This window comes from Paenibacillus sp. NAIST15-1 (genome assembly GCF_001894745.1).
GTDB classification, from domain to species: domain Bacteria; phylum Bacillota; class Bacilli; order Paenibacillales; family Paenibacillaceae; genus Paenibacillus_B; species Paenibacillus_B suaedae.
The window spans coordinates 1-57,671 of record NZ_BBYF01000002.1 but is presented as its reverse complement, the minus strand read 5'-3'; the positions used below and the strand labels follow the sequence as shown (position 1 = coordinate 57,671).

Sequence of the window (57,671 nt, the reverse complement as noted above, 5' to 3'; positions counted from 1 at the left end):
CCTGTAGACGAGCAGTATATCCGCTATCGATGGAGCGATAGATATAGGTGTTGTCGCCTGTCTTCTCATAGGATTGCAGCAATGGCTGCACCTTGAATTCGGGGAAACAGATCCATGCCGCCATAACCTCGGCACATTGACCAATCTCGAGCTGCAGACGCCGAATAGGCAGCACATTGGTCGATGGCGTTACACCAATATCAATATCCTTGGCGCCTGTTAGTTCTTCTCGAACTACCCCATTTACTGTCCAGCGATCTTGATGATCCCGCTCCAGCCTGAGCGTTCTTAACTTCTGTTCTTCGTGGTAACGCACCACGACTTCCTCAGTTCCCCCCTCTGCATCGCACTTCACTTCATATTCAACGAAACAGCGATCCGCATCGGCACAGATTACTTTGCCTTGAATTACCGTTGCAGGCTGCAAAGTAACTGTACAGTATTCAAGGCCTTCGCCTTCAAGCCGTTTCCATATAACATCATATGTCATCATGATGCCTCCCTTTTCCATGTTGTCGCAACTTCCTTGTCCTTCCGTATTGCGTCTAGCACCTATCCATAGATTACCACTTCATTCTACCTTACCTGAGGTTTGCACTCCAACTAGAGAATTTGGGCTCACGTCTTGTAGGCGAATACATATGATATGGCATATAAATTCTTATAAAGGCAGGTTACGAGCAATGGCTACCAATAACTCCATTGATTTCGCTTCACCGGATGCTCATTTTGCTTATGATGTGAATCAGTCCTTATTCTTTCGCAAAGATGCAAACAACTACATTAACGTATTGGGCGTAAGCCAATTAAATACGCTAGGCAACGTCTCGCTACTGGATATCTATTTAAGCAGCGGCAATACCGTAGAACCCCATATTCATCAGAACGCGAGTGAATTGGTCTATTGTGTAGCAGGAGAAGCACTTGTCAGCCTCATTAATCCGTTCACGAATCAATTATTAAACTATCAAATCAAGCCAGGACAGGTCGCCAATGTCCCCCAAGGCTGGTGGCATTATGAGGTTGCGAACCAAGACAATACACATCTGATTGCGATCTTCGATGCACCTACTCCAGAAGTCATCTTCGGCTCAGACATACTCCGATTGACCCCTCCAGCAGCCTGGGCGCATTCGTATTGCCTTGATGAGGCGAAAGTAAAAGATACATTGGCTCCAATTACAAAGACCGTTGTCATCGGGCCACCAGCAGATTGCCAAGCATGTGAACAGGAAGTCGATGATGTGACGCATTCAGCATACAACTATTCCTCTAACACGTCCTCACATCCACACTCCCCTTACTCCCAGTATCAACACCCTGCTTATTCAGCAAATGGATTTCCTCCCTATTATCCTTTTCAACGAACGTTTTTTTGAAATCAATCACAGCGGCAAGCAAATTATAGATATTCCGCAAACAAAGAGGAATCCCCCGATGGCAAGCATGGGGGGGATTCCTCTTTCCTATCTATGAAGTTAACTGAATAACCGCAGTGTATTTTGCCTTTATTGAACCGCTTGACGGCGCTCGCGATCCACTTCGGCAATCAGCTCTTCCATTACTTGATCCGGGGAGCGGTGAACGAGCCAATTCTGGCCGAACATTTGCAGAACCTTAATCGCAGGGAAGTCTCCCCAGAACCCGACAAACCCTTCATTCAAAACCACCTGGTCGATAACATGCTTATTCATCTCATTGAAGCACTTTTCCAATACCGATTTGGCAAGCGGATCAGCGATCCAGTCATTTAACAGGCTGAACTTGTGGAAAGACACCTCTTCCTTGCCAAAGTCACAGAATACGCGCTCCGTCAGGCGAATATCCCGGGAAGAGCTGCCTGCAACAAGCTTGAAATAGCCCGTTTCGGCGACCCAACGATTGTATTTTGTATTGTAGTAAGCGAAGTCCCGCTCTTCCAGCTCGAACACGACTTCCTTCTTCTCATGCGGCTGAAGCTCGATCTTGGCAAAGGCCTTGAGCTCCTTCTCTGGACGCGTCCACTTGCACTCCTCGTCGTGAATATACAGTTGGACAACCTCTTTCCCTGCTACGGCTCCCGTGTTTTCTACTTGCAGAGACACGGTTACGCGGCGATCATGCTGCATAACCTTCATGTCTGAGTAAGCAAAGGTCGTATAGGACAATCCATGGCCGAACGGGAATTGCGGTGCAAGCTCCTTGCGGTCATAGTAGCGGTACCCAACAAATAGTCCCTCACGGTAATACAGCTTGCCGTTCTCGCCGCGGATTCGCATATGGGATGGATTGTCGGACAGCTTCACAGGGAATGTCTCGGACAGCTTGCCGGATGGATTCGTCAAGCCGAACAGAATCTCCGCAATCGCACGGCCTGAGCCTTGCCCAGTCAGCCAGGAGTGGAGCACACCCGGTACATGCTGCACCCAAGGGCGCATCGCCATTGCAGTACCGCTGCTCGTTACGACAATGCATCGCGGCTGTGCAGCCGCTACCGCCTGAATTAGCTTCACCTGATGCTCGGGAAGATCGATGCTCTCAAGGTCATGCATTTCGGACTCCGCATATTCGGGTTGTCCGACGAACAGAATCGCGAGATCAGACTTCGCTGCAAGCGCTGCGCTCTCTTCGATCATGGCCTCATCGATACGTTCATCCTTCGGATAGCCTTCCGCATAGCTAAATTGTACAGACTCGCCAGCAATCTTCTGCACCTCTTCCCATGGGATGTCGACACGCGTTGGCGTCACTTCGGCACTTCCGGCGCCTTGAATTCTCGGTTTCTTCGCGAATGTACCGATCACGGCAATCGATTTAGTCTTCGCAGTGTCGATCGGCAGAATGCCATTGTCATTTTTGAGCAGTACGATGCTCTCAGCCGCTGCTTTTCTCGCCAGCTCATGATAATCAATTGCAGCTGTATTCGACTCCTCTTCATTGGCCGTTACCTGTTCTACCAGTGTAAGAATGCGCCGTACGCTCTTATCGAGCTGCTCTTCCGGCAAGGTGCCATTCTGAACCGCCTCTACAATCGCAGTCGTATTGTAATGAGCAGGTCCAGGCATTTCAACATCAAGTCCTGCCTTGAGACCGCGAATACGATCGTTGACTGCCGTCCAGTCCGACAGCACGACACCTTCATAGCCCCATTCTTTGCGCAAAATGTCATCTAGCAGATGCTCATTCTCGCTCGTATAGGAGCCGTTAAGCAGGTTGTAGGAGCACATAATTGTCCACGGATCGGCCTTCTTAATAATCCGCTCGAACGCACTCAGGTAAATCTCACGCAAGGTACGCTCATCAACCTCCGAGCTGGTCACCATCTTCTCAAACTCCTGATTGTTGCAAGCAAAGTGCTTGACGGAAGCCCCAACGCCTTGACTTTGAAGCCCATTCACGAAGGCTGCGCCGAGCTCACCGGACAGACAAGGGTCTTCGGAATAATATTCGAAGTTGCGGCCGCCTAACGGCGTGCGCTTCATATTAATGCCAGGCCCAAGCAGAAGCTCGACGCCCATTTCCTTCCCTTCAACGCCAAGCGCTACACCAACCTCGTGCAATAACTCCGTATTCCAAGAAGAACCGATTGCAGAGCCGGTTGGATAACACGTTGCTGGAATATTTCCTGTCGTAGCAATCCCCATCTCTTCATCGCTATTCGTCTTACGGATGCCATTCGTACCGTCATACATGTGGAGCGGCGGGATATTCAGGCGGTCGATCCCCTTCGTCATCCACATATTCAGTCCTGCACATAGCGAAGCCTTCTCCTCTAGCGTTAATTCCTTCATCCAATCGTTTATCTTTTGATTCATAATATATCCCCACTTTCTACGTTTTATTGCTGTTTCGCCTCTTCCTGCTCCTTCTTCAGCTCTTGCGCGTCATAAATCTTATAGAACGGATACCATACGGCAAAGATGATGGCCAGCACGACTGCCAGCAGGATAAGCCCATTAAAACCGGACATGAGGTATGTGGACAATCCAATCGGCGTATACCACAGCTGGAACACCTTGCTTGGAATCTGAGCGAACCCAAGGTCTAGCGCCAAGTATACGATAATCGGCGTAATGATACCGTTGATCCACATCGGAATCATCAAAATCGGATTAAATGCTATCGGTGCTCCGTATATCACAGGCTCGTTGATGTTAAATAAAGATGGAACGAGCGTCGCCCTGCCAATCGATTTCAGCTTCTGCGACTTCGCAAACAGGAACAAGATGATAAGCGGCAGGGTCGCACCAAGTCCGCCTACTCCGAGCCAACCGGAGAAGAATGTCTCAAACGTATTAATGTTGACTGGTTCAAGTCCTTGCGCCACCAGGGCTGCATTCTGCTCAATCGCTGGAATCCAGATTGCATAGAAGATTGGGATGATCACCCACGGACTGACCCCGAAGGAGTACAGCGCGACGCCAATCATGTTAAAGAGCAGGAAGCCCCATAGCGTTTGGCCTAACGCGTTAACTGGCTCGAATACGCTTACAATCAAATTAAAGATATCGAAGTTTAGCTGATAGACGAGCACCCAACCTAGCGTAAGAATAATCGCAATCGGAACGAGGAAGTCGAACCATTCCATGATGAACTCCGGCAAAGTCGAATCCTCTTTGAAAAATGAGAAATTGTTGAACACATTGAGTACTACAGCCACCGCAACTCCGACAAGCAGCGCGGTAATCATTCCAGAAGGGCCGAAACGTTCCATAATGAACTGAATTGTTCCGTCTTCATTCGTGACGGGCTTCAGCAGCATCAGGAATAAGGAGATGCCTGTCGCTCCGGCAATGAGCTTGATTTTGTCGCGCCCTTTCTTCTGCATCACCGTGTAGGGCGTGAGGAAAGCGATAAAGATCCCCAGCAAGCCGAAGCTGAATGTGGTTATAGGCGTTAAGTCCGGCATTCCCGGAATAAAGTCTTTCAGAATCGAGATCAAGGTAACAAACGATCCAATAAAAATCATAGGTAGGGTAACCATAATGGCTTCCTGAATGGAAGATACCCATACGTTGTTTGTAAACGCCTCCAAACGCGGCGCAAATTTTTCGTTCATCCACTTCATGAGACGATCCATGTATATTCCCCCTTCGCAGCATATTAATGATTGGTTATGTCATGTCTTAAGTATAGAATTGATTGAGAGCGCTTTCTTGTTCTTCTTTGCTGCAATTAGGGACGTTTCTAGTTCTCCTAGGCCCAACCAGATTAGCATTTGCAGAATGGAAACCGTTTACACAACAAAAAACACCCCTCCGAGAAGGGGTGCGCTTTGTGTTTCATGGACCGGCAAATAAGAAACTGAAGCCTCCTGCTGTAACTGAGGCCAACTAGTATTGCCTTGCAAACGTAAGCAGCATCACGCCATGAGGCGAAAGGGTCACTTCTTGCTGCCAGCCTTGTACAGCATTAATCATCTGGGTATTCATCACCGGCCCGCTTCTGGCGTCCAAATAATGAAGCTCCTCCTCGGTGAGAAATTGAGGGGTGCCAAGTCGAACCCATTCATCGAACACAGATCCGTGTTCGCGATCCAGCAGGTAGCTTGTCATTTTATAGCTCCCAACAAGCCCTTCGAGGCGGATATGGAATCTTTTATCCCCCTTCTCCTCAAATACGGCATATCGATTCGTATCGGACAGCTCCGACCAATCTCCGCTCGCGAATAACTGATCGACATGCACGTAATGATACAGAAGCAGCTGTACACTGCCATCGCTGCGCCTTGTCGCGAAATAACCGTCCCCGCGAGCGATAATCTGATCCCCAAGCCTGTGCAGCAGCTCAAAAGCATAGTAGCTTGGCTTTCTTAGCCCATCCCGATTCATAAGCCCGAATCCCCCGTAGAAGTGGGATGTCGGAACGATGCTTTCCTCGAATACGTCTGTAAAAGACCAGAAGGCCAATCCCTTCATAGTGCCAAGCGTTGTGAGCGCATGATAAATGACGAACGGGGCCATAAAGGCCGTATCATGCACCAGATTGCGGTCATACAGCGAGAAGTTCCACTCGGTCATGAACAGTTCCACATCGCGATAAGGCGTAACTGAGAGCTTGGCTTTCAATCGTTCAATGCTCTCCATATAAAAGGACGGCGGCATGATCGTGGTCAGGCGATCATTCTCCTCCTTCTGGAAGGGGTACTCCGAATACACATGGAAGGAGAAAAAGTCGAGCGGCACCTGACGATCGCTGCAATGCGCCAAAAACTCCTCCGCCCAAGTATCGTTCCATAACGAACCGTAGCCAAGAGCAGGTCCGCCTACCTTAAGCTCCGGTGAGATGGACTTAATCGCCTGCACCGTCGATTCATAGAATGCAAAGTATTCCTCCTTCGTCCCTGCCCAACACACGCCGGACAAGTCAGGCTCGTTCCAGACCTCAAAGTACCAGCGGATCACCTCGTCCCAGCCATAGCGGTTCATACAGTGGCGTACGAATGCCTGAATCAGAGCATCCCACTTGGCCTGCTCCTTAGGCGGGGAAATGCTGCCTTTCCACCAAAAAACGGTTTCATTCGACCTTCTCAACAGGCTCGGCATAAACCCAAGCTCGACAAACGGCCTTACGCCCTGCTGAAGCAAATAATCATACAGCTTGTCCACGTAGGACCAATTGTAGATCGGCGTACCGTCAGCCTCCTCGCTGTATACCATCATTTCATCATTAAAAATGCCGTGGAAGCGAATATATTGAAAAGGGAATCGGCGCTGCATCCCGCTGAACTGGCATCGCCAGTCCTCTCTTAATCCCTCGATCGCCCGCCCTGCCGTCGTGACGACATTCCAGTGCTTATCGAAAGGCGTACCTTGCTCATTCGCGCGAACCATTACGTTTACTGACGTTGAACCGGCGGCTGATAAAGTACCCGGTAACTGGGAAACGGGTCTGAACTCTGTTCCATCGTCCGTATGGAGATGAAGGTAGCGATATAGTGAAGACATTGCCTGAATCGTATCGGTTTCATAATAGTCTCCGCTGGATGACTCATCATAGGTGAGCGGCTTTCGATCTGGATCCGGCAAATCGGACAGGGCGAAAGCTTCCCGATATGCGCTCGGCGTACTGTTGTATTTTTCCTTGAAATATTTATTGAACAGCTTTACATTGGCAAAGCCGCAGTCGAGCGCAATTTCCGTGATGCTCTTCGCCGTATTAGCCAGCTCTACCTGTGCTTTCTCGAGACGGACAAGCGTCAAATACTTTTGAAAGGGTATACCGATCTTGTCACTGAAGAAATGGGAAAAATAATGCAGGCTTAAATGCTCCTGATCTGCCATCGTCTGAAGCGTAATTTTCTGGTTAAAATGCTGATCAATGTACTCGAGCACCCGATTCAGCCGCTTGTAGTCATACGACTTCGCATCTTCCAGGGCCGCCTCGTTGGTTCCAGATGCGAAATAGCGCAGCAGATGGCCGCACAGCATCTGTAGACACCCCAGGGTATAGCTGCGAAAGCCGCTTGCCTTCTTATTGATCTCATAGACCATCTTCGCCAAATAATGGCGGATGACATCATAGCTCTTGCGATTCTCCTCCGTCTGTGTACTGGAATTGCAATGAATAAACGTGCTCGTATCGAGCCACTCCGGGCCGAATTGCAGCGTCAGCAGCACGTTATCCTCGTTCATGCGCTCAATCTTGTGCACAGACATGCTATTGATGACAATAATATCGTCCTGACGAAGGGTATATTGGCGCTGATCCGTATACATGACCACCGTGCCTTGAAGAACATAGATAATTTCAATCTCTTTATGCCAATGGAAATGGATATGCTTCACGCTGTTTACGAATAACTTGATAGGCAAATCGTCTTGGTGCTGTATAAACTCGTATAAGTAACGGATAATCAAGCTCCCCCTTTCCATACTTTATTATGTGATTGAGCGCCCAGGAAATTCAAGGAGACTTCTTCTTCCTCCGAACAAAAAACTAATTCCAGTTCAGGAAACTTATACATGAGTCTCCGTTTGCCTGAATAATTGAATATAAAAATCCTCGTCAAAGCGATCTTTTGGTTGAAAGCAGGCAATTCAGCAACTTAATTGTAACCGCTTTCTTTATAATGAAGATTAGGAGTTCCTTCGAGAACTCCCAATAACTCATGAATGACTGCCTCGAAGCAGTCCAGGAAAGGGAGGATGCTATGTCCCGTTTTAAGCATGGCAAGAAGATCGAGGTGGCCCTCATCGTTCTTCTCATGTGCACGCTGCTCATTCCCTTCTCGCAAGCCCAGGCTGGCGGATCAACGCTGACCATGGAGCAATCATTTCCAAATGTCGCCAATGGCTGGGCTAAGGTAGAACGCTGGAAGGACAGTAATCCCATGTTCACATCGGAACAATATCCCCCAGATGGCCGGGGAGATCAGAATGGACAGCGGCTCACCTTCTTCGGAGGCGTTGGCCAGCCCCATTCAAGCCGCTTCTTGCTGTACTATGCACCTCAATATGACGCCAATGCAAAATCCACACCCGTTCTGCTTGTCCATGGTGCTAACGACAATGCCGACCGGGCTTGGGCTAACCCAAATGAGTTCGGGCCGAATACATGTGGAGCTTCCTCATGCCCGAGCACAGGCCTGATGCAGCAGCTTGTCAGCCAAGGATATAAAGTATTTGCAATCGGATTCGGCCACAAGCATGGAGACAATTACTATGCCGCCGAACACATTCAGAATGCCATCCACATTATTAAGCAAATAACGGGTGCCAGCAAAGTTGATGTTGTCGCTTGGAGCAAAGGGGCCTTCGCCTCGCGGATGTATGCTTCCTCTGTGGCGAAAGGCGGCGGAACTCCGTATGCCAATGATATTCGAAAGCTTATTCTCATTGGTAATCCGAATAAAGGAACGGACTTTATATTCAGGCACGGATGGACCTTCAATTATGGAATCATTCCGGAATGCGGCGGCAATGTCAATGCCCCTTCTCCCCACACACAAATGATCTGTTATGGCACCTGGCGCAATCATCCCGAGCTGTCCATATACAGCACATCTCAAGGCAACTATTTTCCCGGGCAAAAGCAAATGTTGGCGAAATGGGATACTACGTACCCGCTTCCGACGACGGAGCAAGATTGGTATACAACCTATTATGGAGGTACGGGATTCTTCACGAAGGGAGATGGGATTGATGCTGCAATCCAGCAGGGCTCGCTCGTCAACAAACTTATAGGCTCCGGCATACCAGGTACAATTGCCACTTACCTGCTGTCTGGCAATGAAAACAACATTCCGAACGTGCACAATGAGCATACAGGGCCTAGCGATGGAGTGGTATTCGTGAATAGTGCTTCCGCAACAGATGGAATTGGAACTGTCGCAGGAAATGTTACCTTGAAGCTCAATCACTTAAAGCTGGCCTGGGCTCCGCAATCCGTTAATGTCATCGAACAATGGCTCAATGCAGTTCCTTAAAAGGGAAATCAGACAGAAACTCAAATTTCAACACAATACAATAAAATTAATAATTAGTAAATTTATTGAATATTTTCCCAAGTTGATTGTATGATAGAAGTGAAAGTATACCAATTGATAGATGGGAGGATTTGAATGAAAAAGATTTTGCTTGTTATGCTTCTGTTGACGTTATTCGTTCCTACTACCGTTGGCGCGTTGGGTCAAGACGAAGAAGCACAGCTGGATCGCGTGTTAGGGGTATACCCTGATGTGACGAAGGAACAGCTCTTGTCCGAAATTGATTACGCTTCCCGTGTTACAAATCAGCCACGCAACGTCATCATCCAACAGTTGTACAAGGAGCTCAGCTCCAAAAGGCTGTCTCCGCAAATGAGCATCGCCTCAGGGGACAAAGGTCAAGGAGCTTATCAGCTTGCCTCTTCCAGCAAAGGCGATGTGTTCTTCGAGACCGCTTCGACGATCGGCATCCCTCATGGCCATGTAGGCATCTACTACACACCAGATTATATCGTCGAGTCTGTCCCTAGCACAGGAGTCCGCAAAGTAAAGCTTATTGATAAGCGAGTAGATAGCGGCTCCAAGATTCTCACCCTCAAGAACGAATATGCAGGCGCAACTGCGCGGTCCCAAGCTGCTGACTGGGCAAATGGCCGCATCGGTGAAAAGTACTCCTACAATTTTGCTACGAACCGTCTTACCTCATGCTCCGGCGACAAGAACTGCTCCAAGTTAGTATGGTGCGCCTTCAAAGAGAAAGCCAACATCGATATTGATAGAGATGGCGGACTCGGTGTATATCCTGTCGATATTCGCGACTCATCCATGTTCACAACAGTAAGAAGCTACTAATTTGTTCGGAACGGAGATGAGAAGCTTGAAGACCTCGTATCATGCTATGTTACGCATCCTTATCTATACTGTCTTCCTAGTCATTTCCTCTCTTCTCATCTCTTGTTCTCAATCATCTCCACAAGACAATAATACCAAGCTGAATAACCCTCCCGTCGCCCTTGTCTACTACTCTACTTCCTTATCTCAGGAAATCATCGGCGGCGGGAACTCTTACTTCTTGTCTATCGGCAAGGACGGGAGCATTCAGACTCGGAACGGAGATGGTTTGGAATGGAATGCTCCTGTCCAGCTTCAGGACTCGAATCGCATTGTCATCCAAGCAAGAGAGAAGGTTCATGTGCAGCAAGGCAACGGAACTGAGGATACATATTCTTCACGTTGTAGAGTAAGTGCAGGGTATAGGCAGATGTCGGGCTACTTAACCTCGAGCAAGTTGTATTACGCTTTGTTCAACAAAGGGATTGACATCCATGACAACTATATATCTACCATCCGCTGGGGAGATGCGCAGCACCATAATTGCGCGGATATTCCAGAGTTTGTTGAGGCGCAGGGCAGCGATGAGAATCATATTTATGTATTGACCTCTGATCATGCCTCTCTGCAAGGCCTAAACCTTGTTGTGATGGAGCTAGAGGGGAGCAAGCTTCAACAAACGAAATATCCTCTATTGGACATCTATACAGGCTCTCTTATCGTGCAATCGAAGATGGTTTCCACACAAAACAATATGTACGTGATCTTCTCAACCCGAGATGAGCACAATCGTATCCATCTTCAGCTTATGGAAATTAATAAGTCCACACATACGGCAACAACCTATTCGCTTCATACATACGGAGAAGAGCCAGACAATGCATATTTCTCGCTTAGCGCCAATAGTATCGGCATCGTGGATAAGATGCTCTATTATGTAGACGGCTACGGTACAATCTTCTCGTTCTCACTGGATACGAAGGCTTCTGTGAAGTCCAACACCCTTGCCAAGTTCCAGCGGTCATCCAATGTAAACGATGCGATGGGCTACGTATATGACACTTTATATTACCTGTTCCGCTATGATGAGTCCGACCAAGTACATAAGATTGAACAATACCAATTGTCGGATGGCAAATTGCTGAAAAAACTCCCTATCCCTAACCTGGCTTCGAAACTCTCCTCCGGCGTCTACTTATATGATTTTCAAATGCTCACCAATCTGTAAATGCCCTCGCGGGCTGCCTTCATCTTCATCCAAGACGAGGCAGCCTTTTTCACTTGAACGAGATCCCCTCCCTCACTCACCCCATTTACCGTAATTTACCTATAGAAATTTACTTAAAATTAAATGTTTAATAGATTGAATGAGCATTACATCATATTTTTCCAACCTATTCAGAAAGGAGGTGATTAGACGTTCAACCGCGTAGAAGCAGACCATAGCATCGCAAAATAGAACAGCAGGGGTGGACTAGCATGGTAACACAGAAGAAGTGGATTTCACGCATCGTCAATATGTCGCTGCGGGTAAAGCTCCCACTGTTAATCAGCACGATGGTAGTAGCTATGTTGATTGGAACGAGTACAATACTGTACTGGTTCAGTTCTGACATTCTCTTGAAGGAAAGCAAAAATAGTTTGACTATGAACGCCAACCGCATCGGCGAAGGATTATGGTCTTCCGTAAAGCTGGAAGAACAGTCCGTATATTTGGCCTCTATACATGGTACATACCGCTCATTGCTGGATCTTCGAGCAGCGTCGTCTATGGATGATGCTCATTTTTTTTCGAAGGACAATTCCTTGTTCAACGAAGCAAATAGGCTGCTGACCCAAAGTTTCCAAGGCAGTACGGGCACGGAATCCTATCAGCTCATTGATAAGAACGGCATCGTCATTGCAAGCTCCACTCCGGAAGCCATCGGGCAAAGCCGCGCAGATCGCGCCTATTTCCAGGCTGCCATGAAGGGAACGCCGACCATAAGTGACGCTTTAACTTCGAAGAGCACCGGAAGCCAAATCGTCGTATTCGCTCAACCGATATCAGCGCCCGACTCGAAGGTAGCCGGTGTCTTTATTTCGACAGTCAACACCTCGTTCTTCGTGGAGCAGTTGAAGCAAATGGCCGGCGATAAAGTAGGCACTATTATTATTACGGATCGCTTAGGCCATACGCTCTTCCATTCACAAGATAAGACTGCGACTGGAAAACAGATCCAGTCCAATAAGCTAAAAGCGATTTTCCAAGCTTCCGGAAACAAGGATATTGTTCGCGGTAATCTTGACGATGCCGATCAATATGTTCTGTATTCGAAGATACCAGGAGCAGACTGGACTGTATTCTCGTTCGACAGTTATGCGAACATTAAGCGCCCACTCGATCATTTATTTATGAACATATCAATTATAACGCTTGGCGCTCTGCTGCTGTCCGTAGCTGCTGGCTTACTAATCTCGCTTTCCATAACCCGACCAATAGGCAGATTAACAGAATCGTTCAAGAAGCTGGCTTCCGGCGATCTCACCGTCGCTGCTACAGGAAGCTATAAGAGTGAATTTAAAGACCTGGCAGACAGCTTCACGGTCATGGTAGAACAAAACAAAAACTTGATTGGCCACATGAACCGCTCCATTGCACAGTTGAATACAAATACAGACGAATTGGACGCTGCTTCCAAACAAACGAATATATCCATTCAGGAAACTTCGATCACCACGATGGAAATCGCGAAAGCGATGGAATCTCAATCATTCGATACGGAACATATTGTTAATCAATTCAGTGATCTCGGTGACAAAATCGCAGTCGTTAACCAATTGTCGTCGGCAGTTAAGGAGCGTACGGACTCTATTATTGACGTCTTCCATACCGGAAATGAAGTTATCAACCAGCTCATCCGGGCTCATGACGACAGCGAGAAAGAGGTCAGCTCCATTGCGACCATAACCACCAAGCTAGAGGCAAGCTCGATCAGCATTGCTTCGATTACGGAAGCGATCGGCAAAATCGCCAAGCAAACGAACCTACTAGCACTAAACGCATCGATTGAAGCCGCTCGTGCCGGCGAGCATGGACGAGGATTCGGTGTCGTTGCTTCCGAAGTCAGACAGCTCGCAGAACTGTGTGCGCAGCAGTCTAGCGACATTGAGGAAATCATTACGAATAATCTAAGCTTGACCAAGGAGGCGAACGATTCCGTACGCAGTCTCCAAAACGTATCCACTCAGCAAGATCAATATGTCGACCAGACAAAACAGGCATTCGAAGTGATCCTGAATAATGTTATGGATATCACCAAACAGATTAAAGACATGGCCCATGAGATCGATATTATGAAACAGAACAAAGATGACGTTATGGAGCTCGCACAGAACTTATCCGCCTCTGGCGAAGAAGTATCGGCTTCCGTTGAGGAGGTTACTTCGACCATTCAAGTACAATCAGCTATGGTGCAGCAATTGTCCTCGATGATTGAGGAAATTGACAGCCTTACCAAGCAGTTGAAGGAAGCTTCTTCGAAATTCAAAACCGAATAGCATGCAAAATGGGGCTCCCAAAAGTCATTTGAAATGGCTTGGGACGCCCCTTTCTTTATTTCTTCATGACTCAAGTGTTCACCGTGCCCATTTACCGTAATTTACCTATATAAAAACACGTAAATATTTCCGTTGAATAGATTAACAGACTTCTGATCATATTTTTCCAAATAGTTGGAAGGAGGCATATACAGAGATGGAAAATCGGATTTACATAGGAGTCATAGGAACATATTTTGTACATCAGGGGTGAGACGAAAATGGTAACACATAAGAAGTGGGGCATTCGCATCGGGAATATGTCACTGCAAGTAAAACTTCCGTTGTTAATCAGCACCTTGGCGGTATGCATGTTGATTGGAACGAGTTCTATTTTGTACTGGTACGGGTCCGACATGCTTTTGAAGGAAAGCAAGAACAACATGATTTTGAATGCCAACCGCATCGGTGAAGGGTTATGGTCGTCCGTGCAGCTGGAGGAGCAGTCCATTTATTTGGCGTCTATTAATCAGACATACCTTTCCTTGCTGCAGCTTCGGGCGGAGCATTCCTTAAAGGATGACGATTTTTTCTCTGAACGCAATCCGCTTTTCACGAAGGCAAATAAGCTGATGGCTGATAGTCTCAAAACGAGCTCGGGCAGTCTCATCGATAAGAACGGCATCATCATTGCGAGTTCGAACCGAGACAACATTGGAAGCAGCCGCACGGATCGAGCCTATTTCCAAGCGGCAATGAAAGGACAATCGTTCATCAGCGAGTCGATTGTATCCAAAAGTACCGGCAGTCAGGTGGTTGTGTTCGCTCAGCCTATCCTGGGAGATGGCTCGAATGTTGAAGGTGTGTTTATTATGACCGTGAACACCTCGTTTTTTGTAGACCAACTGAAGCATGCGGACGAAAATGGGCAAGGAAGCACCATAATCTTGGATCGCGAAGGCCGAACCATCTTCCACTCAAGCAATAACTCCGCAATTGGGCAGATGGTAGAATCCGATAAGTTTAATTCAGTCGTTCAGACTCCGGTTAAGGGGCAAATTTCCCGAGGTGGTATTGAGGATCCGGAATACTTTATCCGTTATTCCAAAATTCCGAAAGCAGATTGGACAATTGTGGTGCAAGACAGCTATAAGAATATTAAGAAACCTCTTAATGATCTATTCGCCAAAATATCGATCATTACACTTGTTGCCCTATTGATATCCTTGACGGTGGGTATCCTCATCTCACGTACGATTACGCGGCCAATCGCAAGACTAACCGACTTGTTCAAGACATTGGCGTCCGGCGACCTTACCGTTGCCGCAACAGGCAACTACAAGAGTGAATTCAAAGACTTGGCGGACAGCTTCACCGTCATGGTCGAACAAAATAAGAGCTTGATTTCCCAAATGAATCACTCCATCGAGCACTTGAACACAAGCACAAATGAATTGGATACCGCCTCCAAGCAGACGACGATATCCATTCAGGAAACATCGATTACGACCATGGAAATCGCCAAAGCGATAGAGTCCCAAGCGCTTGATACCGAGCAAATCGTAAATAAGTTCGGTGATCTTGGGGATAAAATTGCAGTTGTCAATCAATTGTCATCCGCTGTGAAGGATCGGACGGATTCCATTATTGAAGTCTTCCATAGCGGAAATGAAGTCGTGAATCAGCTTATTCATACTCATGGTGACAGTGAACAGGAAGTTGCTTCAATCGCAGCCATCACGACCAAGCTGGAGGAAAGCTCCTTGCGCATTGCCTCCATTACGGAAACCATCGGCAAGATTGCAAAGCAAACGAACTTGCTCGCCCTTAACGCATCGATAGAAGCAGCACGGGCTGGGGAGCACGGCAAAGGATTCGCCGTTGTTGCTTCCGAAGTAAGACAATTGGCGGAGCTATGTGCAAAGCAATCAAGCGAGATCGAGGAAATCATCACAGACAACCTAAGCTTGGCGCAGGAGGCAAATGGATCAGTAAGAAGCCTTCAACATGTGTCTGCCAAGCAAAATCAATACGTAGATGATACAAAGCTGGCGTTTGAAGCCATTTTGAACAACGTTGTTGACATTACAGAACAAATCAAGGGCATGGCCTACGAAATGGACAACATGAAGCGAGGCAAAGAGGACGTTATGGAGCTGGCTCAGAACTTGTCCGCTTCTGGCGAAGAAGTGTCTGCTTCCGTTGAGCAGGTAACCTCTACGATTCAAGTACAATCGGCTATGGTGCAGCAATTGTCCTCGATGATTGAAGAGATCGACTCATTGACTAAGCAGTTAAGAGAGGCTTCCTCGAAATTCAAAACCGAATAGAAAGAAAAATAGACCGTTTCCTTGCTGGGAACGGTCTATTTGTGTAAATATTTTCGTGTCGTGCGGAACGATTTTCCTATTTTATTGTAATTCTATTGTCATACTGTCTTCCAGCACGAACGGTTTATTTCCATGTTTCAGCCGAACCGGCTCACCCACAGCTAACGTATATGTCGCAGCGTCCTTGGTTACCGTTACTTCAACGATACTGCCATGATACTGCACTCGGAACGCGTAGCTGCTCCAAGCTGCTGGAATGGTCGGACAGAAGGTTAGTTCGTGCTCGTCATGGCGCATGCCCGCAAAGCCGTTCACGATTGTCAGCCAGCTGCCGGCCATGGAGGCGGAATGAATGCCATCCTTGACATTGCCATGGAAATCGTCCAAATCCATCCGCGCCGATTGCATGAAATAGTCGTACGCTTTCTCGATCTCGCCAAGCTCTGCCGCGACAATGGCATAAATGCAGGCCGACAGGGAAGAATCATGCGTCGTCAGCGGCTCGTAGTACCAATAATTGGCTAGCTTCTCTTCTTTCGTAAAACGATGTCCCTGCAAATAAAAGGCAAGCACCAAATCCGCCTGCTTGAGCACCTGGTATTTATAGATAACCATCGGATGGTAGTGTAACAGAAGCGGATATTTATCCTTGGGTGTTCCCTCAAAATCCCATACGGCCTTGTCCAAGAAGCTATCGTCTTGTCCGATCAAGCCTTTTGCACGGTGAACATACATTTGCTCAGCCATTCTTGACCATTCATCCAATTCTTGATCACTTACCTGATGACACAAGATGAGCCGGTTCCATGCATTTATGTCGTTCTTCATTCGCCGCAGCGAATGTACTGTAAATTCGAGCTGATCTTTCACCATCACATTCGTGTACGTATTATTGTTGACCATGGCCGTATACTCGTCAGGCCCCGTCACCCCATTCAGGCAAAACCCTTTCCCTTCGATCCAATCGCCCGCATCGGCAAAAAATCGGCACGTCTCGATTAAAATATCCAAGCCTTCCTCCAGCAGGTAGGCGTCATCATTCGTCGCCTCAACATACTTTTTCACAGCATAAGCGATATCCGCGTTAATGTGCAGTTGGGCCGAGCCTGCTGGATAATAGGGAGACGTCTCTTCTCCGTCGATCGTCCGCCACGCATACAATGCCCCTGCATAGCCCAGCTCCGCCGCGCGCGCCTTTGCCTTAGGCAGAATTCGGTGGCGATACTTCAGCAATTGGCGGGCAATAGAGGGGTTTGTATATAAGAAGAAGGGAAGAACATACGTCTCCGTATCCCAGAAATAGTGGCCCTCATAGCCTTCTCCCGTAATGCCCTTCGCCCCCATATTCGTTTCGCCGTCCCTGCCGACCGATTGAAATAAATGATAAGCATTGAACCGAAGCCCCTGCTGCAGTGCCGGATCGCCTTCTACGGAAATATCTGCAGTACTCCAGAACTCGGCGAGAATGTCCGCCTGCTGCGACTGATACCATTCATAGGCTTTCGTTTTGGCAGAGGTTAGCAGGGCAATCGAACGGAACCATAAGTCGGCTTGCGTCTCCTCCTTACAGCTATGATAGGATATAAATTTATCAAACATGACGGCTTCTCCTTGAACAGCCTCCACCGTGAATGTCATCTCCATTCGTTGATCCTGCATAACCGTTGTGGCTGTGTACGCTGTATTCAAGTCATGCTCCATACCCGACACCAGCGTAAATCCGGTATTTTTCGTGCGATGCAGCATGCCGCCATACGTTCCGTTCTCCTTCAACTCCTTCGTCAACAGCACTTGTCCTGCAAAGCCTGAGCCTGTCCGAGGATCGCCCATCGTCACTTGATTGGTCACTTCCCCGTTCATGGTGGAGACGATTCGCAGTGGCCCCGAGAAATTGAGCGGTGTAACCCGATAACGAATCAAGGCAAGATGCTTCTCAGCAAAAGACGCAAAGCGCTCGATATGCAGGTCAAGCAGCTTACCTTGTCCAGTCTTCCAGCGCAAGCTGCGTGTCATGGTGCCTTGGCGCATGTGCAATTGGCGACGATACTCTTGTACCGTTGACTTCCATACATCGAACCTTTCTCCGTCCACCCACAGCTCAATGCCCTTACTGTCGGTAACGTTCAACATCGTTTGCCTGTTTTTAGCGTAACCGAAGGCTTCCTCCCCATATTGAATCGGAGTAGATTCGTAGAATCCGTTCAAATAAGTTCCGTTCAGCGACAAGCCTTCCGAACCGCTAAAGCCCTCCTCGAAGCTGCCGCGCATGCCGATGTAGCCATTCGCGACGGCGAACACCGTTTCACTGCGCTGATTATTCACTAGGGCTGGCGTTTCTTCTGTTATTGTCCAGGGCTCATTCGGATAAATGATGCTTCCTTGTTTCATGTCAAGTTCCCCCTTCGCCTATCCGTTGCTAAAAGCAAAGAAGCCGATTGAGGATCGGCTCCTTATTGATTTGCTGCTTCCGCTTTGCCTACCGATTGCAGGAAAGAGAGCGTCAGTGCCTCCGTCGTCGGCAGTACGACATCCGCCCCCGAGGCCTTCAGCAGGTTCTCGTTGCCGATGCCGACCGCTGCCATATGGGCAGATTTAATCGCGGCAATGCCAGCCTGCGCATCTTCGATTCCGATACAATGGTCTGTTGGCACGCCTACGGCTTCAGCACCGCGCAGGAATATATCAGGCGCCGGCTTGCCTTGTGCAACTTCGTCCGGATTGACAATATAATCGAACAACGAGGTCAACTCTAAGGATTGCAAAATTTGCGGCGCATTTTTGCTTGCCGAAGCAACGACCGCATGCACACCGTTATCCTGCAGCTCCAGCAGCAATTCGCGAATTCCTGGAAACACATCCTGCGGCTTTACCTGCTTGAGCAGCTCCACATATTGCTTGTTTTTCTTCGTCGCAAGCCCGATTTTGTCCGCATCCGTAAAGTTATGCTCGCATCCTCCATGGCGCAATATGCGCTCAAGCGATTCCATACGGCTTACGCCCTTGAGCTGCTCGTTGAACTCGCGGTCGATGATAATATTCAATTCGGTCGCCAACTGCTTCCAAGCCATATAGTGATATTCCGCAGTATCTGTAATGACGCCATCCAGATCAAATAAGACGGCTCTCACCTTCATCCGATTCTCCCCCTCGCATGTATGCAGCTCGTGATTGTCCTTGCGTTCCATCGTTCCATTTTCCATTGCTCATTGCCTGTTTCACATTTCACATTTCACATTTCACATCTTCAAGCAAACGGATATGCCTTTATATGTGCAAATGAATGTGCTTCTCGCTGCTCTCTACGGTTTGTCCATTCCATAAGAATGCGAAGCTCCATGCGTCGGGATTGTCAATCTCAACATGCAGCTTGGAAACGGCGGACATCGTCAACGATATATCGAACAACGCCTCCCCGATTCGAACCTGCCGCAGCCGCATTCGCTTCCCTGCCCAAGCGGTCGGAATGACTGGTTCCAGCCGAACATGGCTGTGATAAGCTTCCGGCTTTATGCCGAAGAAATGGCGGATGACGGGAACAGCCAGCGCATAAGTCGTCCACGCTTGAACCACGCAGCCATAATCAGGCGACATTTCGCTCATCGAGCCCGGCAGCGCCATGGAGTAGGAGCGCAGCATCCGGTTCAACAAATCCAAGGCCGCATCAGCATTGCCATAGGTAGCCTCAGCTACAGCATGCGCTCCCGTCGAGATCGTCATCATGCCCTGCTTATACAGAGCAGCCAGATAAGTTCCATACTCGCCGATGAACTCCTCGTTCCGCATACTTGCCAGCGCTCGCTGCGCGCGATCAGCCTGAGCAATTCCCGCTTCCATCGGCGTTACGATCACCCAGTTCTTGTTGAGCAGCCAGCCTCGCTCTTGCTCCTCTTCAGACTGGCCGGCGAGCAAATCCTCGATATACTCGCGATAGTCAGCAATCCCATGCTTCTCAGCCAGTGCTGCCATAACGCTAACCTTGGGAGCGATATCTTTCTTCGCCGCCACTGCGTCCGCATACAGCGATTCCTCTTCGCACCAATACAGCGCTTCAACAGCTTCACGGATGCGTTCATACAGCATGTTGTACCGCTCGTGGTTCTCGCGTTCTTCCAGCACTGCGCTCATGTGCATCAAAGCTTCCACAGCCTTCACGGTGTACACCGCCGAATCGATCAGCTCCATATTCAAGCCGGCAATTTCAATAATTCCATAACCGGAAGGCAGCAGGTCTCCATCTGGATCCATCTCTTCAAGCAGCCACTGTAAGCCGTGCACACAATCGGGATAGTATTCGCGCAGCAGCTCCACATCGCCAATCCAGCAAAACATTTCCCAGACAAAAGCGATGAAATGCGCGGTTTCCTGCGTATTGCCCGGATTGGCGACGACGCCCATCGTCGTAATCTCATGCACAATGCGGCCATTGCCGTTCACTTCCTTCGACTTCTCCCGCAGCAGCCCCATCGTGTCCCGCACGAGCTGCTGATCACCGATCGCCAGTACGCCCTGCAGCGCATACGTATTGTCGCAGCCGAACCACCACGGATAGTGCGGAGACCCGGCGGTCAATCCTCTGCCGATCCCGTCCACGGTTTGAACAAGCCACTGGTTATTCCACTTCACCCACGCAAACACTTCATTGATTGTGCTCTCCCCTTCGATCTCCAGCTCGGCGCGCTGTGCAATTTGTTCATACAGAGCCTGCTTCTCCTTCAGCAAATGAGAATGAGAAGTCGTTAGTGTCCGATACGTTTGCTCGCATTCCTCACGGGACATATAAGAACCGGCGATTACAACGTGAAAAGACAATCGTTCGCCGGCAGCCAAAGTGACATCAGTGGCAAACTTGATACCCGTTCCATTACCGCTCGTGAATTCGGGTCCGAATAAATGCCGGCCTGTTTCCACCCGCTCCCCAGAAAGATCGGTACCGACCAGCACATACCATTCATGGTCACAATCCTTTGCCAACACCGTGCGAGGCGTCAAGATCTGGGCCGTATCCTCCTCTCCGTCCTGTATGCCGATTTCCTCCGAGAACCACACGGGACGAAGATCCGTCCGTGCGAGCAGTTCCAAGCTCAAGTGCGTATCGCAATCCGCATCATTATGGATTTCATAATGAACGACGAATCCTTTTTCCAGCTCCGGCGCGAACTGTGTTCGCGTGATTTCTACCGGTATATGTCCCAAGCCATGGTCGTATTTGAATCGGCTTCCCCATGGCAAATTTTCAAAAGAATCTGATTTCGACCATACGGAAATATGCCGCTCGGTATCCGTGACTTTTAGCCAGAAGCCGTCCAGCAACTTAACCGGGTGCAGCCATACTCCGCCCATTTCATTCGCAACATGATGCCCAAAATCAGGGAAATAACCGTCCTGCGTACCGTTTACTTTAACGTACTCCCCCGCATTCAAGTACACGTTGAAGGGGTGTCTGCTCATCTTGCTTACCATAGTGCCCTCTCCCTTATCGATGTGATTCCACTTGATTCCTTTCCCAGCTCATTCTTTCGAAGCCTCTCCGGTACTTGCCGCCTATTCCCCACTCTTACCCCTTCATGGCAGACGATAAGGATATCCCTTCGATAAAGTATTTTTGTGCCGCAAAAAATACGATGAGCGCAGGGAGCATAATGAGAATGGTGGCCGCCATCAGCATGTTCCATTCGACATTGTATAGACCTTTAAACATCGACAATCCTAACGCAAGCGTATATTTATCCGTCGTATTTAAATAAATCAGCGGACCCTGGAAATCATTCCACACGCCCATGAATGTAAAAATCGCCACGGCAATGAGCGGAGGCTTGCTCAGCGGCAGCATGACCTTCGTGAAAATCGTCCATCGGGTCGCCCCGTCCACGAACGCAGCCTCATCCAAATCCTTCGGTATTCCACGCATAAATTGCCGGATCAAGAAAATATTAAAGGCCCCGCCCCCAAAAAAGGACGGAATGATCAGCGGCAGGAACGTATCGACCCATCCGATCTCTTTGAACATAATGAACATCGGTATCATCGTCACCTGGCCAGGCAGCATCATTGTCGCCAGCAGTACGAGAAATAGAATGCGCTTGCCTCTGAACTTGAATCTCGCAAAGCCATATGCACACAGTGCGGCAGAGAATACGGTACCGATTAAGACCGGAATCAAGATGATCAGTGTATTCGCCAAAAACGTGAAGAACGGTATTGCGGTTACTGCTTTTGCATAGTTATCCCATTTCCAGATATTTGGAAAGAATTGATCACCAAATACTTCACCGGGCGATTTCAACGAGGTCGAAATCGTCCATAATAACGGCACCAAAATAATAAGCGAGCCTGCCGTTAATAGAACAAGTGATAGAACATTAGCCAGCTTCCTCGTGTTGATCGCACTTGTACTCATTGATGGACACCTCTCAATCTCTGTCGTCATCGCCGTTGTAATACACCCACATGGAGGAACTGCGAATGACAAGCAGCGTTAAAATCAAGATAATGGCGAACAAAATCCAGGATAGCGCCGATGCATATCCCATTTCGTAGGTCAAAAATGCTTTATTATACAAATACAAGTTATAGAACAGAGTGGAATTCAACGGTCCGCCGTTGGTCATGACGAACGCTTGCGTGAAATATTGGAAACCACCGATGATCCCCATAATGAGATTGAAGAAAATGGTAGGAGAAATCATTGGAACGGTTACGTTTATGAAACGGCGCAGCATGCCGGCTCCATCCAACTGCGCGGCTTCATACAACTCTTCAGGTACGCCTTGCAGTCCTGACAGGTAAATAATGATCGTATTGCCTATGCCCCATATTCCCATCACGATTAACGCACCGAGTGCGTAAGACGGATCTTGCAGCCAAGCAGGGCCCTGGATTCCGAACCAAGCGAGCGCTTTGTTCAGAATGCCGTATTCCGGATTCAATATCATGATCCACATCATCGATACGGCCACCGCCGGAATGACGGAGGGCATGAAGAAGATTAAGCGAAAGAATTTCATGCCGCGGCTGCGCATATTGAGCAGCATGGCCGCAAACAGCGCAATCATTTGGTACAGAGGAACGGATACGAGTGCAAAGATGAAGGTGACCTTCAATGACTGGTAGAACAGCTCATCCTGAAAGATTTGAATAAAATTCTCAAAGCCTACAAACTGAATCGAATCAATTCCCGTAATAATGTCCCATTTGCTGAAAGAAAGCACGAACGAGAAAATCATCGGCCCGATCGTGAACAACAGCAGGCCCAGAAACCATGGAAGGATAAACCAATACCCGGTTTTTTCCGAACGAAATTTGCCCATAGGAACCTCCTTGAAGAATGGAGGGTGGAGCAGAGCGAGTCGGCTCCACCATACCCCAATTTACTTGATCTTGCTGTCAATCGCTTTTGCGGCTTCATCCAAGGCATCCTTGATGGAGGATCGATCCAGCAAAATTTTCTCTAACGCTTTGCCGAACTCCTCAACGAAGATCGGCCCATTGCCGGATATGAGTGTAACCGGCTTTTTCGCATACTGCATCATTTCAATAACCGGTTTGTCTGCAATTTCCTTGCTTTTTACTTCCTCTAGTTCCTTGACGGTTGCTGGAAGCACGAATCCATTTTCCGAACGCAATTTTTGGGCCTCCGTGCCAGAAAGCCATTTCATGAATTCATAAGCTTCCTTCTTATGCTTCCCGTTCGCGTTCATCGCCCAGCCCGCTGCCGCAATGATACCGGCGCGGTTGCCGCCTTCCCCCTTCGGAATAAGCGCCGTTCCATAATTCACATCCGATTTGTCCAAATCCGACTTCACCCAGCGGCCTGTTACCATCATCGCCAGCTTGTTCGTCATGAACATCGAGCTGTCTCCGCCCAGCGTTTCTGCATCTTGAGGTGTCGGCGACACTTTGTTAGCCCCTTTGGACATGGCGATGTATTTTTCAAGCACAGCAATCGTCTTATCGCTGTTCATGTAGCCTTCGGCTTTTGTCCCGTCCTCATTGCTGATGTCTGCGCCATTGGACCACAGATAGGTGTATATTGGATATTCCCACTTCGTTGCGTTAAAGCCGAATTTTACGTATTTGCCGTTTCCGTCCTTCGCGGTCAGCTTCTGTGCTGTGGCCATCAGGTCATTCCATGTCCAGTTCTCATTTGGATATTCCATCTTCGCTTCATCGAACATCGCTTTGTTGTACCATAAGGACAGCGGGTTGAAATCTTTGGGCAAATAATACAGCTTGTCGTGAATACGGCCCATATTCAGCAGATCCTGCTGGAATAAGCCTGTATCAAAGGATTTATCCTCTGCCAGATAACTATCCAACGGCTCAATTACGCCCTTATCAACATATTTGTAGAAGTCTCCCTCACCGATCAGGAATACGTCCGGCGCATTACCCGCTGCCAGAGAAGTCGTCAGCTTCGTGCCGTACCCATCACCGGGGACGGGTTCGAACTTCACCTTAATATTGTCGTGCGTTTTGTTGAATTCCTCAGCCAGCTTCACCTCGGACTGACCGCTGTTCACGTCTCCCCATGCCGTAAACTTCAGCTCGACGACTTCCTTGGATCCGTCTCCCTTGGCCGAGCCATCTGTCTTTCCACTGCCACAAGCAGACAAAATCAGCGGAACCATCATCGTCACAACCAATAGACAAGCCCATTTTTTCATTTCATAACCCTCCCTTTAGATGTGCACTGTGTTCATGCATGGATCAACTTCATTATCAGCAGCCTCGCAAGGCTATGATTCGTTAATTCGAGAAAAATAGAAATAATACCTTATATGGAGCCTGCCCCAATATCGGCAATATCGGAATGTAGAGATAGATTTAGCTCACGCGTGATAAGAACTTCCCTCCCACAAATCGTCAGGGCAATCTCCTCAGCTCCGGAAGACTTGATTCGAACCGCATCTCGTGTGATTTGGATCAATAGCCTACTGCCATGCCAATAGATAGGGAATTCCAGCCTGCTCCACGCTTTCGGCAGACTAGGATTCAGGTGGAGCTTGCCGTCCAGCATCCGCAATCCGGCAAAACCCATTACAACACACTTCCAGATTCCTCCGATCGAGGCCGAATGAATGCCTGCATCTGAAGAAATCATATTCGGCCCTAAATCAATCTCCGTTGCCTTCCTGAACAGGCTGTATGCCAACTCCTCGTCGCCGAAATCTCCTGCCAAAATGCTATGCGTGGATAGCGACAGTGAAGAGTCATGAAGTGTCTTCGGCTCGTAATACTCATAATTGGCCTTCTTCACTTCCGGAGAAAACTTATTTTCCAGCAAGAAGAACAGCATCATAATATCAGCCTGCTTCGATACCTGGAGCTGGTTGATTTGATCCAAGCTGTAATCCAGGAATATGCTGCCAACCTTTTCCTGCCGCTTATATTTGCTCAAGTCGATCAGCGATTTGCTCAAATAGGTATCATCCTGTGGCACGATTTGCTCCGCATTCGGCTGTGGCAGATAAATGTTATCGATTTTGCTGATCCAATTGGCATAGGCGGCCTGCAATCCCAGCTTGTCGTCAAGCTGCTGCAGTAATCTTGGCTGCTTCGCTTGAAGCACATCATAATACTGAATGGCGAGCTCCATATTGAAATGAGCCATGTAATTGGTAAACGCATTATTGTTTACATGCTCCTTGTACTCGTCAGGCCCAATGACTTCGTTAATGTGGTAGCGCCCTTTGTTGTCGTCCCATTCCAGGCGGCTCGCCCAAAATACGGCCGTGTCGAAAATCATCTCGTATCCGAAGCGATCCATAAAATCCTGGTCGCCTGTCGCCTGATAATAATGCCAGACGGCGTAGGTAATGTCGGAAGTAATATGCTGTTCGATGAATCCTGACCATATCTTCGTCTGCAAGCCGGTCACGACATCGACATCCCCCCATACCGGCGTAACCTCGCCATCGGATGGCCAAGCTTGCTCCCATGGATACATGGCGCCTTCGAAGCCGTTCTCCTTCGCTTTGCGGCGGGCTCCCTCCAAGCCGAGATAACGATATTCAAGCAAAGAACGAGCAATCTCTGGACTACTGTATATGTAGAACGGAAGGATGAAAATCTCTGTATCCCAGAATGAATGACCCTTATACCCTTCACCGCTGAGACCTTTGGCGCCGATCCCCATACGGTGATCATGAGCTGGAGTCATCGCGACGAGATGATAAATGGCAAACCTCAGTGCCAGCACATCGAACGATTGATCGGAATCAATGCGGATATCGTATTTCGCCCATACCTCTGCCCATTCCCGTTTATGCTGCTCGAACAAAGCATCGTATCCTTGAGCGTCCGCGAGCTTTATTCGATCGAGAGCAAACGCTTTCATTAAGTCCAGTTCATAATTCGCTTCGAACTCACTATCCCGGCTCGTATAGATCGTGCTCAGTTTCTCCAGCGTTAGCGTTGATCCCGCAGGAATATCTATCTCATAGCTCAGCGCTGCCTTGCGGCGATGAATGTCCATCTTAGGAACCAGATCCAATGCCTCTCCATTTAACTTGAAGCGATGACTGGCATGGAGGACGAAATCAATCTGAGATTGCGTCGTCGTCTGCAATAATTGAATGTATTGCTTATCGAAAATCCGCTTCTCTCCCTCATGAAAATGCTGGCTTCCCGTATTGGTAAGCTGCGCATTGATGCCTGAAGTCACTTGCAAACGCACCGCTTCGTTCAGCGGTGTAACTTCCACCTTCATGCCGATCAGGTGCAGCTGATCGAGCGATACGAAACGGTGGAATGCAAATCGCATCCTCTTGCCTACGTCATTCTCCCATATGAAGGTTCGCACGAGCTCTGCATGACGAAGATTGAGTGTGCGCGAGTAGTCCTCCACCTTTCCAGATTCTAAGGAAAATCTGCGGCCGTCAATGCACATATCAAGCCGCGTCACATCCGCCGCGTTAGGCAGCTCGGAAACTTCCCGTTCATCGAACTTGTTGAAGGTTCCGTTGACGAACAAGTTGCGCGTCTCCCCCAAATAAGGCTCCTCGGTAACAGCTCGAAGCCCCATGTACCCATTCCCCAGTGACATGATGGATTCGCATTTGCCGAGACGGAGCGGATCGAATTTTTCCTCCGTGAAAGCCCAGTTCTCGCCTACATCCGGTATAATTGCGTTGTAATTAAGCATGGCAGATTCCCAGCCTTTCGTTTTACCGAAATCGTTTTCGAAACAGAGATAAAAAAATCGAAAACGATTTCGAAATGATTAAAAATAAAAAAACTTGCCAGAAAACGTTTTCAGGGTCATTGTATCACCTTGATCGTTTCTCTGTCAATAATGCGGAATGGAGTATTAATGTGGGTTCCCGGACAATTATTCTCCAAAATATCGATAAGTTGTTCGAACGCTTGATAGGAAATACTATGGAAATTTTGTCTCACTGTCGACAATTGGGGCGTCATATAGCTGGAAAGGACAATATCATCAAACCCTATGACGGATACGTCATCCGGAATGCGTACACCAAGCTCGCGGCAACGTCTCATAAAGCCAATCGCCATCAAATCGCTGGCAGCAAACACAGCCGTAACATGCGGTTGCTCCTGCAGCAATCGTTCCGTCACCTCATATGCGATCTCCTCGGAAAAGTCGGCGTTGATGACCAGATTCGGATCGACTTCTATCCCATTCTCCGCAAGCGCTTGTTGATAGCCTTCGAGCCGCTGCTTGCTGACTACAGCAAATTCATGACCGTTCAGCATCGCAATCGATCTATGCCCACGTTCAATTAAATACTCGATGGCGGTCTTGGCAGCCAGTACATTATCCGTCGATACAGATCCCGTATGAGGGCCTGTCAGCATCGTATCGATAACGACGCATGGGAAGTCACTTTTAATAATTTCCTGGAAATATGGATCGGTCGTTTTTAACCCGGCGATAATAGCGCCAGAAATTTTATGCTCCTTGCAAAACTGCCAATACGACTTGTCCTGCTGCTCCGATAAGCTGCTCGTATATATCACGATTTCATATTTGTTCGTGGTAGCAGCCTCGAACGCACCGCTCATAATCTGCACCAGCAACCCGTCTCTCCCATCGGTACGATCGAAGTTGGAGATAATGAGCGCGATCGACTTCGCGACCTTTTGCTTTAAATTTTTGGCGAGCATATTGGGCGAATACTTCAACTCTTCTGCAACCCGCAGCACCTTTTTCCGCGTTTGTTCGCTTACGTCCGTATATCCGTTTAATGCCTTGGATACGACGGTTACGGACACGTTCGCACGCTTTGCCACATCTTTAATAGATACCATCATTCATCACCTATGCCTCTTGTGCGTCATTAATCATTCCCGCTACTTGCAAAACATGCGGACACAAGTTACTGGATGCCTATCCTATCTTGATCCGCATTGTATCATGTTATCATAGGTTACTTCTTTTATCTATAATTCGGATCTGCAATAACTCATTTTACTCGATTTGGTTATCTCGCGATGCGGATTGGAGCTTGTACTTTTGTCCCATTTTATAGAAAAACCCTTCACAAACTCTCCCAAATCTCCGATAAACATCATAATATCTCCCAACGATAATTACATTTATCATGCCAATGGAACACATTCGGCAAGTTTTAGATTCAAAAAAAAGTTGATGTGGTATATTTTCCATTATAGGAGCCAGAATGAGCCAGAAACATTTATCAAAGTAGAGAGGGTGAGTGGCTATTGCCCCGTCTAATTCTGATGATCAGCAAAAAAAAGATTTGAAAGATAAAATCGAGCGAATTCGCCAGCAATTGCTTAAAGTGGCAACAGAGAGAAAAAGCCTTACCGACGAGAAGGTAATTGTCTTAAGCCAAGAGCTGGATCATCATCTATTAAAGTTCCAGCAGGAAACAAGGAAATGAACGATTTCAGGTAGAACCTTTCGAAACAGTTGGGTGTACGAAACTTGCGATTACGCGATGATTGTCTTGCACACGCAAAAAGCAGACCACGGATTGCTTGGTCTGCTCCTTGCCGGGGATAGATTCGAAACGGGAGGTCTCGTCTCTATAGTGGCCAATAAATACGATGGAATTGCCGTGATTCACGAACCTCCACAGCCTGAAGCGTATTGTCAATTAAGAATACGTGCTATTGCTTATTCAAACCATTCAAAAACATCTTCGTATAGATCGAAGCAACCTCGACATCGGAAACTGCGCCTTCCGGATTGAACCAAGTGTAACACCAGTTACAGGCACCAAGGATACCGAATGTCATCATATCCGCCGGGATATCATTGCGGAATTCTCCATTCTCCATTCCCTGCTCGATGACGGATTGTAAATTGAACCGGAACTGATCCCGCTTCCCCTTGATTACATTCAGATCCTCGCCCGATATATGAATAAGCTCGCGAAAAAATATCCGTGCGCTGGCACCCTTTTCCGCGATTTCCCGAATCATCATGTTGATTACGCCAGCCAGCTTTTCCTGACATGATCTATCCGGGCGTTCAAAAATGGTTTGCTGTTCTGCTAGTAAATAGTCAATATATTGCAGATGAATATGCGTTAACAGCTGTTCTTTGCTCGTAAAATAATAATAAAAGGTGCCCTTTGTCACGCCGAGCGTGTCGACAATATCTTGAATCGAGGTTTCGCTGAACCCTTTCGATTCGAACAGCGCAATACTGTGTCTGATGATTTTATCCTTCATGGACAGCTCCAAGCGTGATTCTCCCCTCATGTCGAATAATATGTTTCTATGTTAGCTTGAACAATAGAGACATGTAAAGGGAACAAGTGGATATTTTGCATTTCAAATTCGTTGATACGATTCTTCTATCTGGAGCTCGATTTTTCCCCGGCTTTCTTCCATGCCTCGTCCTGCAATTTGCGCCACAAAATTTTGCCGCTGCCAGTAACCGGAAGCGAAGCGACAAATTCGATAATTCGAGGGTATTTATAAGCTGCCATGTGCTCCTGCGCCCAGCTTATCATATCGCCTTCCGACACGTTGCCGCGCTCCCCTTCACGCAGGACGATATAAGCCTTGATTTCCTCTCCCTTACGCTCATCCGGAATGCCAATGACGCATACTTCTTGGATCGCCGGATGCCGATATAGAATCGATTCTACTTCCGTTGGCCATACTTTGAATCCCGAAGCGTTAATCATTCGCTTCATTCGATCGACGATGAAGAAGTATCCATCTTCGTCGTACCGCCCAATGTCTCCCGTGCGGAAGAATAATTTGCCCTCCACCTTTACAAAAGCGGCCCGCGTAGCCTCTGAATCATTCCAGTAGCCTTGAAATAACTGCGGTCCGTCTATAATAATTTCTCCTTCTTCCCCCGGCCCTTTTATTTCAAGTGTCATCGGGTCAATGACCCGCGAGTCTACGCCAAAGGCTGGAATGCCAAGACATTGCAGCTTCGGACGGTCAAGCGGATTGCAGTGCGTCTGCGCCATCGTTTCGGATAAGCCATACCCTTCTACGAATCGCAGTCCCGTAACCTGGTAGAGCTTCTCGCCCACGACCTCCGGCAGCCCAGTTCCGCCACCGTTAATCAGCATAAGCGAGCTCAAATCATACTGAGATAGTTCAGGGTTGGCTAAAAAGTCAATAATCATCGTGCTGATTCCTGTCCAATACGTACATTTGTGGCGTTCCATTAACAGAGCAGCCGTGCTGCGATCCCAACGCGTCATGATGACCATGGCTGCACCGACAAAAATGGGAGCGTGCATGCCATGAATCATGCCGATGACATGGAAGAAGGGAAGTGTCGCCAATCCCCGTGCCTCCGGTGTCAATCCCCCCCAGTAGGCAGATGAAATCACGTTCGCTTGTACAGATTTATGAGTGTGCATACACCCCTTTGGCTTGCCGGTCGTGCCCGATGTATACGGGAGAACTGCCAGATCACTTCCCTTCGTCGTCGGGAAGGAACCCCGATGAACAGTCGCTACTTTCATGGCCTCCGTCCAGGACACAGCTTGGGGGGATATTGATTCAAGACGTGATGCCCGGACGATGTCAGGCACTTCTTCACCCACATTGCTGCAGTAATCCGAATAGGTAGCAACAATGATGCGTTCGAGGCGACGAACTGATAATAACGGTTCGATACGCGGATACAGCTCTTGGCTCACAAAGCCAACTCTTGCATTGCTGTCTTCAATAAGGTAGGAAAGCTCTTCGGTGAGATTCATAGGATTGATAGGTACAACGATAGCGCCGGATCGCATAATCGCGTAATAGGAGATAATATACTGAGGACTATTCTGCATATATAACAGCACGCGATCGCCTTGCTCTACGCCGAGATGGAGCAAATAAGCAGCCATCAAATTGACTTCTTTCCATAAGGTTCGATAGGAAATAAAGTTGTTATAATAAATGATTGCCGTCTTATCCGGATAACGGCGAGCAGAAACCTCCAAGTTGTCAGTAAGCGTCGTGTCCGGAACTGAAATGGAAACAGGCAATCGTGCGGGCCAATACGCATAATGGGATTGCGTCATCAAAAATCGCCTCCTCATTGCTAACCATTTTGTCATTCAGAACGAATAAAAACCGACAAGTGCTACAGACCGTTGAATGAAGGCTGTCTCTTCTCGACGAACGCCCGAACACCTTCCTGGTGATCCTCGGTCGTGACCATCATGGCTTGCGTAACTCTCTCCCGTTCTAATATGTCATCCAACGAGGAAGTCAACGACTGGTCCGCGATTTTCTTAAGCATCCCATACGCCTTAATGGGACCCTTCGCCAAGCGGGAGGCGTATTCCAGCGCACCGGATTCCAATTGCTCCAAAGGATACAGCTTATTTACGATACCCAAGCGGTGGGCATATTCCGCATCGATCGGCTCGGCATTGAATAGCAGTTCCTTAGCTCGATGTATGCCAATGAGGCGCGGCAAGAAGAACAATCCCCCTCCATCGGAGATGAGACCGACTTGGGCAAAGCTCATCGCAAATTTGGCGTCATTGGCTGCAACAATCAAATCGCAAGCTAATGCGAGATTGAAGCCTGCCCCTGCCGCGAATCCATGCACGACCGCTATCACAGGCTTCTCGATTTCTTTAATGGAATGAACCAGTTCATTCATCATTCCAATATGATCATAGACGTTATTCGGCTTTGCGCCGCTCATTGTCGTCACGTCTCCGCCTGCACTGAAGGCGCGTCCTGCCCCCGACAAGCAGATGACTCGAATGTCTGTATTTCTCTGCGCCTCCTCCAGCGCATCGATAATCCCCCGAATCATCGAAGGACTGAACGCATTCAGCTTCTCTGGACGATTCAGCTTCAACGACAGAACATGCCCTATCTTTTGTACAAGTAAATGCTCATTGCCCATATCTCAAAGAACCTCCCTATTGTGATGAACCGCAACTCTATCTTGCGCAATAATCGTAATCTAGTTTACAGCTTGCCACGTTCTGCTTGCTGCCAAGCGTGTGCAATCAGCGTCTGTACGGTATCGTTGAAACGGCCGAAGCGCTCATCGCTCGTCTGCCCTTTTTTCCAACGGTAGTAAATTTGCTGACAGATGACCGCCAGCTTGAAGTAAGCGAAGGTCAAGTAGTAATGGGCCTCCGATACATCTCGCCCGCTTTTTGACGCATATGCCTCTAGGAATTCGGCACGCGACATGAAGCCCGAGCGAACCGTAAGCGGAACATGCCCCAAGCCGTGCAGCAGCTCCGACGGATCATTCGGTTCGAACCAGTAGCTGAGCGCTGCTCCAACATCCGCCATTGGATCGCCCACCGTAGCCATCTCCCAGTCAAATACGCCGACGATCTCTGTAAGATTGTCGCCTGCGAACATGATATTGTTCAGCTTATAATCGTAATGGATGACGGTCGGTGTCTGCGAATTCGGCAAGAAATCAGCCAGCCATTTTTTGAGTTTCTCTTCTCCTGGGATCTCATCCGTCTTGGCTCGCTCATAACGTTCTATCCAGCCATGCACTTGCCGACGCATAAAGCCGTCTGGCTGGCTAATCGCCCTTAGATTCGTTTCCCGATAAGGAACTTCATGCAGCCTGGCCAATGTCGAGACCATCGTCTCGGAAATATCCCTGCCCAGTTGAGGCGTATATTCCACATCCGAAGGAAAGCTTCGATCCAACACGATTCCGTTCCGACGCTCCATCACGAAGAAAGGACTGCCAATGATTGAGGTGTCGCCGCAGTACAAATACGGACGAGGGGCAAGCGAAAAAAATGGATGCAGTCTTGAGAGAATCGTATATTCGCGCTGCATATCGTGTGCTTTAGGAGCGACTGGCCCCAGTGGAGGACGGCGCACTACTGCCTGCCAATCCCCGCTCCTTATCGCGTATGTTAAATTGGAATGTCCCGCCCCGAACTGCTCCACTTCCAATGGGGCTTCCGGAATATCGAGATGCTCACGTAAATGCTCTTCTAGCGCAGCAACATTCAACTCCTCGCCCTTGCGAACGGGAATCGTATCCTGCTGTAATGTCTCTTGCCTGGACGTCATGGTAATTAGACCTCCTTATTGTTTCAAAATAGCTTTACTGGATAAAAAAGACGAGACACTTGCCATGGATCACGATTCAGGGACAGTTACATGGCTGTCATGCCGCCATCCACAGTCAGCACCGCACCGGTGATGTAATCGGAAGCCTCGGATGCCAAAAATACGACGCTCCCCTTCAGATCGCGATCAGATCCGAGCCGTCTCAACGGGGTGAGGCTTACTATTTGTTCGCCTCCGTGTTGAAGAACATCACGGGTCATCTTGGTTGGAAAAAATCCCGGAGCAATCGCATTGACATGAATGTTGTGCTTGCCCCATTTGACCGCAAGATCCTTCGTGAATGCAATGACCGCGCCCTTGCTCGCGCTGTACCCAATGGCATCAAGCCATGCCGGATCCGACCCGCCCAGACCTGCCACAGAAGCGATGTTAATGATTTTGCCGCCGCGCTGCTCAATCATGATCTTCCCTGCCGCCTGCGACATCAAGAACGTACCTGTCGCATTGATGTCCATTACCTTATTCCAAGCTTCGAGCGGCATATCAACAGCTGGCGCGCCCCAAGAGGCTCCGCTGTTGTTCACTAAAATGTCGAGACGACCGAACTTTTCTGCCGTCTGTTCCACCACACGCCGCACGTCCTCCGGATTTCTAACGTCACAAGCCATCCCATGACATGAGGAGCCTGTATCCTGTTGGATTCGGGCCGCCGTCTCCAAACATGCGTCAACCCTGCGCGAACATAGAACGAGATTCGCACCCGCTTCAGCCAAGCCATGAGCAATCTGCTCGCCGAGCCCTCGCCCGCCGCCAGTTACAATCGCCGTTTTACCCGATAAGTCAAATAATTGCTTGACGTTCACCTTCCATCCCCCATTCATGAAAAGGCTAAAGTCTCGTTTGTACCTTCAAATCTGTTCTAATCTTTTCTACCCTTTTCACATCGTAATCGCTTTCATCTCTTCGTACTTGCGAAGCTCCATTTTGGCGATGGCGGCCTTGTGCACTTCATCCGGCCCGTCCGCTAAGCGCAGCGTTCTTGCATTGGCCCAATGCGAGGCAAGCGGGAAGTCTTCGCAAACGCCTGCGGCCCCTAGCGCCTGAATGGCCCGGTCAATCACCTGCAGCGCCATATTGGGAGCGACCGCTTTAATCATGGCAATTTCCGCTTTTGCCGTTTTATTTCCGACTGTGTCCATCATGTAAGCCGCCTTCAGCGTCAGCAGGCGCGCCTGCTCGATTTCAATACGCGAGGAGGCAATCCAATCCTGCACGACGCCCTGACGGTCTAGCGTCTTGCCGAATGCCGTACGCTGTCGTACGCGCTTGCACAGTACTTCGAGCGCGCGTTCTGCCGCACCGATCAGGCGCATGCAATGATGAATGCGTCCTGGACCAAGCCTTCCCTGCGCAATGGCAAATCCCTTGCCCGGTTCCCACAGCATGGAATCGAGCGGTATACGTACGCGATCATACTCAATTTCCGCATGTCCGTGCGGCGCGTGATCGTAGCCGAACACGGGCAGCATGCGCTTGACCCTCACACCAGGTGCATCCATCGGCACGAGAATCATAGACTGCTGCTCATAAGCCGGCGCGTTCGGATTCGTCTTCCCCATCACGATCGCCACCTTGCAGCGCGGATCTCCGGCACCGGAAGACCACCATTTGCGTCCGGTCACGACATATTCGCCGCCTTGCCGTTCGATGGTCGCTTCAATGTTCGTTGCATCCGAGGACGCGACATCCGGTTCCGTCATCGAAAAGCACGAACGGATATTCCCTTCAAGCAGAGGAACAAGCCATTTCTCCTTCTGCTCCCGCGTTCCATACCGCACAAGCACCTCCATGTTGCCCGTATCCGGCGCCGAACAATTGAATACCTCTGGGCCAATAAGGGAACGTCCCATAATTTCGCACAGGGGTGCATATTCTAGGTTGCTGAGGCCTGCACCGTATTCGCTGTCCGGCAGGAACAGATTCCAGAGACCAGCCTGCTTAGCCTGCTCCTTCATCTGCTCCATGATCGGAGGGATCTCCCATCTGCTTCCGGCCTGACCAAGCTGTTCCTCGTACGTTCGTTCTTGCGGATACACCACTTCATTCATGAATTCCAGCAACGTTTTCCGCAAAGATTCAACCTTCTTGGAATAATCGAAATTCATTGGCATAGCCTCCCTTCACTCAACATACTGACCGGTTAGTATGTTAACGTCATACTTACTATAGATCCATTTTCCAAATTATTCAAGACGATTTTGGTGTTGAGAATCTTCTGTTTGCTTGATCAAACAAAGAAAGCCGCCCCCATAAGGAGCGGCAAACCTATTATTTATTGAAATCGTAGTTCGGATTAGCCAAAATTGCATTCGTCAACTGAACGAGATCGACATCCGCAACATTGCCTGTGGAGCCCAACAAGTTTTTCAACTCATCGGTCAATTTATTTTTGTCCTCTGAATAGTTAAATCCCAAAAAACCAAGGTGCTTCAGTGTAAAATTCGTTAACTCCCCACCAATAACCTCAATCTCTTTTTCACCGCAATTTTCTTCGGTCAATGTAACCTCAGTGGTTCCGTTATCCGCGATTTTCCCTTTTGTTGCGTCAATTTTACCTTTTCCAAGACCGATTGCTTTGAACGTAAAGTGAACCAATGTACCTTTTCCGTTGATGCCATAATCTTTACCCAAACTTGCAGTAATCAATCTTACTGTATCATCGGCTACTGTTCCATTATGGAATAACCCCATATGGTCTGCCGCTTCTACCTTTACAAGCTGGAAACGCGTTTTATCATATTTCACGTTAAAATCTTCTGCGTAAATGTTCGTTGCATTGTTCAGTACAGCTTGTACAGTAAAGGTCTCATTCAGAAATACTTTGTCCTTCGCAGACTCAATATCCAGGGTCACTCCTGAAGCCTGTGGCATAGCCGAAGCTTCATTCGTTCTTGGCCCATTCCCTAAGCTGTTGAATGGAGTAACAATGTAGTAGTACGTTGTGCCGTTCACCACGTTCAAATCCGTGTAGGTAGTCTCTGTTACGCTAGCAGTGGCGATTTTCTCATATGGGCCGCCATGCGTCTTGGAACGCTCGATTGTATATCCAGTTGCATTTTTTACTGAATCCCATTTCAAGTTAACACTGTTAACAGCCCCGCTGGCAGTCAGTTCGGACTCTTCTGTCACATACCCATTGTCGTTATAGAGATTGAACTCGTAAATATCTACGGGTACACTTAAATCGTTAAACAAAATAGCCTTATATATACCGCTAGTTTGAGGAATCGAAATCAATCTTCCATCTGCTTCCTCAGCCGAAATTTTATTCAACGTTTTTCCGTTGACCGTAATATATCTTCCATTTTTATCGTAGAACCCGACATTAATGGATTTATTGGCCTTCACTCTTATAGCACTAACGGTTACAGGTTCCGTAAACGGTTTTACGATATGATCCCGGTCACCGCCTACATTACGGCCTGTCATCGCGATTTTTGTTTCTTCATTATTATCTGTAGCTTCATTAAATAGCGAACCGCCTACATTTTCGCTCGAATTGAGATACAAACTAGCTCCGTCTAATATCCCTCCACGGTAATCCACTGCTGCATAACCTTTCTGTGGTACCACCAGCAAAATTAGCATAAAAGCTAGAAATGCCAGGTACTTCTTAGATGCTTTCATCTCTCTTACCCCCATTGATTTATATTCCTCAACCATTTTAGGGAAGAAACATGAATCTGTCTAAACAATATTACCTATAAAATACAGAATTTATATTATATTCGAATATTTTTCGACATTGTTTCATTCTTTTTTCAAAAATACGTGAATCACCAATGTTCCTTTACTTTCTCCGCCCATGAAATTTATTCAACACATATATTCCGAGTGAATACGATACGATTGTCGAAACCACCATTAGAATAAATGCTCCTGTACTCATATTCTCCCCCTCTTGCTGTTAAATTTTTCTATATTCTACTTCTCCTGTTGAGTAAAATGTGCTTGTCCAACTGAAATAATGTTGAGAATTTCTCAACGTACTGCTTGTTCCCAGCCGCTCTGTTGCAAAATCACAACAAAATTTTAGGTGCCCATGCACTTTTTGCAACATGACTCATAGGATATTCTCATCTCACAACGAGGAGGAGCTTGGCATGCAGGAGCAAGAGCAGAATGCAGGAAGTGCTGAGACGGGATTATCCACCTTTCAACATTTAATTTCGAAGCGAAAAAAAGGATTTAGACGCCACGCTTTACTATTCTGGGCCTTAATGGGGCCAGGGCTTCTCACAATGATCGGCGATAATGATGCTGGCGGAGTGCTGGAGTATGTCATTACAGGGGCTCATTTCGGAATTGGGCTGTTTATTCCTTTAGTGGCTTGCCTTGCGTTGATCACCTTTACCGTTCAGGAACTGACCCTTCGCATGTGTGCGGTTACGCAGAAAGGATTCACGAAGCTTATTTTCGAGCACTTCGGACGGGGCTGGGGATTCTATCACATATTCTCCCTATTTTTCGAGAATCTGTTCACGCTCATGACCGAATTCATTGGTATGACCGCAGGCTTAGTGCTGCTTGGCATCCCATTATGGCTGAGTACACTGCTCAGCTTATTGCTGGTCATTTCGGTTGCGATCTTCACAGGATATTGGACGAAGGAACGTCTGGCACTGTTCGTTGGCGCATTGAACTTGGTATTTGTGGTCGTCACCTTCATTACTCGTCCGAGCATTTCCGATATCGGTCGCGCATTTGCCAGCTGGAATGTTCCTGAATTACTTCAGGGCAGTCTTATCTGGTATATTGTCGCCACGATCGGCAATGCTGTCGCACCGTGGATGATCTTCTTTCAGGGCAGCGCCATAATTGACAAAGGCATTACCGCCAAAGACCTGCGTCTCGCCCGCATTGACACCATTATCGGCAGCGTATGCCAAGTGTTCATAGCGATCTGCTGTATTCTAATCGGAGCCTCATTATTCGGTCAGGCAGAAATCTTGAATGAGGATAATCCGTCGACAATCATTATGGCTCTGCACGATCTGTTCGGCCCATGGGCAAGCAGCCTGTTCGGATTCGGCCTATTCAACGCAGGCTTCCTCGCAGCAATCACGATTTCCCTATCCTCCTCATGGACATTTGCAGAAGCATTCAATTGGAAACATAGCTTAAACAATAAGATAAAAGAAGCGCCGAAGTTCTATCTCGTCTATATCGGCAGTCTTGTTTTAGCTGCACTGCTTATTTTGATCCCGGATTTGCCGTTCAACTTCATCGCCGTACTCACACAAGCAATAGGCGGCATGCTGATGGTGCCGGTTCTTATCTTTATCATGATTCTAACGAACAACAAGAAGTATATGGGCGAGTATAAAAACAGCCTGTTCACAAACATATGGGGTTGGATGGTGGTTGGTGTACTTGCGAGCTTAATTGTAATGTTATTCTATGAGACATTTTGGATGTAACATTGGTAGAGTCGTTTACAGGGGGAGCAGCAGAGGTCGAATACTTATTTCCTGCCGTTGTATCGAAGTCAGGCGCAGCGGTTTTGTTACATCTCACTCAGGTTCGGATAGAGACGGGTAGAGAATTTGTAAGAGAAACCGACTTCGGGAATAGTAACTCTCGGGTGGAATCTTTCGCAGCAGATTCACGATATGAAGGATGAGGTCGTTTCTGTTTTTTTATCATATGGATGGATAAGGGGCGAGTCATATGGTTACAACGTTTCTCTCAACAGAGCAGCATAAGGACTACGTAACACTGCAATTCGGGATACACAATGTGGCAGGAGAAGATCTGGTCATTTCCTACGGCTCGCAACCGTACGAATTTATCGTCACGAATGAAGTTGGCAAGGAAGTGTACCGTTGGTCGTTGAATAAATTTTTTACCGCAGAAGTATTCGAACGAACCTTGAACAATGATGAGAAGATGAGCTATGAGGAACGATGGTCTTTTCTAGACCATGAAGACAAGCCGGTACCTAGAGGCAAATACAAGATAGAAGTAGTCTTCCTCATTCACCTGCCTGAGTTGATCGAGCCACAATCTCCTCAGTACCTGTCAATCAGCTCCGAGATCAGTACCAACATCGATAAGTAGCGGGAAGATGTATTGATTGGAATATCGAAACGATACAGTTATAGCTTGTACAACTTAACATCATAATCGCCGAATACATGTTCAATCATCTCACTGACAACATCCCAATCTCCATTCGCCAAGCCACAACCGATACCATATGGCAAAGCAACAGATAATTGGTTCTGTACTGCATATTCTCGTAACGTAGTCAGGGAGGCTCGAAGCGCCTCATAGTTCGTATATACTCTACTCTTTTGTCGGCCATATTCTAATTGACCGAACAGATTCGCTATATGTCTGGAACCTTCCTGGACGATATGACACTGGCCCAGCAACTCATCTGGACTGTTATGCTGGGAACAATACTGCTTATAGCTTGGATACAACATACTGTATTTGTCCCGCAGTGCCTTCGCAATGCCTGAGCCCATGACCCCTTGGCAGTTTACCTGATGTCCAATAATCGGTTCCTTCGCATTTAATAAATCACCTAAGATTACGTTTACTGGCATTCAGCACCTCTCCTTGTCAAGTTGACATATATGCTTTGTTCATTGAACTAAAAAACGAACCATAAGGTATGATGCATGTTGTGAATGTGAAAATACCCAACCCCAATTCTCTCCTTGAACATATTTCGATCTTTAACAAGGAGATCCCTGCTAAAATATGAATGTAGTGTCGTTCAAAAAAAGTAACCTGTCACAATGACAGGTTACTTTTGCTTCTCACTTCTATAAACAACATCCTCTAATCGTTTAACTCTACGAGGAATACTTATCAATTTGCGAATGCAATAATAAATTCCAAATAGAACTAATATCACGCCAGCAACAAACAATAATAGCTCCGGCCAATTTACCCATCCCATTACATCCACCTCCAGTTGCTGTAAAGATCTGTATCATCATTATATCAAAACTGTCAAATGGAACCAATATCCGGAATAACCAACTATATTTCAATACAAAAAAATAATCCAATAATATCCATAAATACTATATACTTGGACAATAATGTATGTTAAGATTAATCATGGTTGGCCAGCCAGAAACTGAGTTCTTTTACACCTTAGTATTTCATACACGCTACTAGGATCTACATTCAGATTCTGAAATAATGGGAGGCATGAAATATGCAGAGATTAAAGAAACTATCAGCATCGATCGCGCTGGTCGCTTGTTTAATGGTCTTTGGATCAAGTTCGTCGTTTGCACTCCATGGTTGGGGAGATACAATGAGAACAGCTAACGACATGTCAGACGGTTCTTATTACCAGTCTTGGGTACCTCTCGAAAGCTTGACTGACGAAGATTGGTATGTCTATGATAATTCCTACGGACAATGGGAACAAAATTACTATGTATTGTTGACTCCTCCATTTGGTTTGAATTTGCAACTCCAATACGTTCGAACGGATTATGATAACAATATTATCTCGATTCAATATATAAACCAAAACGGCCCGGGCTTACAAGAGTTTCATAGTGGAACCGTTAAGCCGCGAGAAAAAGCTTTTTATCGCGTAATGCCAGTTGGGCCGAACGATTTCGATCCTAATTCGAAATACAAGTTCGAGTTCAAAAAAACAATTTAAATTTACTTCTTGCAAAAGAGCTGTGGGATTCTTTCCTAACAGTTCTTTTTTATTTGTTTATTTCGAGCCCTTGCAGCATAAACGATACAAGCTTTAGATCATCTCAGGTTATATAAACTCCTCTTAGTTATTTTTAATGCTCCGACAAACAATATCTTTACACTCCGCAACATAATAATTTATCATTTTTTTCTATTTCTATCAATTAATAGTGGTTTTTGTTTAGACAATCCCTATTTATACCCGGTAATATGTCCATATATTAATCATTTAAGGAGATTCGATCTTATGAAAAAATACTTGTTGCCTGTTTTATTATCCATCTTTCTTGTATTATCATTTTCTTCAAGTGTATATGCTTCAAAAATTGGGCAAGCATCCAGCAATCCCGAGAACGGTTGGAAAAGCTTTCTGTATGACGAGTTCAACATAACGTATGAGGGACAATGGGCTGTCTGCGAAGTGTCACGCTGTACCAAAAACGTATGGCAAACGGGCGGCGCGAAGATGAAATTTAATTTCGTCGGAGAACAATTTAGATTCATTTCCTACTACTTCAGCACTGGCTCAAAGGACATCGATGTTTATATTGATGGAGTAAAAACAGACAATTTCTCACTATACGGCAATAATGACAGCACTTCGAGAATCACGTACGAAAGCCCTAGTTTGGCGTCCAAAGAACACTCCGTTGAAATCGTGAACAACACGAAAGAATACTTATATATCGTTGCTCTGGATTTGCCTGACGGCAGCACATTACAACCGTTCGATCCGAAAACACCGGAACCTAAACCAGAGCCAAAGCCCGAGCCTAAACCAGAACCGGAACCCGAACAAGGCGAAAGAGCAATTCTAGTCGTTGCCATGATAACGGGGGTAGAAAAGGAATTTGACCTGAGCATGGGAGAAGTGAACGCCTTTATCAACTAGTATGAAAATAAACAAGCCGGTTCAGGCACGGCATCCTATGCCATAAACAAGCATAACAATAACAAGGGCCCGTTCAGCAACCGCAAAGACTATGTAATTTTCGATAAAATACTAACGTTCGAAGTAAATGAGTATTCCATAAAATAATTCTGAGAGACGTAGGAAAAACCTCCACATTTGTCGAAGTATGTAGAACTATCGACGGAAAGGAGGTTATTTTTATGGATAAGTCTATAATTCTTAAACTAGTTAACGAAGTTACCGAAGAGGTTTTCGCCAAAAATAAAGACGCCCTGGAAGATGATTCTGTCTTAACAGGTAATGTTGAATTGACTGTTCGCTTATCAGCTCTGACGACAATTAAAATTCTTGAGCGCCTCGAACTTATCGATTCAGACTAGGATTTTTCTTCTATGCTTTTCAAAGCCTCCGCAACAGTTCTTTCCCAACTCTGCTTAATCGATTTCAATGATTATTTCTCTAGCTGCCCCGATTGAAGGGCAGCTAGTTCTTCCCTCGCAAACTCCCTTATTCGTTGTTCACATCCTTTGCCTCCTCTCAATCAAAAAAGGCCTCGCGTAAGCGAGACCTAAATGTTAGTGATATTGACTTATTCTTTTGTCGTAAAAGCTTCCTCGACAAGACAAATCTCCTTAATATTTTCTGCGATCATTGTATCGTATTCAGCAAGTTACTTTTCTTTGACCTTGATTGCAGATGCTTCGTCCCCTGATTCTCCTATGTTTTTTCAAGGTTGCTATTCCTTATAGGTACTTTCGAAACTTGACGTGGTCGAATTTATCAACACGCCGGAGAACCAGTTTCAATACCTTATAGGTACTTTCAAAACGGAGACAAGTGGAGAAGATCGTCCGGGATGAAATAGAGTTTCAATTCCTTATAGGTACTTTCAAAACAAATTCACCGAGCTTTGGCTCAATCAGCGGATACGTTGTTTCAATTCCTTATAGGTACTTTCAAAACCCCAAAAAGTGGCGCCACTACGCTAATAATACCAAACAGCAATTGCCCCTACAAGTCAGCTTCACTAATTTCTATTTATCTAAATACAATAAACTATCTCAAAATATCTACTTCTTACTGACGATATCTTCAATTTTCAAATTGTCGTCGATCCCCCGGAGATTTTACGCTATTGGAGGTCGACGACGATTTGTTGAAATCATACACGTAGATTCCAGCTAGCTTGTTCACCTTTTATGTAGAATCGCACTTTCTTTCTATTTTTCTATTTTAATCTTAACTATATGAACATGCAAAGCAATGGGCTAAATTCAATTAAACATACTGTTTAGTCATACACATCATTATTGTTCCGTGAAAGCTCGTCGACCAACCGAACAACTGCGACTTATATAGATGTTCTTCTAACACCTCAATATAACTTCCCCACTCCCTATTTACATTTATACCAATATATAGTATAAATGACTTACAGACTAATTGGTATATTTTAGAAGTCTAATTTCCACATCGAGGTGTTTCTATTGAAAAGAAGACTCTTTCCAACGCTTCTCGCTTCCATACTATGCTTAGCTAGTATATTAACGGGGTGTCAGAAAAACGAGGCCCCTCCATTCTCTAAAGATAAAAAGGCAGAGCTTACGATTGCGTATACGAATGAAAATGCTTTTCTAAAGCGCTACGGCAATCTATTTAATCAAGAGTACCCTAATATAAGGCTTTCTATCGTTTCCACGATTCCTCTCGTGACTAAGAAGTTATCTGTGGAGAATTGGGTTCAGCAGAACAAATTCGATATTATCTATTTGCCGCCTGATCTAGTAAAAGAAATGGCAGAACGCAACGATTTGCAAGATTTGGACTTATGGATAAAACGAGATTCCTTCCCGCTGGAAGAGTACATTCCGCAAGTCATCGAATATGCCCGCTCGATCGGAAATGGGAAACTATATGGGTTACCTCCTACCTTCTACGGACAAGCTATCGCATACAATAAAGACCTTTTCGATACGTACCATATCGAATATCCGCAAGAAGGAATGACTTGGGAGGACTTGCTCCGCTTGTCCGGTAAATTTCCCAAGGATGACGGGCTTGGCAACACGCTTATCGGTCTTGGAACCAATGATTCTTCTTCCTTTGAATTCATGCTGAAGGTCGGCTTCGGGCAAGGCCTAACCATGATGCAGGGCAATCCACCCCAAGCGACAGTCTCAAGCGACTCCTGGAAGCAAATTTGGCAGCTTACGCTTCCCTTATTGAAGAGTGGACAATTAATAAATAGCTCCGATCTCAATACGTATATGGAGGCCTTTCATGCTGGCAAGCAAGCAATGGCTGTGGTTACGTATGAAGAGTACAAGCAGTTGGCCGCCCAGAAAAAAACTACATTTCAATGGGCGCTAGCTCCATTTCCTGTTAACCCCAACCAGTCGGACAACAACGATACATTGCTAATCGACGGATTGTATGCAGTATCCGCTCAATCTACAGAGAAAGAAGCAGCTTGGGAACTGGTAAAGTTTCTTAATTCTCGCACCGTTGCGAAATGGAATTACCGCTCTTTATATGGCTTTTCCACCTTACAACATGAATTGAGCACGAATCAAGAGGAACGTGAACGACTATCTGCCATGTATGCGTCGCGGCAATCCTATCATCCCATAGGAGAAGTACCGTTTGAACTTGTAGATAAGGCGAATGCTGCAATCAAAAACATACTGGATGGCGGTCAGTCGCTGGAAGAAGCTCTGCAACAATTGCAGAACGAGGCTCAGCAGATTCCAAAGTAATTCCGATGTATGCGGATCATTCCGTTTACATATATCACATCATCCAGAATGTACAAGTGAGTCGTTACAACGTCTTGCTGGGGGTGATTCATTGTTGCACCGCAGAACTGCAGAATGGATTTGCAACAATAAATGAAGGAGATGTGAAGAATGAAAAAGAAAATTACTGTGTTGTGCCTGGTAACTGCCTTGTGTCTCGTAAGTGCAGTATCCGTATCTGCTGCCGATAAAGATCCGAAAGCATCCACGGATGCTTACATTGGCTATGTAATCGGAAACCAAAAGAAAGTGAAAGGCAAAGCCTATGCCCGGACAACCAATTCAAACATGAAAAAAATCAATGTGTTCGGCACCTTCTACGAGGGATCAACCCAAAAGGAACAAGGAACCAATTCTACGACTACCAGCGGCGATGAAACAGCATGGTACACAGGTGAATACAGTGCAACAGGTTCCTACAAGTTGAATGCATTGTCGCGTACATACTACAAGGATGGAACAGAAAGCGATCAATCATCAGCAAGCGATTCTTGGTAATAGCTAAAAAGGGTGGGCCCCCCACCCTTTTTTCCAGTTTATATTCGTTGGAGGTATCATCATGGGGAAGAACAAAGTTGCAATACTCTGTATTATACTCTCGATGCTATTATTATCAGCTTGCCAAAGCAACGTTGAGAAGCCGATAACGATCACGGTGGAGTACCCTTCACCAACCGAGTTCTACAAAAGATATGGTCATGCCTTTGAGCAAAAATCCCCTCTTATCAGCATTCAAGTTATCCCCGAGGCGAATCAGTCATCACCGGCTGATCTACGTTATATGGACAATTTATCCGCTTATAAGAAGCTTAGCGACTCAGGCGATCTGCTTAATCTTGAACCGTTTATCAAGCAAGATCCTGATGCATGGAAGAATATATCTCCGATCATGTTCGATTCCTTAAAAAGGATTTCTGGAGATCGGCTTTACGGTTTGGCGCCTACCTTTTCAAGCTACGCCATTTACTACAATAAAGATCTGTTTGCTACATACAAAATCCCGCTTCCGAAGAATCAATCCACTTGGAAAGATATCTTTGACTTGGCGACCCGCTTTCCCTTGCAGACCGATGATGGAGAACCGTTATACGGATTTAAGCCCAATTACTATGAAAATGTAGGAATCTCGCTCATTATGCGTTGGGGACAAACGGAAGGATTGCGATTCATCGATCCCGAAACCTTACAAATCCAGATGAACACACCCGCATGGAAGGCAATATGGAGTAGAACGATTGACGCGCTGCGCTCTGGACGCATCTATAAGCAAACGCAGCAAACCGAAGGTACGATGTCACTCGACCCCATCTACACAGGCAATGCCGCTATGGTGCTGCAATCCCAGGTCGCCGCTTATAATTTTGACATTAATCGTAATTTCGAGGGCGGAAAGGCTATTAATTGGGACATGGTAACTGTTCCTGTAGATCCGCGCAAGCCGGAATTCAGCGATTACTATCGCATTGAGGAAATTTACGGAATCTCAGCAGCTTCGGAGCGGCAGGAAGCAGCTTGGGAGTTGCTGAAGTGGATGATGCAAGGAGGAGCCGTGACTTCCACGGAAATCAACCACGGACTTCCGGCGCGAACCGAACTTATTGCTACCGTGAAGGGTCATGACCTATCCCCATTGACGATGCTTAAGGCTACCCCATCCAATCACAATCCTTATGATTCCGTTCATTACGATATCATCAACGCTTTCAAAAGCGTCGGGAACCAAATCGTGGAGGACGTCATTGCGAATAAACTAACCATTGAAGAAGCATTAATTCAAATCGATGAAAAAGGCCAACAGGCTGTCGATGCCGCAGCCATTGAAGTATCCAAATCCGAGGAAAATAACGGTTCAGAGTAAGGACGCTCCGCTGCAATTATGGATAATCCATATGTACAGGTAAACCAAAAAGTCGAGTATGGAGGCACTTGCAAGCCCTAACTCGACCTATTGGGTTGCCGTTTTTTTTCACCTCCTAACTCCTTTTTCCTATCAATTCGTTCAATCCTAATAGGTACGTTCAAACGAATCAGTTTCGTCTATGATGTTTTTCGTGCGTATATGAGCAATTAGTCATATAATGTAGAAAAAAGGAGGTTATTTATTTGAAGAAATTTAGTGCAATATTCTTGATTTGCGTATTAGTATTGGTAGGCTGCGGAGGTGGACAAGCATCCAAAGATGAAGCTCTAGCACTCGATTATGTCAATACATACCTAAACGGCACCGACAAAGAGGCTAAGAAAAAGTTCGTTGAAGAGAAGGTACATCCAGAAGCTATGCCGCTGTTCGCTATGGGGATAAGCCTAGAAATTCCTGAAAAGAATATGTACAAAAACCCGAAAGTTATTGAATCAGCGGAGTATGAAAAGGATGGAGAGAAAGCCACTATCGTATTGCTGTCAGGAACTGTAGACGGGAAAGATAAAGAAATGATCGTGTTAACGATGGATGGGAAAATAGGATTCGGCTTCGAGTCTGATAGCAAAAGTGAGAGTATGAAGAAAAATTATGATGAGATGCGTTCCAAGTTCAAAACTGAGCCACTGAAGTAACAAACAAGCCTCGGGCAATCCGAGGCTTTATTTTTATGGGGCAGCACCAACACGTCATTCGCACAACAAAAAAGTAAATTTAAGGTATTAATCACGCAAAATGGAATATATAAAATAAGGAGGTGGCCACCTCTCAGTTTGAAAGAAGGAGTGTTTAAATTGAAAAAAGGATTTCTTGCCGTATCATTGTCCCTGTTTTTGGCCATTGCTTTAATCGTGCTTCCTTTCTCCGGCACTAATGTAGATGCTAAAGGGGTAAGTGGCTCAATCACGATCAACAAAGAGACCTATAAATATATCGAAGAATCTTTCGGAAAAAATCGAGGGATTACATTCAATCCAGGCCAGCATACTTACAAAATAACCCCGAATCCTCACGACAATCCCAAATACAACAAAAAACAAGAGCAGTTTTATGAGGAAATCGCAAAAGGCGTTAAAACTCTTGTAGAAAAATCAGGCTGGAAAGATACGCTCAGCAACATTACAGCTCTGGGTGAAACCTATACATTAGCTCCACGCTAAAATAGTTCTGCAAGAATACAACATGTTGTATCCCACAGTACCTTGTCTTACCCATCTTCAATGTATTCCCAAACATACACTTAATCTAATAGAAGCATCCCGAGCCCTTGTTAAGACATGGGCTCTTTCCTTTTTGTCCCCCTCCAATATCAATAACTCCTTTATGCTGCACCCAAAATATGCACTAAGCCCTGCAAAACGCCTAGCTTGGCTTTTTTCGGAATGTCATTAGGCCTGCAACCTAGAATGGTTATGAATGTTTGTTTTTCGCTGGCAATCCTGCTGATTATAGGGCTACAACCCACACAACGAAGGACTGAACAGAATATAAAAAAATGGGACTAATGATAAAGGGAGTGGTACCATGTCAGCAGCCAGGCTAAAAAAGTTTGTCGGTAAATATGTGTTCGTACGTATTAAGGGCCAAAATAAAGGGTTTCCTTCCTTTGTACAAGAGGTAGTCGTCAGACAAGGGAGAGGTTGGATTACACTGTGGAAATGTTTTAAGTGTGCAGGTCCCGTTCAAATTCTTTATCGAACGAACCAAATTGCCAGCATTCGTATTGTCCATGATCCTTTGTCAGAGAATAAATGCAATAGCAGCAGAGGAACAAGAAAGCAAAAATAAAACCATCGCCGTTCTAGATAGAGTTTATTCGGGTTAATCTTTTGAGACCTCGGTATTTCCGACTGGAAAGACCGGGGTCTTTGTGTAAAGTGCACCGTTTAAAGGAAACCCTCATATCTACTTGACTTTGCAGTTCCCACACTTCTTGAAGCCATTGCATCAATCCTCCTCTATATGAATCTGTTATTGCCATTTCAATTAAAATAACCCCAATATGTTAAGCTTACTATCGGGGTTACTAAAAATTATTGATTCTTTCTTTTTTCCTGACGTGATTGCATTTGCACAATGTATGTATCAAGTTGTTGGCTGATTCGTATTACTTCTTCGTCTGCAAAGCCACCTTTAATCTGAACAATCTCTGTAAGCTTCTTCCTAAGCTAATTTATTTTATGCTCCAATGAATCTATAACGCTCACCTCACGTACACTATCTCTCCCTGAGTATAATGCACGTTCCAGTAAGAAATGTGAGAAAATACCACTGTTTCACTTTGTCGAAAAATGAAAAAGAGCATCAAAGGATGCTCCCAACATTACCACGGATATATGCTACCTGATCGCCAGGGAGTGCCGCTACTGTTGTTAGTTGTCAAAAGTATGTTTACTGGATAGGCTACTAGAAGCTCCATATAGAATAGCTGTTTTAAACCGAGGCAATCGACGTATCTATAACAGTTTTAAGGGTGTTATTTTATTAATAAGGAATAATAGACCCAGTGTCACCTGTCAATGCAACTACCGTTACTATTAGAGTAGTGTATAGGAAACCTTGAAGACAGATTTTTGTAATTAAATTTTTCATACTCATTCATCCTCCATCAAGTAATTTCTGAGATTTTCAAGTGTTTGTCCCATCATAGGAATATTATTTTTTATATGTATATGAATAATTGTGTTTAAACATTCCTTCTCTTTGTTGATATCTTTGATCTTCGAAAAGCACATTAGACCTTCCATCAAATGGTTAATACTGTTGTCGATGTCGCCTATAGCCGAAAAATACTCCCCAAGAATCCGTTGATATTCCCCATACCCATAATAAGTTAATGGATTCTCTTTATCTAAGATAGATGAATTTATTCTGCTGCTTTCTATTAAAGCTTTAGCTTCGTCAAAATTCTTTTGTTCTAAGTACAATTGTAAAAGATGCCTTGTTGCGCCAAGGATAAAAGTGTCGCTGCATGTCTCACGGAATGCTCGAAGCTCTTTAATAGCTTTATCTGTATTCCCTTTTACGGCATTGTACAGAGCTTCCATAAACACAGTATGCTCTTGTGAGTTCGGGTAATTAAATTGCTTATACTGTAACGAGTAAAGTTCTGATTCTTCATATTTGCCAAGAGCAAAATTCGCATCCCTAAGAACCCAAAGTGCGTTTATTTTATAGGGGCTTTCAGCACTATTTAACGCCAGTAGCTTCTTACAGTGTTCGATACCCTCATGATACAATTTCAGATTATACGCCTGAATTCCTAATTTATAGTATAGCTCGATCCGCTCTTGTTGGGATAAGAAATCAGCATAATTAAGAATATATTTTCCGTTGTAATAGGTTTCCTTCAGCCTGCTTAAGTCGTAACGTTCAATCAAGTACTGTTTATATAATCCTTTTGCTATATAGGGCATAATTCCGTGTGAGCGTGAGTAGTCGATGATGAGGTTATACAATGACAATTTAATGGAGTTATCTTCTATGGAGTTGATTTGTTGATACAGCTTTTCGGTTAAATCTAAGCTGTCTTCATTCAGAGATTCAAGGTATTTTGTTGCAACTTTCCGAATAAGGTCAATGTCTTCGCATTGTCGTACTGTAGCTACTTAGCAATGTTTCAGCTCTTTTTTCGATTTCAGCATAATAATCAACCAATGTTTCAAAAGGAATATTCAATGTCATTGCCAATGGACGTACACTCGAAAACTCTGGACGCTTTACTTCGCCATTCTCAATTCTTGAAATCGTACCTCTTGAAACACCTGATAGTTCTGACAATTGAGTGATCGTCATATTTAATGAGCGCCTTGTATCTTGGATTAGTTCACCGATTGTTGTAATGATCGTTGCGTCCAATATCATCCCTCCTTCTCATCAAATAACCACCTACATTTTACCATGTCGTATATATATTGTAAATTTAATGATATTACGAGGAAACACATGAAAAGGAGCAAGAATTATCTCGCTCCTTTGTTTTTAGACGGCTGAAGCATCGAGAAATAAACAGAAACCTGTTTCTCAACCCTTTCTACAAGTCGAACCACTCCTAATTGCGCTACATTACCGCTCCCCATTTAGCCATCCTAATTTCAATTCCTCATAGGTACGTTAGAAACTCCTCTGGTACAACCACAACGATCAGCCGGATAGAAAATTTCAATTCCTCATAGGTACATTACAAACTTCAGACGTTGTAATCCCAGATGGTAGACATACGGGAAGATTTCAATTCCTCAAAACTACGGCCATGAAGAATGCACACACAGCGGAGATGAATTTCAATTCCTCATAGGTACATTACAAACCGGCATAGGCGCAGCGATCGGGGTCTTTTTTGCAAATTTCAATTCCTCATAGGTACATTACAAACGAAGGCAAGAAGGTTTTCGTGACGGAGGTTGTAGCAGAATTTCAATTCCTCATAGGTACATTACAAACCCCGTTAAAAGCCCGCTCTTATAGCAATTCTTAAAAACAAAATAAACCTGAACAGAAAGAATCCAACACCAATGTACCACACTTTTCCTTGTTGTCATAGGCTTTATAGTAAAAATCATTTGTCGTCGATCCCCCGGGGTTTTTGTGCTATTGGAGGTCGACGACAACATTCAAAAATAAAAATCGTTCCCGGTATAGTCAATTGATAAGTTTATAAAAGCGTTCGTCTTGGAAAAATTAACATTCGGAATTGATATTTTATGTTAAATTTCATTTTCCCTTATCACGTTCAAAATCTCGCAACCGCTACACGCTTTTTATTTCATCCCCTGAATTCAATCCTCACAAGTATTTTCAATCGTAATCATGAAGCATATATTTGAACCATTTCTTTTATTTCATTCCATATAGGTACGCTACAAACGCAATAAACCCGGATAGTTTTAAGAGTCACCCTAAATAATTTCAATTCCTTATAGGTACGTTACAAACCCGTTAAAAGCCCACTGTTACAGCAATCCTTAAAATCAAAATAAACCTGAACAGAAAGAATCCAACACCAATGTACCACACTTTTCCTTGACGTGATAGGCTCCTCAGTAAAATTCAATTGTCGTCGATCCCCTGAATCATTTTTTTATCATGTGCTGAAAATATAAATGAAACATACGGTGATTCAAATTCTAAAGTAGAAGAGTCTCTGTCTAGCTTGTATGATCCATTCAGTCTGGAAAAAGTAAACATGCGGAACTGGCGCTTTCCTCGTTGATAGCCCGTATTATGCAAAAAGTCCCAGTATCCATCATCCCTAATACTATGATAAATAAGGCCATTCTTGATGATTTATAGGTACGGTAAGTTTTCCGTCAAAGGTTAATGTAATTTTGATTCTCTATATCTTGTCCCCCTTTGGGTGAATATCGATACTATTGATCGATTTTTTTAAATTTTCCGTTTGAATTGCTACTAGCCTAAAATCTCTAAATACCGAAAGCTGATCCGTTACATTTCATTTCCTCGATCACGTTCAATATCAACGATTGGTAAAAACTTACCTTTGAAATCATTCCTCATAGGTACATACAAACGGACGCCATTTCTATGGCGGATCGCTTCGATTTCGGATTTCAATTCCTCATAGGTACATTACAAACCCAGATTACATAGCTATGGAACCATCTGACGAGGAATTTCAATTCCTCATAGGTACGTTACAAACTGGCATAAAATCCCCTTCATATCACCCTAACTGCAAATTTCAATTCCTCATAGGTACGTTACAAACGAAGGATACCTCGCTCTGTACACTTGTGCAACAGATTCATTTCAATTCCTCATAGGTACGTTACAAACCTAGAGCCGTACAGCATCGATGAACAATTCGTCGATGATTTCAATTCCTCATAGGTACGTTACAAACGGATAGAACATATTTAAGTAACAGAATTGAAGAATGCCAGTTTCAATTCCTTATAGGTACGTTACAAACCCGTTAAAAGCCCACTGTTATTGCATTTTTTGAAACCAAAATAACCCTAATAAGAAAGAAGCCAACACCAATGTACCACACTTTTCCTTGACGTGATAGGCTTCTCAGTAAAATTCAATTATCGTCGATCCCCCGGGGTTTTTACGCTATTGGGGGTCGACGACAACATTCCAAACAGTAATCTTGCCGAGTATAGGGTAATCCCTTCACCAACATACAGCAAGTTTACAATCCATCCCTGAGGTTTCGGACAATCTCATAAAGCCCATGCCCGTTAGAATTCTTAGCGCCGAGTCCCACATCATAGGTTAATTGAATCAAATCTAAATCGCCTTCTAATAAGAAATCTCCTGTCCATCCTTTAATCAATGTTGACTTAAACTTAGATGTTATTGGCTTAATTCGTTCCCGATGAAGAGGAGTCAGCAAAAGCGGTTTTTCGACCGCCAAAGGCTTTCCATGGAAAGCTTCGTATTTTTTGAGCGCGTTTGCTTGGATTAGCTGACTGAATTCCTCTTCCAAAGGCGAATAAAAATATGTCTTTTTCTTATCGTCAAGCTGAAATGTACTGTACATAGTAACAGGCGTGAGAAAGCGTATTTGCATTTTCTCGCTGACGGTTTCATGAATTTGATCAATAGAAACAACCTTAACTTGACTGCTGCCCAAACGTAAATCGTCTCTTATTATTAAAGATGATACCAATTCCTGAATCAATTTTTTATCATATGCTGAAAATATAAATGAAACATTTGGTGATTCAAATTCTAAAGTAGAAGAGTCTCTGTCTAGCTTGTATGATCCATTCAATCTGGAAAAAGTAAACATGCGAAATTGGCGTTTTCCTCGTTGATAGCCCGTATTATGCAAAAAGTCCCGGTATTCATCATCCCTTATACTATGATAAATAAGGCCATGAAGCCATTCTTGATGATTTATAGGTACGGTAAGTTTTCCGTCAAAGGTTAATGTAATTTTGATTCTCAATATCTTGTCCCCCTTTGGGTGAATATCGATACTATCGATATTTTTTAATTTTCCATTTACGTTTGAATTGCTACTAGCCTAAAATCTCTAAGTACCGAAAGCTGATCCGTTACATTTCATTTCCTCGATCACGTTCAATATCAACGATTGGTAAAAATAACTTGCCTTTGAAATCATTCCTCATAGGTACGTTACAAACAATGTCCGGTATTGATATGAATGCCTTCACAGATTCCGTGTTTCAATTCCTTATAGGTACGTTACAAACCATATTTGACGGCCTAAAGGAAGCGGGAGTAATCGGGTTTCAATTCCTTATAGGTACGTTACAAACTTTGGTCAAACCGTCAGAATTGTATCCATTCTCAAGTTTCAATTCCTTATAGGTACGTTACAAACGCCCCCTAGATGCTTATCTATTTCTATACTTCTTAGGAGGTTTCAATTCCTTATAGGTACGTTACAAACCCGTTAAAAGCCCACTGTTATAGCTTTTGTTGAAACCAAAATAACCCTAATAAGAAAGAAGCCAACACCAATGTACCACACTTTTCCTTGACGTGATAGGCTTCTCAGTAAAATTCAATTGTCGTCGATCCCCCGGGGTTTTTACGCTATTGGGGGTCGACGACAACATTGCAAACAATAATTCTTGCCAAGTATAGGGTAATCCCTTCACCAACATACAGCAAGTTTACAATCAATTCCTGAGGTTTCGGACTATCTCATAAAGTCCATGTCCGTTAGAATTCTTAGCGCCGAGTCCCACATCATAGGTTAATTGAATCAAATCTAAATCGCCTTCCAATAAGAAATCTCCTGTCCATCCTTTAATCAATGTTGACTTAAACTTAGATGTTATTGGCTTAATTCGTTCCCGATGAAGAGGAGTCAGCAAAAGCGGTTTTTCGACAGCCAAAGGTTTACCATGGAAAGCTTCGTATTTTTTGAGCGCGTTTGCTTGGATTAGCTGACTAAATTCCTCTTCCAATGGCGAATAAAAATATGTCTTTTTCTTATCGTCAAGCTGAAATGTACTGTACATAGTAACAGGCGTGAGAAAACGTATTTGCATTTTCTCGCTGACGGTTTCATGAATTTGATCAATAGAAACAACCTTAACTTGACTGCTGCCCAAACGAAGATCATCTCTTATTATTAAAGATGATACCAATTCCTGAATCAATTTTTTATCATATGCTGAAAATATAAATGAAACATTTGGTGATTCAAATTCTAAAGTAGAAGAGTCTCTATCTAGCTTGTATGATCCATTCAGTCTGGAAAAAGTAAACATGCGGAACTGACGTTTTCCTCTCCCGGTATTCATCATCTCTGATACTATGATAAATAAGGCCATGAAGCCATTCTTGATGATTTATAGGTACGGTAAGTTTTCCGTCAAAGGTTAATGTAATTTTGATTCTCAATATCTTGTCCCCCTTTGGGTAAATATCGATACTATCAAAGGTACAATACAACATTCAAGCCGAAACATGGACGTGATGAAATCAGGTCGTATTTCTATTCCTCATAGGTACGTTACAAACTCAAGCTCAAACTGGATAGTAGCCCCTGCTACAAGTGGGTTTCAATTCCTCATAGGTACGTTACAAACACTCCCGAATTTGTCTACTGCTCGTACAAAAAAACGAGTTTCAATTCCTCATAGGTACGTTATAAACCCGTGAAAAGCCTGCTGTTACAGCGTTTTCTGAAATTAATATAAATCTCAATTAAAAAGAAACAACATCAATGCACCATACTTTCCCTTGATGTTCATAGGTTTCGCGACAAAATTCAGTTGTCGTCGATCCCCCGGGATTTTTACGCTATTGGGGGTCGACGGCAACATTTAAAAATAAAGATAGTTCCCGGTATAGTAAATAGAAAAGTTTTCTTCTATTCATCAATTTATAGCAAGTTCATTACCAATCCCTGAGGGATCAATTCATAAAATTCAAAAGCCGTATAATTTCTAACAATTTATACAAACCGTTAGTCTCGGTAAAATTAACATCCCGAATTGACATTTGTTAAGCTTCATTTTCCTCTATCACATTAATAATCTTGTAACCGACACACGCTTCTCATTCCCATGTCCTTAATCCAATCCTCATGAATATTTTCAAACGTAACCATGAGAGCTTATATTTGAAGCATTTCTCTTATTTCATTCCTTATAGGTACGTTACAAACGGCGCTAGGTTCGGAGCAACGTTCTAGCAGGGGAGTTTCAATTCCTTATAGGTTCGTTACAAACATAACGGAGCTTGATCAGGCGCGAATCTCTGACATGAGTTTCAATTCCTCATAGGTACATTACAAACTGGAGATTAACAGCCAAGGTATCCCCCAAAAATCTAGATTTCAATTCCTCATAGGTACGTTACAAACTAAAAAAGAAAGCGAAAAATGTGTCCTGATCTATCGAGTTTCAATTCCTAATAGGTACGTTACAAACCCGTGAAAAGCCTGCTGTTACAGCGTTTTTCTGAAATTATTATAAATCTTAATTGAAAAGAAACAACATCAATGTACCATACTTTCCCTTGATGTCATAGGTTTCGCGACAAAATTCGTTGTCGTCGATCCCCCGGGTTTTTTACGCTATTCGGGGTCGACGACAACATTTAAAAATAAAGATCGTCCGGTATAGTAAATTGAAAAGTTTCCTTTATATTAATCAATTTACAGCAAGTTCATTACCAATCCCTGAGGGATCAATCACTTCACAAAATTCTTAGGCGTATAATTTCTGACAATTTATACAAACCGTTAGTCTTGGTAAAATTAACAACCTGAATTGAATATTTTATGTTAAGTTTCATTTTCCTCTATCACGTTCAAAATCTCGCAACCGCTACACGTTTTTATTTCATCCCCTGAATTCAATCCTCATAAGTATTTTCAAACGTAACCATGAAGCATATAATTGAACCATTTCTTTTATTTCATTCCATATAGGTACTTTACAAATAACTTCCGATAAGCACCAAAGAAATTGGCATGATATAATTTCAATTCCTTATAGGTACGTTACAAACGCCGATAGAGTCGGTATCATGTCGTAATGAGTTGAATAGTTTCAATTCCTTATAGGTACGTTACAAACGAAAGATAGATCGAAAGGTGTCTGCGAGATGTGCGGGTTTCAATTCCTTATAGGTACGTTACAAACCCGTTAAAAGCCCACTGTTATAGCTTTTGTTGAAACCAAAATAACCCTAATAAGAAAGAAGCCAACACCAATGTACCACACTTTTCCTTGACGTGATAGGCTTCTCAGTAAAATTCAATTGTCGTCGATCCCCCGGTTTTTTTACGCTATTGGGGGTCGACGACAATATTGCAAACAATAATTCTTACCGAATATAGGGTAATCCCTTCACCAACATACAGCAAGTTTACAATCCATCCCTGAGGTTTCGGACTACCTCATAAAGCCCATGCCCGTTAGAATTTTTAGCGCCAAGTCCCACATCATAGGTTAATTGAATCAAATCTAAATCGCCTTCCAATAAGAAATCTCCTGTCCATCCTTTAATCAATGTTGACTTAAACTTAGATGTTATTGGCTTAATTCGTTCCCGATGAAGAGGAGTCAGCAAAAGCGGTTTTTCGACCGCCAAAGGCTTTCCATGGAAAGCTTCGTATTTTTTGAGCGCGTTTGCTTGGATTAGCTGACTGAATTCCTCTTCCAAAGGCGAATAAAAATATGTCTTTTTCTTATCGTCAAGCTGAAATGTACTGTACATAGTAACAGGCGTGAGAAAGCGTATTTGCATTTTCTCGCTGACGGTTTCATGAATTTGATCAATAGAAACAACC

Annotated in this window: 41 protein-coding genes, 2 pseudogenes and 2 CRISPR repeat arrays (1 of these 45 running past the window's edge); of the genes and pseudogenes, 17 read left to right on the top strand and 26 right to left on the bottom strand. The window is 45.3% G+C overall.

The annotated features are described in order from the left end of the window. Positions 1–493 carry the 5' portion of a putative glycolipid-binding domain-containing protein gene (locus PBN151_RS03920; RefSeq protein WP_072728474.1) on the bottom strand. Its footprint begins 53 nt before the window's first position, so 493 of the gene's 546 nt are visible here — the first part of the coding sequence; the start codon lies at positions 491–493; its stop codon lies beyond the left edge, outside the window. Between the two features lie 190 nt (positions 494–683). Here PBN151_RS03920 and PBN151_RS03915 point away from each other — a divergent pair, with 190 nt between their 5' ends. Next, positions 684–1,379 carry a cupin domain-containing protein gene (locus PBN151_RS03915; RefSeq protein ID WP_072727799.1) on the top strand — a complete coding sequence of 232 codons (696 nt, stop codon included), beginning with the start codon at positions 684–686 and terminating at the stop codon, positions 1,377–1,379. 129 nt (positions 1,380–1,508) lie between these two features. On the opposite strand, the gene PBN151_RS03910 is transcribed toward PBN151_RS03915, so the two are convergent. The 3 genes from PBN151_RS03910 to PBN151_RS03900 form a co-directional block, all read right to left on the bottom strand. Next, on the bottom strand, positions 1,509–3,794 hold the full coding sequence (locus PBN151_RS03910; protein ID WP_072727798.1) for a beta-glucosidase family protein: 2,286 nt from the start codon (positions 3,792–3,794) through the stop codon (positions 1,509–1,511). A 23-nt stretch (positions 3,795–3,817) separates the two neighbouring features. Beyond that, on the bottom strand, positions 3,818–5,059 hold the full coding sequence (locus tag PBN151_RS03905) for a PTS sugar transporter subunit IIC (protein WP_072727797.1): 1,242 nt from the start codon (positions 5,057–5,059) through the stop codon (positions 3,818–3,820). 253 nt (positions 5,060–5,312) lie between these two features. Further along, entirely contained in the window at positions 5,313–7,838 is a 2,526-nt protein-coding gene (locus PBN151_RS03900; protein ID WP_227774381.1) for a GH39 family glycosyl hydrolase, read from the bottom strand. A gap of 293 nt (positions 7,839–8,131) precedes the next feature. Between PBN151_RS03900 and PBN151_RS03895 the strand changes: the two genes are divergently transcribed. The 5 genes from PBN151_RS03895 (at position 8,132) to PBN151_RS03875 (ending at position 16,086) form a co-directional block, all read left to right on the top strand. Continuing rightward, positions 8,132–9,406, top strand: a complete 1,275-nt coding sequence (locus tag PBN151_RS03895) for an esterase/lipase family protein (protein WP_139295271.1) — start codon at positions 8,132–8,134, stop codon at positions 9,404–9,406. A gap of 135 nt (positions 9,407–9,541) precedes the next feature. Beyond that, positions 9,542–10,258, top strand: coding sequence for a YiiX/YebB-like N1pC/P60 family cysteine hydrolase (locus PBN151_RS03890; RefSeq protein ID WP_072727796.1), 717 nt, complete (start codon positions 9,542–9,544; stop codon positions 10,256–10,258). Positions 10,259–10,304: 46 nt separating this feature from the next. Further along, positions 10,305–11,465 (top strand): hypothetical protein, encoded by a 1,161-nt coding sequence (locus PBN151_RS03885; protein WP_227774378.1) that lies wholly within the window; start codon positions 10,305–10,307, stop codon positions 11,463–11,465. A 251-nt stretch (positions 11,466–11,716) separates the two neighbouring features. Continuing rightward, positions 11,717–13,777: a methyl-accepting chemotaxis protein gene (locus PBN151_RS03880; RefSeq protein WP_083544895.1), complete on the top strand. Its 2,061-nt coding sequence runs from the start codon at positions 11,717–11,719 to the stop codon at positions 13,775–13,777. Positions 13,778–14,037: 260 nt separating this feature from the next. Continuing rightward, a complete protein-coding gene (locus tag PBN151_RS03875) occupies positions 14,038–16,086 on the top strand; it encodes a methyl-accepting chemotaxis protein (protein WP_083544892.1) in 2,049 nt (682 codons plus the stop codon). Positions 16,087–16,167: 81 nt separating this feature from the next. On the opposite strand, the gene PBN151_RS03870 is transcribed toward PBN151_RS03875, so the two are convergent. From PBN151_RS03870 to PBN151_RS03835, 8 genes are all read right to left on the bottom strand, one after another. Next, entirely contained in the window at positions 16,168–18,474 is a 2,307-nt protein-coding gene (locus PBN151_RS03870) for a glycoside hydrolase family 65 protein (protein ID WP_072727795.1), read from the bottom strand. A 62-nt stretch (positions 18,475–18,536) separates the two neighbouring features. Continuing rightward, a complete protein-coding gene (pgmB, locus tag PBN151_RS03865) occupies positions 18,537–19,220 on the bottom strand; it encodes a beta-phosphoglucomutase (protein WP_072728468.1) in 684 nt (227 codons plus the stop codon). Between the two features lie 130 nt (positions 19,221–19,350). Further along, positions 19,351–21,546 (bottom strand): alpha-L-rhamnosidase-related protein, encoded by a 2,196-nt coding sequence (locus tag PBN151_RS03860; protein WP_072727794.1) that lies wholly within the window; start codon positions 21,544–21,546, stop codon positions 19,351–19,353. A gap of 94 nt (positions 21,547–21,640) precedes the next feature. Next, complete coding sequence (locus PBN151_RS03855; protein WP_072727793.1) at positions 21,641–22,483, bottom strand: carbohydrate ABC transporter permease; 843 nt, start codon at positions 22,481–22,483, stop codon at positions 21,641–21,643. Between the two features lie 13 nt (positions 22,484–22,496). Further along, positions 22,497–23,393: a carbohydrate ABC transporter permease gene (locus PBN151_RS03850; RefSeq protein ID WP_065293701.1), complete on the bottom strand. Its 897-nt coding sequence runs from the start codon at positions 23,391–23,393 to the stop codon at positions 22,497–22,499. 60 nt (positions 23,394–23,453) lie between these two features. Beyond that, positions 23,454–24,749 carry an ABC transporter substrate-binding protein gene (locus PBN151_RS03845; RefSeq protein ID WP_072727792.1) on the bottom strand — a complete coding sequence of 432 codons (1,296 nt, stop codon included), beginning with the start codon at positions 24,747–24,749 and terminating at the stop codon, positions 23,454–23,456. Between the two features lie 110 nt (positions 24,750–24,859). After that, positions 24,860–27,229 (bottom strand): glycoside hydrolase family 65 protein, encoded by a 2,370-nt coding sequence (locus PBN151_RS03840; RefSeq protein WP_072727791.1) that lies wholly within the window; start codon positions 27,227–27,229, stop codon positions 24,860–24,862. 116 nt (positions 27,230–27,345) lie between these two features. Then, complete coding sequence (locus PBN151_RS03835; protein WP_227774376.1) at positions 27,346–28,362, bottom strand: LacI family DNA-binding transcriptional regulator; 1,017 nt, start codon at positions 28,360–28,362, stop codon at positions 27,346–27,348. A gap of 404 nt (positions 28,363–28,766) precedes the next feature. On the opposite strand from PBN151_RS03835, the gene PBN151_RS03830 reads away from it, so the two are divergent. Beyond that, the gene (locus tag PBN151_RS03830) at positions 28,767–28,955 is read left to right on the top strand and encodes an aspartyl-phosphate phosphatase Spo0E family protein (protein ID WP_065293698.1); all 189 of its coding nucleotides are present in this window, start codon (positions 28,767–28,769) and stop codon (positions 28,953–28,955) included. A 229-nt stretch (positions 28,956–29,184) separates the two neighbouring features. On the opposite strand, the gene PBN151_RS03825 is transcribed toward PBN151_RS03830, so the two are convergent. The 7 genes from PBN151_RS03825 to PBN151_RS03795 all read right to left on the bottom strand — a co-directional run bounded on the left by PBN151_RS03825 (position 29,185) and on the right by PBN151_RS03795 (position 37,242). Beyond that, on the bottom strand, positions 29,185–29,751 hold the full coding sequence (locus PBN151_RS03825) for a TetR/AcrR family transcriptional regulator (protein ID WP_028533210.1): 567 nt from the start codon (positions 29,749–29,751) through the stop codon (positions 29,185–29,187). A 125-nt stretch (positions 29,752–29,876) separates the two neighbouring features. Continuing rightward, on the bottom strand, positions 29,877–31,562 hold the full coding sequence (locus tag PBN151_RS03820) for a long-chain fatty acid--CoA ligase (protein WP_072727790.1): 1,686 nt from the start codon (positions 31,560–31,562) through the stop codon (positions 29,877–29,879). A gap of 62 nt (positions 31,563–31,624) precedes the next feature. Next, positions 31,625–32,404 (bottom strand): enoyl-CoA hydratase/isomerase family protein, encoded by a 780-nt coding sequence (locus PBN151_RS03815; protein WP_028533211.1) that lies wholly within the window; start codon positions 32,402–32,404, stop codon positions 31,625–31,627. 65 nt (positions 32,405–32,469) lie between these two features. Next, entirely contained in the window at positions 32,470–33,555 is a 1,086-nt protein-coding gene (locus PBN151_RS03810; protein WP_072727789.1) for a phosphotransferase family protein, read from the bottom strand. Positions 33,556–33,641: 86 nt separating this feature from the next. After that, complete coding sequence (locus tag PBN151_RS03805) at positions 33,642–34,418, bottom strand: SDR family oxidoreductase (protein ID WP_072727788.1); 777 nt, start codon at positions 34,416–34,418, stop codon at positions 33,642–33,644. A gap of 75 nt (positions 34,419–34,493) precedes the next feature. Then, positions 34,494–35,720, bottom strand: a complete 1,227-nt coding sequence (locus PBN151_RS03800) for an acyl-CoA dehydrogenase family protein (RefSeq protein ID WP_072727787.1) — start codon at positions 35,718–35,720, stop codon at positions 34,494–34,496. Positions 35,721–35,883: 163 nt separating this feature from the next. Continuing rightward, positions 35,884–37,242, bottom strand: a complete 1,359-nt coding sequence (locus tag PBN151_RS03795; protein ID WP_072727786.1) for a cohesin domain-containing protein — start codon at positions 37,240–37,242, stop codon at positions 35,884–35,886. A gap of 476 nt (positions 37,243–37,718) precedes the next feature. On the opposite strand from PBN151_RS03795, the gene PBN151_RS03790 reads away from it, so the two are divergent. Together PBN151_RS03790 and PBN151_RS03785 are read left to right on the top strand one after the other, a co-directional pair. Then, the gene (locus tag PBN151_RS03790; protein ID WP_072727785.1) at positions 37,719–39,035 is read left to right on the top strand and encodes an NRAMP family divalent metal transporter; all 1,317 of its coding nucleotides are present in this window, start codon (positions 37,719–37,721) and stop codon (positions 39,033–39,035) included. A 250-nt stretch (positions 39,036–39,285) separates the two neighbouring features. Beyond that, complete coding sequence (locus tag PBN151_RS03785; RefSeq protein ID WP_072727784.1) at positions 39,286–39,675, top strand: BsuPI-related putative proteinase inhibitor; 390 nt, start codon at positions 39,286–39,288, stop codon at positions 39,673–39,675. A gap of 38 nt (positions 39,676–39,713) precedes the next feature. On the opposite strand, the gene PBN151_RS03780 is transcribed toward PBN151_RS03785, so the two are convergent. Beyond that, positions 39,714–40,169 carry a macro domain-containing protein gene (locus PBN151_RS03780; RefSeq protein WP_072727783.1) on the bottom strand — a complete coding sequence of 152 codons (456 nt, stop codon included), beginning with the start codon at positions 40,167–40,169 and terminating at the stop codon, positions 39,714–39,716. Positions 40,170–40,792: 623 nt separating this feature from the next. Between PBN151_RS03780 and PBN151_RS03775 the strand changes: the two genes are divergently transcribed. The 8 genes and pseudogenes from PBN151_RS03775 to PBN151_RS03740 all read left to right on the top strand — a co-directional run bounded on the left by PBN151_RS03775 (position 40,793) and on the right by PBN151_RS03740 (position 48,081). Continuing rightward, positions 40,793–41,254, top strand: coding sequence for a hypothetical protein (locus tag PBN151_RS03775; protein WP_021262189.1), 462 nt, complete (start codon positions 40,793–40,795; stop codon positions 41,252–41,254). Positions 41,255–42,079: 825 nt separating this feature from the next. After that, positions 42,080–42,334 (top strand): annotated as a pseudogene (locus PBN151_RS32625) (bacterial surface protein); the annotation flags it as partial. 74 nt (positions 42,335–42,408) lie between these two features. Then, entirely contained in the window at positions 42,409–42,588 is a 180-nt protein-coding gene (locus tag PBN151_RS03765; protein WP_072727782.1) for a hypothetical protein, read from the top strand. 1,098 nt (positions 42,589–43,686) lie between these two features. Beyond that, positions 43,687–44,964 (top strand): ABC transporter substrate-binding protein, encoded by a 1,278-nt coding sequence (locus tag PBN151_RS03760; protein WP_227774372.1) that lies wholly within the window; start codon positions 43,687–43,689, stop codon positions 44,962–44,964. Between the two features lie 150 nt (positions 44,965–45,114). Further along, a complete protein-coding gene (locus PBN151_RS03755) occupies positions 45,115–45,501 on the top strand; it encodes a hypothetical protein (protein ID WP_072727780.1) in 387 nt (128 codons plus the stop codon). Between the two features lie 61 nt (positions 45,502–45,562). Next, positions 45,563–46,861: an ABC transporter substrate-binding protein gene (locus tag PBN151_RS03750; protein ID WP_072727779.1), complete on the top strand. Its 1,299-nt coding sequence runs from the start codon at positions 45,563–45,565 to the stop codon at positions 46,859–46,861. A 245-nt stretch (positions 46,862–47,106) separates the two neighbouring features. Then, complete coding sequence (locus tag PBN151_RS03745) at positions 47,107–47,556, top strand: hypothetical protein (protein WP_072727778.1); 450 nt, start codon at positions 47,107–47,109, stop codon at positions 47,554–47,556. A gap of 159 nt (positions 47,557–47,715) precedes the next feature. Then, positions 47,716–48,081 (top strand): hypothetical protein, encoded by a 366-nt coding sequence (locus PBN151_RS03740; RefSeq protein WP_072728467.1) that lies wholly within the window; start codon positions 47,716–47,718, stop codon positions 48,079–48,081. Positions 48,082–48,954: 873 nt separating this feature from the next. Here the strand turns inward: PBN151_RS03740 and PBN151_RS03730 are convergent. From PBN151_RS03730 to cas6 (PBN151_RS03710), 6 genes and pseudogenes are all read right to left on the bottom strand, one after another. Then, positions 48,955–49,077, bottom strand: a pseudogene (locus tag PBN151_RS03730) (Spo0E family sporulation regulatory protein-aspartic acid phosphatase); the annotation flags it as partial. Between the two features lie 438 nt (positions 49,078–49,515). After that, entirely contained in the window at positions 49,516–50,385 is an 870-nt protein-coding gene (locus PBN151_RS03725) for a tetratricopeptide repeat protein (RefSeq protein ID WP_227774369.1), read from the bottom strand. Between the two features lie 112 nt (positions 50,386–50,497). Beyond that, complete coding sequence (locus tag PBN151_RS31750) at positions 50,498–50,779, bottom strand: helix-turn-helix domain-containing protein (RefSeq protein WP_227774366.1); 282 nt, start codon at positions 50,777–50,779, stop codon at positions 50,498–50,500. A 1,708-nt stretch (positions 50,780–52,487) separates the two neighbouring features. Continuing rightward, a CRISPR array of direct repeats spans positions 52,488–52,853; the repeat unit is 30 nt; unit sequence GTTTCAATTCCTTATAGGTACGTTACAAAC. A 225-nt stretch (positions 52,854–53,078) separates the two neighbouring features. Next, positions 53,079–53,840 carry a CRISPR-associated endoribonuclease Cas6 gene (gene cas6 / locus PBN151_RS03720; RefSeq protein ID WP_072727776.1) on the bottom strand — a complete coding sequence of 254 codons (762 nt, stop codon included), beginning with the start codon at positions 53,838–53,840 and terminating at the stop codon, positions 53,079–53,081. Between the two features lie 168 nt (positions 53,841–54,008). After that, a CRISPR array of direct repeats spans positions 54,009–54,308; the repeat unit is 30 nt; unit sequence GTTTCAATTCCTTATAGGTACGTTACAAAC. 232 nt (positions 54,309–54,540) lie between these two features. Beyond that, positions 54,541–55,200 (bottom strand): CRISPR-associated endoribonuclease Cas6, encoded by a 660-nt coding sequence (cas6, locus tag PBN151_RS03715; protein WP_072727775.1) that lies wholly within the window; start codon positions 55,198–55,200, stop codon positions 54,541–54,543. Positions 55,201–57,247: 2,047 nt separating this feature from the next. Further along, positions 57,248–57,671, bottom strand: a 424-nt coding sequence (gene cas6, locus PBN151_RS03710; RefSeq protein ID WP_072727774.1) for a CRISPR-associated endoribonuclease Cas6, incomplete at its 5' end; no start/stop codon positions are given.

What these genes read in the sequence shown, in the direction of transcription:
- PBN151_RS03915 (WP_072727799.1), top strand. Translation starts at nt 684, where the DNA reads ATGGCTACCAATAACTCCATTGATTTCGCTTCACCGGATGCTCATTTT.
- PBN151_RS03910 (WP_072727798.1), bottom strand. Translation starts at nt 3,794, where the DNA reads ATGAATCAAAAGATAAACGATTGGATGAAGGAATTAACGCTAGAGGAG.
- PBN151_RS03905 (WP_072727797.1), bottom strand. Translation starts at nt 5,059, where the DNA reads ATGGATCGTCTCATGAAGTGGATGAACGAAAAATTTGCGCCGCGTTTG.
- PBN151_RS03895 (WP_139295271.1), top strand. Translation starts at nt 8,132, where the DNA reads ATGTCCCGTTTTAAGCATGGCAAGAAGATCGAGGTGGCCCTCATCGTT.
- PBN151_RS03890 (WP_072727796.1), top strand. Translation starts at nt 9,542, where the DNA reads ATGAAAAAGATTTTGCTTGTTATGCTTCTGTTGACGTTATTCGTTCCT.
- PBN151_RS03885 (WP_227774378.1), top strand. Translation starts at nt 10,305, where the DNA reads ATGTTACGCATCCTTATCTATACTGTCTTCCTAGTCATTTCCTCTCTT.
- PBN151_RS03880 (WP_083544895.1), top strand. Translation starts at nt 11,717, where the DNA reads ATGGTAACACAGAAGAAGTGGATTTCACGCATCGTCAATATGTCGCTG.
- PBN151_RS03875 (WP_083544892.1), top strand. Translation starts at nt 14,038, where the DNA reads ATGGTAACACATAAGAAGTGGGGCATTCGCATCGGGAATATGTCACTG.
- PBN151_RS03870 (WP_072727795.1), bottom strand. Translation starts at nt 18,474, where the DNA reads ATGAAACAAGGAAGCATCATTTATCCGAATGAGCCCTGGACAATAACA.
- pgmB (WP_072728468.1), bottom strand. Translation starts at nt 19,220, where the DNA reads ATGAAGGTGAGAGCCGTCTTATTTGATCTGGATGGCGTCATTACAGAT.
- PBN151_RS03860 (WP_072727794.1), bottom strand. Translation starts at nt 21,546, where the DNA reads ATGGTAAGCAAGATGAGCAGACACCCCTTCAACGTGTACTTGAATGCG.
- PBN151_RS03855 (WP_072727793.1), bottom strand. Translation starts at nt 22,483, where the DNA reads ATGAGTACAAGTGCGATCAACACGAGGAAGCTGGCTAATGTTCTATCA.
- PBN151_RS03850 (WP_065293701.1), bottom strand. Translation starts at nt 23,393, where the DNA reads ATGGGCAAATTTCGTTCGGAAAAAACCGGGTATTGGTTTATCCTTCCA.
- PBN151_RS03845 (WP_072727792.1), bottom strand. Translation starts at nt 24,749, where the DNA reads ATGAAAAAATGGGCTTGTCTATTGGTTGTGACGATGATGGTTCCGCTG.
- PBN151_RS03840 (WP_072727791.1), bottom strand. Translation starts at nt 27,229, where the DNA reads ATGCTTAATTACAACGCAATTATACCGGATGTAGGCGAGAACTGGGCT.
- PBN151_RS03835 (WP_227774376.1), bottom strand. Translation starts at nt 28,362, where the DNA reads ATGATGGTATCTATTAAAGATGTGGCAAAGCGTGCGAACGTGTCCGTA.
- PBN151_RS03825 (WP_028533210.1), bottom strand. Translation starts at nt 29,751, where the DNA reads ATGAAGGATAAAATCATCAGACACAGTATTGCGCTGTTCGAATCGAAA.
- PBN151_RS03820 (WP_072727790.1), bottom strand. Translation starts at nt 31,562, where the DNA reads ATGACGCAATCCCATTATGCGTATTGGCCCGCACGATTGCCTGTTTCC.
- PBN151_RS03815 (WP_028533211.1), bottom strand. Translation starts at nt 32,404, where the DNA reads ATGGGCAATGAGCATTTACTTGTACAAAAGATAGGGCATGTTCTGTCG.
- PBN151_RS03810 (WP_072727789.1), bottom strand. Translation starts at nt 33,555, where the DNA reads ATGACGTCCAGGCAAGAGACATTACAGCAGGATACGATTCCCGTTCGC.
- PBN151_RS03800 (WP_072727787.1), bottom strand. Translation starts at nt 35,720, where the DNA reads ATGAATTTCGATTATTCCAAGAAGGTTGAATCTTTGCGGAAAACGTTG.
- PBN151_RS03795 (WP_072727786.1), bottom strand. Translation starts at nt 37,242, where the DNA reads ATGAAAGCATCTAAGAAGTACCTGGCATTTCTAGCTTTTATGCTAATT.
- PBN151_RS03790 (WP_072727785.1), top strand. Translation starts at nt 37,719, where the DNA reads ATGCAGGAGCAAGAGCAGAATGCAGGAAGTGCTGAGACGGGATTATCC.
- PBN151_RS03785 (WP_072727784.1), top strand. Translation starts at nt 39,286, where the DNA reads ATGGTTACAACGTTTCTCTCAACAGAGCAGCATAAGGACTACGTAACA.
- PBN151_RS03780 (WP_072727783.1), bottom strand. Translation starts at nt 40,169, where the DNA reads ATGCCAGTAAACGTAATCTTAGGTGATTTATTAAATGCGAAGGAACCG.
- PBN151_RS03775 (WP_021262189.1), top strand. Translation starts at nt 40,793, where the DNA reads ATGCAGAGATTAAAGAAACTATCAGCATCGATCGCGCTGGTCGCTTGT.
- PBN151_RS03765 (WP_072727782.1), top strand. Translation starts at nt 42,409, where the DNA reads ATGGATAAGTCTATAATTCTTAAACTAGTTAACGAAGTTACCGAAGAG.
- PBN151_RS03755 (WP_072727780.1), top strand. Translation starts at nt 45,115, where the DNA reads ATGAAAAAGAAAATTACTGTGTTGTGCCTGGTAACTGCCTTGTGTCTC.
- PBN151_RS03750 (WP_072727779.1), top strand. Translation starts at nt 45,563, where the DNA reads ATGGGGAAGAACAAAGTTGCAATACTCTGTATTATACTCTCGATGCTA.
- cas6 (WP_072727775.1), bottom strand. Translation starts at nt 55,200, where the DNA reads ATGGCCTTATTTATCATAGTATCAGAGATGATGAATACCGGGAGAGGA.